The organism is Kolteria novifilia, assembly GCA_007748055.1.
Lineage (GTDB): Bacteria > Planctomycetota > Planctomycetia > Kolteriales > Kolteriaceae > Kolteria > Kolteria novifilia.
In genome coordinates this window covers 3,287,276-3,344,946 of sequence record CP036279.1, presented here as the reverse complement: position 1 = coordinate 3,344,946, position 57,671 = coordinate 3,287,276, and the positions used below count along the sequence as shown (strand labels likewise).

General features: G+C 61.1%; 40 protein-coding genes and 2 pseudogenes (2 of these 42 running past the window's edge). 21 read left to right on the top strand and 21 right to left on the bottom strand.

Features of this window, described 5'->3' with window-relative positions:
* From Pan216_RS12235 to Pan216_RS12210, 6 genes are all read right to left on the bottom strand, one after another.
* A protein-coding gene (locus Pan216_RS12235; RefSeq protein ID WP_145258265.1) for an FG-GAP-like repeat-containing protein crosses the window boundary here: on the bottom strand, window positions 1-11,590 show its 5' portion. The gene continues 5,576 nt to the left of window position 1, outside the view; 11,590 of the gene's 17,166 nt are visible here — the first part of the coding sequence; it begins with the start codon at window positions 11,588-11,590; the stop codon falls past the left edge of the window.
* Window positions 11,591-12,315: 725 nt separating this feature from the next.
* Entirely contained in the window at window positions 12,316-13,350 is a 1,035-nt protein-coding gene (locus tag Pan216_RS12230) for a S1C family serine protease (RefSeq protein WP_145258264.1), read from the bottom strand.
* 188 nt (window positions 13,351-13,538) lie between these two features.
* Window positions 13,539-14,768 carry a tyrosine-type recombinase/integrase gene (locus tag Pan216_RS12225; RefSeq protein WP_145258263.1) on the bottom strand — a complete coding sequence of 410 codons (1,230 nt, stop codon included), beginning with the start codon at window positions 14,766-14,768 and terminating at the stop codon, window positions 13,539-13,541.
* A 16-nt stretch (window positions 14,769-14,784) separates the two neighbouring features.
* Complete coding sequence (locus tag Pan216_RS12220) at window positions 14,785-15,069, bottom strand: helix-turn-helix domain-containing protein (protein WP_145258262.1); 285 nt, start codon at window positions 15,067-15,069, stop codon at window positions 14,785-14,787.
* A 228-nt stretch (window positions 15,070-15,297) separates the two neighbouring features.
* Window positions 15,298-16,197, bottom strand: coding sequence for a hypothetical protein (locus Pan216_RS12215; RefSeq protein WP_145258261.1), 900 nt, complete (start codon window positions 16,195-16,197; stop codon window positions 15,298-15,300).
* A gap of 101 nt (window positions 16,198-16,298) precedes the next feature.
* Window positions 16,299-17,543: an ISL3 family transposase gene (locus Pan216_RS12210; RefSeq protein ID WP_145254871.1), complete on the bottom strand. Its 1,245-nt coding sequence runs from the start codon at window positions 17,541-17,543 to the stop codon at window positions 16,299-16,301.
* A 1,219-nt stretch (window positions 17,544-18,762) separates the two neighbouring features.
* Here Pan216_RS12210 and Pan216_RS12205 point away from each other — a divergent pair.
* Genes Pan216_RS12205 through Pan216_RS12195 form a run of 3 tightly spaced genes read left to right on the top strand, consistent with a single transcriptional unit; the run spans window position 18,763 to window position 20,995 of the window.
* Complete coding sequence (locus tag Pan216_RS12205) at window positions 18,763-19,476, top strand: class I SAM-dependent methyltransferase (RefSeq protein WP_145258260.1); 714 nt, start codon at window positions 18,763-18,765, stop codon at window positions 19,474-19,476.
* A gap of 56 nt (window positions 19,477-19,532) precedes the next feature.
* Window positions 19,533-20,264, top strand: a complete 732-nt coding sequence (locus tag Pan216_RS12200) for a hypothetical protein (RefSeq protein WP_145258259.1) — start codon at window positions 19,533-19,535, stop codon at window positions 20,262-20,264.
* On the top strand, window positions 20,261-20,995 hold the full coding sequence (locus Pan216_RS12195; protein WP_145258258.1) for a hypothetical protein: 735 nt from the start codon (window positions 20,261-20,263) through the stop codon (window positions 20,993-20,995). Before Pan216_RS12200 ends, Pan216_RS12195 begins: the two co-directional genes overlap by 4 nt.
* Here the strand turns inward: Pan216_RS12195 and Pan216_RS12190 are convergent.
* Entirely contained in the window at window positions 20,978-21,574 is a 597-nt protein-coding gene (locus Pan216_RS12190; RefSeq protein ID WP_145258257.1) for a hypothetical protein, read from the bottom strand. The two genes, Pan216_RS12195 and Pan216_RS12190, sit on opposite strands and share 18 nt — an antisense overlap.
* Before the next feature lie 74 nt (window positions 21,575-21,648).
* Here Pan216_RS12190 and istA point away from each other — a divergent pair, with 74 nt between their 5' ends.
* From istA to Pan216_RS12175, 3 genes are all read left to right on the top strand, one after another.
* Window positions 21,649-23,151 (top strand): IS21 family transposase, encoded by a 1,503-nt coding sequence (gene istA / locus Pan216_RS12185; protein ID WP_419193569.1) that lies wholly within the window; start codon window positions 21,649-21,651, stop codon window positions 23,149-23,151.
* Entirely contained in the window at window positions 23,148-23,918 is a 771-nt protein-coding gene (gene istB / locus Pan216_RS12180; protein WP_145258256.1) for an IS21-like element helper ATPase IstB, read from the top strand. Before istA ends, istB begins: the two co-directional genes overlap by 4 nt.
* Before the next feature lie 286 nt (window positions 23,919-24,204).
* The gene (locus Pan216_RS12175) at window positions 24,205-25,155 is read left to right on the top strand and encodes a hypothetical protein (protein WP_145258255.1); all 951 of its coding nucleotides are present in this window, start codon (window positions 24,205-24,207) and stop codon (window positions 25,153-25,155) included.
* On the opposite strand, the gene Pan216_RS12170 is transcribed toward Pan216_RS12175, so the two are convergent.
* Window positions 25,092-26,228, bottom strand: coding sequence for an ISAs1 family transposase (locus tag Pan216_RS12170; protein ID WP_145258254.1), 1,137 nt, complete (start codon window positions 26,226-26,228; stop codon window positions 25,092-25,094). The genes Pan216_RS12175 and Pan216_RS12170 overlap by 64 nt on opposite strands.
* Before the next feature lie 494 nt (window positions 26,229-26,722).
* Here Pan216_RS12170 and Pan216_RS28310 point away from each other — a divergent pair.
* The 5 genes and pseudogenes from Pan216_RS28310 to Pan216_RS12145 form a co-directional block, all read left to right on the top strand.
* A pseudogene (locus tag Pan216_RS28310) lies at window positions 26,723-26,938 on the top strand (transposase family protein); the annotation flags it as partial.
* A gap of 88 nt (window positions 26,939-27,026) precedes the next feature.
* Window positions 27,027-27,380: an IS66 family insertion sequence element accessory protein TnpA gene (gene tnpA, locus Pan216_RS12160; RefSeq protein ID WP_145258235.1), complete on the top strand. Its 354-nt coding sequence runs from the start codon at window positions 27,027-27,029 to the stop codon at window positions 27,378-27,380.
* A gap of 2 nt (window positions 27,381-27,382) precedes the next feature.
* Window positions 27,383-27,775 (top strand): IS66 family insertion sequence element accessory protein TnpB, encoded by a 393-nt coding sequence (gene tnpB, locus Pan216_RS12155; RefSeq protein ID WP_145258236.1) that lies wholly within the window; start codon window positions 27,383-27,385, stop codon window positions 27,773-27,775.
* A 358-nt stretch (window positions 27,776-28,133) separates the two neighbouring features.
* On the top strand, window positions 28,134-29,840 hold the full coding sequence (tnpC, locus tag Pan216_RS12150; RefSeq protein ID WP_145258252.1) for an IS66 family transposase: 1,707 nt from the start codon (window positions 28,134-28,136) through the stop codon (window positions 29,838-29,840).
* 82 nt (window positions 29,841-29,922) lie between these two features.
* Window positions 29,923-30,420 (top strand): RNA-dependent RNA polymerase family protein, encoded by a 498-nt coding sequence (locus Pan216_RS12145; protein ID WP_145258251.1) that lies wholly within the window; start codon window positions 29,923-29,925, stop codon window positions 30,418-30,420.
* Between the two features lie 56 nt (window positions 30,421-30,476).
* Here Pan216_RS12145 and Pan216_RS12140 read toward each other — a convergent pair whose 3' ends face one another.
* From Pan216_RS12140 to Pan216_RS12115, 6 genes are all read right to left on the bottom strand, one after another.
* Window positions 30,477-31,211, bottom strand: a complete 735-nt coding sequence (locus Pan216_RS12140) for an FRG domain-containing protein (RefSeq protein ID WP_419193568.1) — start codon at window positions 31,209-31,211, stop codon at window positions 30,477-30,479.
* 262 nt (window positions 31,212-31,473) lie between these two features.
* Entirely contained in the window at window positions 31,474-33,093 is a 1,620-nt protein-coding gene (gene groL, locus Pan216_RS12135; protein ID WP_145258249.1) for a chaperonin GroEL, read from the bottom strand.
* Between the two features lie 51 nt (window positions 33,094-33,144).
* Window positions 33,145-33,432: a co-chaperone GroES gene (gene groES, locus Pan216_RS12130; protein WP_145258248.1), complete on the bottom strand. Its 288-nt coding sequence runs from the start codon at window positions 33,430-33,432 to the stop codon at window positions 33,145-33,147.
* Window positions 33,433-33,790: 358 nt separating this feature from the next.
* Window positions 33,791-35,053 carry an aminotransferase class I/II-fold pyridoxal phosphate-dependent enzyme gene (locus tag Pan216_RS12125; protein ID WP_145258247.1) on the bottom strand — a complete coding sequence of 421 codons (1,263 nt, stop codon included), beginning with the start codon at window positions 35,051-35,053 and terminating at the stop codon, window positions 33,791-33,793.
* Window positions 35,054-36,794: 1,741 nt separating this feature from the next.
* Window positions 36,795-38,228, bottom strand: a complete 1,434-nt coding sequence (gene tnpC, locus Pan216_RS12120) for an IS66 family transposase (protein WP_419192575.1) — start codon at window positions 38,226-38,228, stop codon at window positions 36,795-36,797.
* A 258-nt stretch (window positions 38,229-38,486) separates the two neighbouring features.
* On the bottom strand, window positions 38,487-40,859 hold the full coding sequence (locus Pan216_RS12115; RefSeq protein WP_145258246.1) for a fatty acid cis/trans isomerase: 2,373 nt from the start codon (window positions 40,857-40,859) through the stop codon (window positions 38,487-38,489).
* Window positions 40,860-41,412: 553 nt separating this feature from the next.
* Here Pan216_RS12115 and Pan216_RS12110 point away from each other — a divergent pair.
* The 4 genes from Pan216_RS12110 to Pan216_RS12095 are packed head-to-tail and all read left to right on the top strand — an operon-like array spanning window position 41,413 to window position 45,396.
* Window positions 41,413-42,000 (top strand): fused DSP-PTPase phosphatase/NAD kinase-like protein, encoded by a 588-nt coding sequence (locus tag Pan216_RS12110; protein WP_145258245.1) that lies wholly within the window; start codon window positions 41,413-41,415, stop codon window positions 41,998-42,000.
* An 18-nt stretch (window positions 42,001-42,018) separates the two neighbouring features.
* Window positions 42,019-42,612 (top strand): fused DSP-PTPase phosphatase/NAD kinase-like protein, encoded by a 594-nt coding sequence (locus Pan216_RS12105; protein WP_145258244.1) that lies wholly within the window; start codon window positions 42,019-42,021, stop codon window positions 42,610-42,612.
* Complete coding sequence (locus Pan216_RS12100; RefSeq protein WP_145258243.1) at window positions 42,596-44,050, top strand: hypothetical protein; 1,455 nt, start codon at window positions 42,596-42,598, stop codon at window positions 44,048-44,050. The genes Pan216_RS12105 and Pan216_RS12100 overlap by 17 nt, the downstream gene beginning before the upstream one ends.
* The gene (locus tag Pan216_RS12095; RefSeq protein WP_145258242.1) at window positions 44,047-45,396 is read left to right on the top strand and encodes a glycosyltransferase family 87 protein; all 1,350 of its coding nucleotides are present in this window, start codon (window positions 44,047-44,049) and stop codon (window positions 45,394-45,396) included. Before Pan216_RS12100 ends, Pan216_RS12095 begins: the two co-directional genes overlap by 4 nt.
* A 322-nt stretch (window positions 45,397-45,718) precedes the next feature.
* On the opposite strand, the gene Pan216_RS12090 is transcribed toward Pan216_RS12095, so the two are convergent.
* Window positions 45,719-47,212 (bottom strand): FGGY family carbohydrate kinase, encoded by a 1,494-nt coding sequence (locus Pan216_RS12090; protein WP_145258241.1) that lies wholly within the window; start codon window positions 47,210-47,212, stop codon window positions 45,719-45,721.
* A 484-nt stretch (window positions 47,213-47,696) separates the two neighbouring features.
* Window positions 47,697-48,092 (bottom strand): IS66 family insertion sequence element accessory protein TnpA, encoded by a 396-nt coding sequence (gene tnpA, locus Pan216_RS28305; RefSeq protein ID WP_419193567.1) that lies wholly within the window; start codon window positions 48,090-48,092, stop codon window positions 47,697-47,699.
* Between the two features lie 82 nt (window positions 48,093-48,174).
* Between tnpA (Pan216_RS28305) and Pan216_RS28300 the strand changes: the two genes are divergently transcribed.
* Window positions 48,175-48,336 (top strand): hypothetical protein, encoded by a 162-nt coding sequence (locus Pan216_RS28300; protein WP_419193566.1) that lies wholly within the window; start codon window positions 48,175-48,177, stop codon window positions 48,334-48,336.
* Between the two features lie 3 nt (window positions 48,337-48,339).
* On the opposite strand, the gene Pan216_RS12085 is transcribed toward Pan216_RS28300, so the two are convergent.
* A complete protein-coding gene (locus Pan216_RS12085) occupies window positions 48,340-48,615 on the bottom strand; it encodes a glycosyltransferase family protein (RefSeq protein ID WP_145258240.1) in 276 nt (91 codons plus the stop codon).
* 160 nt (window positions 48,616-48,775) lie between these two features.
* Here Pan216_RS12085 and tnpA (Pan216_RS12080) point away from each other — a divergent pair, with 160 nt between their 5' ends.
* From tnpA (Pan216_RS12080) to tnpC (Pan216_RS12070), 3 genes are all read left to right on the top strand, one after another.
* Entirely contained in the window at window positions 48,776-49,129 is a 354-nt protein-coding gene (gene tnpA / locus Pan216_RS12080; RefSeq protein WP_145258235.1) for an IS66 family insertion sequence element accessory protein TnpA, read from the top strand.
* Between the two features lie 2 nt (window positions 49,130-49,131).
* The gene (gene tnpB, locus Pan216_RS12075; RefSeq protein ID WP_145258239.1) at window positions 49,132-49,524 is read left to right on the top strand and encodes an IS66 family insertion sequence element accessory protein TnpB; all 393 of its coding nucleotides are present in this window, start codon (window positions 49,132-49,134) and stop codon (window positions 49,522-49,524) included.
* A 358-nt stretch (window positions 49,525-49,882) separates the two neighbouring features.
* On the top strand, window positions 49,883-51,568 hold the full coding sequence (tnpC, locus tag Pan216_RS12070; protein WP_145258238.1) for an IS66 family transposase: 1,686 nt from the start codon (window positions 49,883-49,885) through the stop codon (window positions 51,566-51,568).
* A 1,138-nt stretch (window positions 51,569-52,706) separates the two neighbouring features.
* Here tnpC (Pan216_RS12070) and tnpC (Pan216_RS12065) read toward each other — a convergent pair.
* From tnpC (Pan216_RS12065) to tnpA (Pan216_RS12055), 3 genes are all read right to left on the bottom strand, one after another.
* Window positions 52,707-54,413 (bottom strand): IS66 family transposase, encoded by a 1,707-nt coding sequence (gene tnpC / locus Pan216_RS12065; protein WP_145258237.1) that lies wholly within the window; start codon window positions 54,411-54,413, stop codon window positions 52,707-52,709.
* A gap of 358 nt (window positions 54,414-54,771) precedes the next feature.
* Complete coding sequence (gene tnpB / locus Pan216_RS12060; protein WP_145258236.1) at window positions 54,772-55,164, bottom strand: IS66 family insertion sequence element accessory protein TnpB; 393 nt, start codon at window positions 55,162-55,164, stop codon at window positions 54,772-54,774.
* 2 nt (window positions 55,165-55,166) lie between these two features.
* Window positions 55,167-55,520 (bottom strand): IS66 family insertion sequence element accessory protein TnpA, encoded by a 354-nt coding sequence (gene tnpA, locus Pan216_RS12055; protein WP_145258235.1) that lies wholly within the window; start codon window positions 55,518-55,520, stop codon window positions 55,167-55,169.
* A 174-nt stretch (window positions 55,521-55,694) separates the two neighbouring features.
* Between tnpA (Pan216_RS12055) and Pan216_RS28295 the strand changes: the two are divergent.
* A pseudogene (locus tag Pan216_RS28295) lies at window positions 55,695-55,751 on the top strand (hypothetical protein); the annotation flags it as partial.
* An 812-nt stretch (window positions 55,752-56,563) separates the two neighbouring features.
* Here Pan216_RS28295 and Pan216_RS12045 read toward each other — a convergent pair.
* Window positions 56,564-57,061: an ankyrin repeat domain-containing protein gene (locus Pan216_RS12045; protein ID WP_419193670.1), complete on the bottom strand. Its 498-nt coding sequence runs from the start codon at window positions 57,059-57,061 to the stop codon at window positions 56,564-56,566.
* Between the two features lie 540 nt (window positions 57,062-57,601).
* Between Pan216_RS12045 and Pan216_RS12035 the strand changes: the two genes are divergently transcribed.
* On the top strand, window positions 57,602-57,671 hold the start of the coding sequence (locus Pan216_RS12035) for an ISL3 family transposase (protein ID WP_145258232.1). The gene runs 1,175 nt beyond the window's last position; the window shows 70 of its 1,245 coding nt (coding positions 1-70); the start codon lies at window positions 57,602-57,604; its stop codon lies beyond the right edge, outside the window.

Here is a 57,671-nt window from a genome sequence, read left to right as displayed (position 1 = left end):
TTTGACCGGCTCCGGCGGCGAAGAAGGTCGGACCTGTCGGCGCGTCGTTGACGGAGAGAACGTTGACGTTGAACGTGACGAAGAACGAGAACCCAAGCTGGGCATTGGTGACTTCGAGTGTGATGCTCGAGGTGCCCGACGTGTTCGCCAAGTAGTCGAGCACCAAACGGCCCGATCCGTCGATGTAGGGTGCCTGCGCGAACAGCGATGGCTTGCTCACGCCTCCCTGCGGAATCGAGAATGTCGTGCCCGGGCCAAACTGCGCGGGCAGGTTGAGGAAGGTCGTCGGAGCGTCCTCGAAGACCGACACGTCGGGGATTGAACTGGCGACACTCAGCGAGGCGGCCACCGTCACGCCCGGCGGCGACTGCGTCAGTGGGACAACTCCAAGAATGTTGGTCACCGAGTCGCGAGCGCTCGCCAATCCCGACAGATGGGTGACTCGAAGCGATGGCGGCGCCTGGTCCCCAGCGTCCGCGGTCAACTCCACCATGAGGACGAACGTGGCCGACGCTCCGGGTCCGACCTCGGCGAAACCACTCCCCAACACGTCGATCGAAAACAAGCCCTCCGAGAGGCTGATCGTGTCGAAGTGCTGGACGGTCACGTCGACCGCTGGATCGATCACCCCATCACCATTGATGTCGCGGTAGAGGGTCAGTGACTCGATGACGGAATTCGGATCGGACGACGTCTGATCCACGGCGAACGTGAATGTTTCGACCAGAAGCGAGTGATCGCCAGGCGTCCCATTGTTCGAAACGACGACCTCGAGCAATTCCGTGCGTCGACCTTCGCTCAACCCGGCGGGCGAGATGTCGGTCGTCACCACGGAGAACTGTCCGGTCTCGATGTCGCCAATCGGATCGAAGACGATGTGAACATCGTCCCCAAGGAATGGCCCGCTTACCGACTGCCCCGCTCCGTCGACGATCATCGCGCCCGGAGCCAACGCCAGTTCGATCGTTCCGTCGCCCCGAAGGCCCGAGACGGTGACCAAGTACTCGAGAGGGTCGCTCGTCGCCTGCACGCCGAGCTGACCGGTGACATTGCCAGTCTTCAAGAGGGCGAAGTCGGACGCGTCGACCCCGAAGACGACTTTGCTCATCGTCACCAGGTAGGTAATCGACTCACTAAAGGGACTGGGCCCGCCAAGGAGGTCGATCGAGGTCACTTCCGGGACGGACTGGTCGATAACGATCGCCGCACCAGCGAACCGTCCCTCCGAAAGCCCCGCCTCGTCGATTTGGTTGCCTGCCAGATCGACGGCGCTGCCATCGTCGACGAAGTCGAGCCGCAACGATCCATCACCGGCGACGCCGGCGACGGTGACAATCCACTCGTCTCCAGCAACGCCATTGGGGGTGACTTGCTGAATGACGCCGGTCGCGGTACCCGAGGTGGTGACTTCGAAGTCCACCGAGTCGAGACTGAGGACCGCCTCGTTGAAGGTGACCAAGAAGTTCACGGTCGGAACATTCGTCGGAAACGCGTCGAGAGAGTCGATCGATTCGATTCGCGGGGCCTCTGTGTCGATCGTCACCTCGAAAGGTGCCGACAGCCCACTGACGTTCCCGGCTTGATCGGTGGTTTGGCCGCGGAACGTGTGAGTGCCGTCCGCCAGCGGGCTCACGACCGCGAACGCCCAACTTCCCTCGCCGTCGGCGTTGGTCGATCCGAGTAGCGCCCCGTCGAGAAAAACCTCGACGCGACCAAACGACTCGGCCGCCCCAGACAGCGTTGGCGTGTTATCATTGGTAACTTGGTCGCCAGGAACACCGGCATCATCCGCGATCATCGAAATCGTGGGAGCATCGGGGGCCACGCTATCGATGACTTCGAGTGTGGTCGAGCCGAACGCCTCTTCGCCGAAAATGTCCGTCACCCTCAGCGCGATGGTGTGCACGCCGAGTCCAAGCCCGAGGCCCGCGACTTGCCCACTCGTCAAACTCGGCGTCGGCCCGGTGGTGTCGTCGTATTCTCCGTCGTTGTCCAGATCCCACTCGAAGGTCAGGTAGTCGCCGTTGGGAATGTTCGGATCGGTCGCGGTGGCGAGGAGAGCGATCACGTCGTCGGTCTGGCCGATGGAGTATGGACCGCCGGCCGACAAGACCGTTGGTGAGACATTCCCTTGATCGACCGCGACGAGGTACGAGACCGAGTCGCTCATCGCGGGATCGGAACTGTCCGTGACCGTAAGGGTGACGGTGTAGGTCCCAAACGTGGAGAAGGCATGGGAAACGGTGACGCCCTGCTCTGTCGGGCTGCCGTCGCCAAAATCCCAGGTGTACTCGACGAGGCTCTTGATCGGGTTCTGATGGAACGAGGGACTGCCGTCGAACTGGACGGACTGATCGGGCGCCACGTTGCTTGGCGCCACGAAATCGGCGACCGGTTCGAGGAGCGCGGCCACCGTGTAGACCTGATTGATCTCCAGATCCTGATCGAGGGCATTCCCAACGACGTCGACGATGTCGGTCGTCGCAGCGATGTCCAGCCCCAAGAGGCCGGCCCCGAAAACGTTGGAGACCGTCACCCGATAGGTTGACGCGTCCGCGTCCCCCGCGTCGTCGACGCCGACGGGTGTGTCGGCCGTGACTCCCACGAGAGCGAGTCCAAAGTCGGTCGCGTCGACATTCGCCACGTCTTCGCTGAAGACGACATCGAAGACCACGATCGACGAGTCGGTGGGACTTGCCCCGGCAAGCGTGATCGCGACTTCGGGGACGGTATTGTCGAGGACGTATTCTTCATTGGTGTCGGGTTCGACCACCACCAGGGAGTTGCCCGCCAGGTCGTCGATCGATGCCGACGGAGCCAAGTCGAGGCCGACCGCTCCGCTGTAGCTGTCGAGATCCCCGCCGGCCACGGTCACGCTCCAGGCAAGTCCCGCTCCCCCATCGGCCGACAAGAGACTCACGACGCCCGCCGTCGAACCTCCACTGACTTGGAAATCGGCCATGTCAATGGTCGTCACTGCCTCGTCGAACGTCGCCAGGAAGACGAGCGAGTCCGCGTTGGTCACCGGCGACGCTGGGGACAAGCGGTGGATGGCGTCGAGCACCGGCCCCGTTCGGTCGATGGTGGCGGCGTAGGGGCTCGAGAGACCACTGATGTTGCCGAGCGAGTCGGTCGCCGTCGCCGTGATGACGTGGGCCCCTTCCGCGAGGGGGACGCCGTGGAGGTAGCTCCAGTTCCCCGACCCGTTCGCGGACGTCGATCCGACCGAGCCGCCGTCGACAAAGACTTCCACGATACTGAACGCTTCGGCCGACCCCGAAATCAGTAGTGTCTGGTCGGTGGTGATGCCATCGCCGCCATTGACGCCCGAGTCGGTCGAGATGCCCGCGATCACCGGAGCCGACGGCGCGATGGTATCGACCACGTAACGCTGACCGACAAAGTCGCCGTTGCCGATCCCGGGACCTCCGATGGGAACCGCGGCTTCGCTGAGCACGGTGTCATTGTCGACGAAGTCGAGCCCAAGCTCTCCCTCACCGGAGACGCCGGTCACGGTGACCGTCCACTGCGTTGGACTGTCCACAACGATGGAACCAATGACGCCGGTGACGCCGCCGGTGGTGTGCAAGCTGAAGTCGGTGGGATCCAACCCCGCCACGTGATGACTGAAAGTGACGTCGAACTCGACAACATTGCTCGCGGTCGTCGCCGGCCCCACCCGATCGATGGCAACGACTTCGGGCAGGCCCAAGACCGTAATCGCGGGAGATTGAAGACCGGCGACTTGCTCCAGGTCGATGGTCGGCATCGAAGAAGCGGCGAGTTGCAAGAAGTGGCTCGCCTCCACCCCCTCTAGCAAGGGCATGATTCGGAACGAGTCGATGGGCGAATCGCCGACGTCGGACGCGACGACCGCGTGCAGGAGGTAACGAGTCGAATCGCCGTGGCCCATGGTGTTGCCGACGCCGAACGTTAGCAGCCCATCGCGAGCCGAACTCGACGGCAGCGTGTACTGGGTCTCCTCAACACCTAGTTGACCGTCTCCGTCGAGATCCTCGATCAGCACGAAGCTGTCGAAGAGTGCCTCGAGGTCGCTCTTGGAGACGGGCGTTCCGTTCTGATCGACAACGGCGAACGAAAGGGTCTCGACAGAGATGTCGTCGTCCGACGAGTGACCGTTGTGGGTGACGATGAACGAGAGGAGCGACTCGGTGCCGGGCTGCGAACGATCGATCGCGGAGGGCGTGAGGCTGAAGTCCATCGCGATACCGACGGGAGAACTCTGGTTCTCGATCCAGGAGATCCCCGAAGCGCCAAGGGCCGCGGCGACATCCAAGTCGCCGTCCCGATCGAGATCGCCAAACGCGAAGGACGTCGCGCTACCGAGCCCAGTGTCGACCGTCCCGACCTGGAAGTTGCCGTCTTGGAGATGGTTGGTGACCAGGACGAATCCACTCGCCGACGCTCGGCCGACCATGACGTCGAGGTCGCCGTCCTTGTCGAGATCGGCGATCTCGATCTGGTCGATCGGACCGGAACCGGAGAACGTGTAGACCTGGCTGAAGGTGCCGTCACCGTTGTTCGCGTAGATCCTGAGATCGCCGGTGGCGCTGTTGCCGACCACGACATCGAGGCGATTGTCGTTGTTCATGTCGCCAAGTCGCACGAGGTCGCCGGCTGGTCCAGTTGCGAGGCCGTCGACGCGGTTGAGGCTTCCGTAGTCGTCGTAGTTGTCAAAGATCACAAACGGGCCAACACCGCCCAGTTGCGGCCCGACCGCGACGATGTCACTGTCCCCATCGCCATCGAGATCGCCGACATCCAAGGAGGCGATCCGCGCGTTTTGCGCCGACTGCAAATTGGTAAACTGCCCCTGACCATCATTCTCGAGCCAGAAGAGTTCGAAGGGTCCCTCGAGCGCCACGACCAAGTCGAGATCGCCGTCGTCGTCCATGTCGGCCAGATCGTAGGAGGCACCACTGGAGTTGTTTCCCGGACTCGAGACGACCTGTTGCCAGCCACCTCCCCCGCGAAGGTCGTTCTCGAAAACCCGCAACAGGTCGGTTGGATCGTAGCTGACCAGATCGATGTCGCCGTCGTTGTTGACATCGGCGAGTCTGAAGTCCGTTCCGACGTTCCCCGCGATCCATCGGACCGTGGCAAGCGTCCCGGCGCCGTCGAGGTTCTCGTACCAGCCGAATCGCTCGACCTCCGGACCGAACGACGCCACGACGTCCAGATCGCCATCGCCATCGAGGTCGGCGAACTCTATTTGTTGGGCATCGTCGAGTGTCGCTCCATCGACGAGGTGATTCTGAACCAACACCGTCGCGGAATGCAGCGATCGATTCTCGAAGCTATCGACGTACTCGCCGCTCGTATCGAGCGAGACAAAGTCGATGTCACCGTCGCGATCGTAGTCGCCAAAGGAAAGGACCGCGAGGTCGACCTCGGGCTCGTGGAGGGTATGGTTCGCGGCGATGCCTCCCTTGCCGTCGTTGACGAACCAAGAGATGACCACGGTTTCGGGGGAATCGACTACCTGGGCGGTGCCGCTCGTCAGGAGATCGAGATCGCCATCGGCGTCGATGTCGACCAGCCGGACGTCGTAGAGATTCTCCAGACCACTCGCCAAGAGGTCGCCAGGCGTCCCGAACGCTCCCTTGCCGTCGAGGTTCTCAAACAGGAAGACACCACCGGCCGAGTAGGAACCGACGACGATATCCTCGTCGCCATCGCGGTCAAAGTCTCCGGTTAGGAGCGTGTAGCCGTCACTTTCGTACTCCACGGCGCCGGTGTCGCCGATAGTCTGACGCGTCCAGGGCGAAGGACTGCCGCTGCCGTCGTTAGCGAACCAGGAGAGTTCGTCGTAGCTCCAATTGAGCAACACGACATCCTCGGTGCCGTCGCCATTGACATCCGCGATGGCAATGGAACTGTTCGAGCCCGTATCGGACCCGGCAATCTGCATCTCGTAGTAGTCGAAGACTCCGTCGTAGGAACCGCCCATGTTCGCGAACCAGACGAGCGAGCCTTCCTCGAACTCATCGTCGACTCGCAACGCCACGAGGTCCCGATCACCGTCGCCGTCAACGTCCGCGAGTTGCAGTTCCTCAATGGCTGCGCCATTGGTGATCTCGTAGTCGTTGCCCCACTGATTGCCCTTGGATTGGTTCTCGTACCAGACAATTCGTGAGTCGGTGCCGACGACGATGTCGACGTCACCGTCTCCGTCGACGTCGTCGGTCTGGATGCTCGTGACCTTTTCCTCGGGCAGGTACCGAATAACCAGGCCGGTCTCGTCGAACGAAAGATCGCCGTTGCCGCGATGCCAAGTGATGCCCGTCGTGAAACCGCCATCGAAACCCGCCAGGATCAAGTCGAGCGTTCCATCGCCGTCGATATCGGCCTGCGCCAGGTACTCGCCCTGCCCCACCGATGGCGTCTGGAAGTAGTCGATGTTGTCGAAACTGACCGGGGGCTCGACGATCGACACCGGGTCGCTAATGACGACTCCCGAGCCGTCGAGAAGCTGATTGCCCGCAATGTCGACGATGGAACCGTCGATGTCGTTGACGACGAGGGCGATGCCGCCGGGAACACTGTTCGAGTCAACGCTGACGACAACGCGATAGGCACGTGACGAGACAGCATACACATCGAAAATACCGCCCGACGCGTTGCCGAAGAACTGGAGATCGAAGTCGCTCGGAGTGACCCCACTCACCCCCTCGCTGAACGAGACGAGGAACTCGATCGTCGGCTGTGAGCTGCTTTCGGGGCCGACCGCGGAGACGACGTGCGGGTCGCCGGCCACATCGGCCACGACCGCTTGCGGTCCGACCACCTCGCCTGGGAGGCTGGACACAGTCAGCCCCGTGACAACGTCGTTCGTCCGAACTCCCGAGACTCCCATCTCGAACTTGGCATTGGGAACGAGATCGGATGCACCCTCCTCCAAGATCAGTTCGACGAAGAAGGTGGCATCGCCGCCGGGAACCAAGTCTTCGTACACTTCCAGATCGACCGTCAACTCCGCGAAATTGCCCGTTGAGACGACGAAGCCTTTCGAGACGTGTTCATCGCCACCATCGAGCTGGCCATCGAAATTGCGATCATGAAAGACGACGACATCCTCGATCACCTTGGACCAATCGATCGGAGGGCCTTCGCCCGTGGTGAGGTCGTCCAAGTCGAAGCGAAGCGTCGAGATTTCGACTTGGGCATCTCCCGATCGGCCCAAGTGCGACACCTCGACGGTGAAGCGGTGCGTCGGGACGCCTTCTTCAACGATGTCGGAACCCTCGGCCCGAACATCGAACGAGACCGACGCGAGCTGCGTCGCCGACCAGGCGATCTGACCGGCGCCTTGATCGAAGCTGAGCCACGTCACATCGAGATCGCCGTCGCCATCGACATCCGCGAGGGCGAGGTCTCGGCCACGAGGAAGCCCCGTCATCACCTCGGTCGGAACCGGATGGAAGTAACCCTGGTTGTTCTCGTACAGGACGATGGTGTCGTCCTGCCCAAGATCGCTGGCGAGTCCGACAATGTCCAGGTCGCCATCGAGGTCGATATCGGCGACGTCGATCTGGCTCGGCTTGAACGACCCGCCACCGATGAGCGAATAGGGACCGGCGTAGGAACCAGCTCCCTGATTCTCGATGAGAATGACTCCATCGAAGTCGGGCACGGTCGCGACGATGTCGGTATCCCCGTCCCCGTCGATGTCGACGCCGTGAACGTCACGAACCGGTCCGGCGACACTGCCCACCGAACTACCGGAGACCGTTCCGTCCCCCGCTCCGAGACGCCATCCGATTCCACCGGAGCTGTCGCTCCAAATCACATCGAGATTGCCGTCACCATCGAGGTCGACGACATCGAGCGAGGTGATGGAACCGGATCCCCCGCCATAATTCAACGCGGAGCTGAAACGCCCCGATCCATCACTCAGCGAGACGCGGATACCACCGGCATCGTCGCCGATCACCAGGTCGAGCCAGCCATCCTCGTCGAGATCGCCGAGAGCGACTTGGGTGTACCCGATCCCGCCATCGCTAGCGGCGAGGGTCTTGTCGAACGAGCCGGCGTTTTCCTCGATGATCCAGGCGCCATCAGGAGCCGCGACGACTATCTCCATTACCCCGTCGCCATCGAGGTCGCTCGTCGCGAGTCCGCTAAAGCCCTGCGCGAAGTTGGCGAGCGTGGAGCCACTAAAGCCCCCGTAGCCGTACCCGTACCCAGTTTGCTGGTAGAAAGCGAGTTCTCCCGGCACCGATCCAGGACCGATCACATCGAGCATTCCGTCGCTATCGAGGTCGACCCATGTGATTGGTCCCTTCTGAGCGATGCTCGAGATCTGCTGATTGGCCAGCGAGCCGGGGAAGGTCGCGCTTTTGTGCAGGCCGATGTTTTCGGCAACGGTGAGTTGGTACCCGTCGTGGATGGCGACATCGAGATCGCCGTCGCCATCAAGGTCGCCGGTCAGCGGACGAGCCAGGTTCGTGGAGTAGAGCTCATCGCCAACGCGTTGGCGAGCTCCAAAGACTCCATCGCCTTGATTGGCGAACCAAACGACTTCACGCTCCGGAGCCAGGCGTGTCGCCAGAACGTCCAGATCACCGTCTTGGTCGAGGTCGGAGATCGTGATCTTGCCCACGCCACGAATCTGGGTCGAGATGGGATTGGGAGTGTTGCTGAAGCCGTCGCCCGTGTTCTCGTACCAATTGACGACCTCGTCCCAGACAGCGACGATGTCATTGTCGCCGTCGCCATCGATGTCGCTGACGACGACATCGTGAGGAGCGTTCTCTGGCGACGTCAGCCCGAAGCCGGGACCCGCGAGCAACGTCCCCAGTTGATCCTCGAGGAAGAAAACGCCACTGCCATCACCGATGGCGATCTCGATCCCCTCGGAAGGGGACACGAATCCGTCACCGTCGTCGAGGGTGTAGATGACGTCGTTGAGCCCGTCGTCATCGACATCGCCGACGCTCACGCTCCGGGCACTCGCCGTCGTGCGGACGGGTGACATCGCCCAGGAATCGGTGGGCGACTGCCCTCCCAAGTAGGCCCTCACCTTGGTCGAATCGACGACCACGACGTCGAGCAGGCCCTCCTGATCGGCGTCGAAAATCTGGAAATCTCGAATATCGACGAGACCGCCGGCAATCGTTCTGGGAGCATCCCACATCGAGAGAGGATCGCCGTTGTGGCGGAACCAGATCAGTTCCCCATCGATCATCGACGCCACGACATCGAGCCAGCCATCGTGGTCGATGTCGGCCAACTCGATTTGAAGAGGCTCGGTGCCCGGCGAGATCGGCGACGAAATGTCGCCTTCCCATTGGTACCACGAAAGCGGACTATCGCTCGAGTACCAACTGAACTGCTGCGTGTTGTAGTCGAAGCCGACAACGTCGAGCTTACCGTCGCCGTCGATATCTCCCAACTGGGCGGCCCGCGGGTAGCCAATGCTGACGTTCTGGCGCGGACTGCCGAAGGGAATTAACGGACTCGCACTGTAGGCGGCGACAAACCCGCTAGTGTAGCCCAGCGACTCCCAACCGGCACCGAAGGCGCTGTCGAACGTGGCGGTTCCACCAAAGAAGCCCGCGACGAGGACTCGCCCGGAAGCATCGAGGGTCACTCCGAGAGGCTCGATGATATTGTCGCTGCCGACAGCGCGGGCGAAAGTCGGATTGCCGCTGGGATCGAACTGAGCGAGGAAGAGAGCTCCCGAACCTCCATCGGGCGTCAGCGTCTCGCTTCCGACGTCGATGCTGCCGTTGAAGTACCCGACGAGCGTCATGTTGCCGTCGGCGTCGACCGCCACGCCTTCGCCTCGGGAGGTTCCCGATGTGCTGACCGCCGTAACGTCGTGAATGTCGCCATTGGCATCGTGGATCGCGACAAACGCGCTGGTCGACCCCACCGAAACATTGTGGCCAACGTTGTCGGGATCAAAGTTGGTGAAACCACCAATGGAACCGGACGTGTAGATAAGCCCCGAGTCGGCCACGACGATATCGTAGACTTCGTCGTAACCCGACCCTTCGTAGGTGTGATACCACTGCTGGGAGCCGAACTGATCGAGCTTGACGAGGAAGACGTCGCCTTGGAGAGCGGTAACCTCCCCGCCCGGATCACTGGGTAGAAAGTCGACTTGGTCCTCAAAGACTCCCGTCGCGTAGACGGAGTTGTCGGCGCCGATCGCGACCGAACGGACCTCGTCGAAGTAGGAATTTCCGCCGTAGGTGCGGTGCCAGTTCACATCTCCCTGGTTGTCGAAGGAGACGACGAAAGCGTCTTTACTGCCGACGGGAGTCACGACATCCGCGCCGAAGGCGATCTGGTCGCTGAAGTAGCCGCCAACCACGACGTTGTCGTCCTCGTCTACCGCGATGTCCCATCCCGCGTCCTGGTCGGAGCTACCAAACCCGTGCAGGGAGGAAACCTCGCCGTTGTCGGCATCAAAGCTGGCGACGAAGACATCCGAGAAGTCCAGACTGTCGATCGCCGGAATGCCAACGGTATTGTCCCCGAGGACTTCGGCCGTCCCTCCGAACCACCCGGTGACGTGAACCTTACCCGAGTTGCTCAGCGCGAGCCCGCGAGCTTCCACGTTGACGTTGGAAACGGCACTTCCCAACCCCGTGACCCAGTCGAGGACGCCGTGGGCGTCATATCTGGCGACAAAAGCGCCAGATTGGGCGACGGAAAGGGTTGATTCAACCCCCTCTCTCAGGTCGAAGTCGACTTCACCCTCGAACCGGCCGGTGACGTAGATGTTCCCCGAGTCATCGGCGACGATATCGTGAATGCCGTCGCTTCCGAGGCCACCCTCAAGGACGAACGCTTCGTCAAAGACGCCGAACCCGTCGGACGCCGTGGGGAGCAAGACACCCCGGACCTGGTCCGCAACGAATGGGAGAGTCGCGTCGGTCGCTCCCGTCTGGAATTCGAGCTCCCAATCGCCGCCGAGATCTTCCGAGCCTGTCGGATCGATCGAAGCCGCGACATCCGCTCCCGTCAACTCCGCGACGCGTGAGGCGAAGAGACGACCATCGCTCCCCGAGGCGACATCGCACCCCCAGAAGAGGATGTCCCCCCCTTCCGTCAGCGACGCTCCAATTTGGGCCAATTCGTCGGAATAGCTCTCCAGGTCGTCCAGCCCCACGAGCCCCGACCCGAGTTGGACCGCGCCTTCCTCTCCGTGCGCGAAGACATGAATCGAGTCGACGTTCTCGGCACCACCGAGAACTTCGGCCATTTGGACCAATCCGCCCCGATCGCTCTCCAGGTACGCGACCCGAACGCTGGGGGGCAGTTGCGCCATCAAGGAGTCGACGTTCGCGATCGACGGATCGATAAAGACGTACTGATTGGAACGATCGCCCGAGGCGGCGGGCAACTCGGTGGACGGTCCGAGCAAGTCGGGCTCGTCGACGCCGAGGAAATAGGGAGAATCGACGTTGAGGGGGGCCATCGGCGACGCGGTGAGCAAGCAGCGGCGTTCGAGCTCCTCAATGCTGTAACACCGCGAGGGAGGTCGAGTACGCCGCCGAAGGCGATCCTGCGACGGAGGAAGCAGTGCCGACGGAATGATCGTAAGCGGGATTCGCACGACGTCACCAAGTTAGGTACGAATGTAGCGTCAATGGGTGCCCCAAAGGAGCACTCGTGCGTCGAAACTTTAAGGTCGGTGTGGAAGTTGTTGAACCGACACAATCTGCGCGCTGGTCGCGCTTGGCCCTGCGCGACACCTGCGAAGCATCAGCTTCCGTGGCCCGAAAAGCCTCAAACCGCCCCAGAGACGTTTGAGCGTGCCACGCGTCCCATTGAAACCCCCGCAAGGTCGATATGTTATCCGCATTTTGCCCCAGTTGCAATCAAGGGTTAAGCCGAGACTAAAAGATTTCGCTCAAACGGAACGACCTACAAGCCACAAAGTCAACCGGACGGTCGTGTTCGGCGAGCCGACGCTCTGGGGCGTCGACATCGGCTCTCCGCGTCACAAGTCCAAACTTAACAACACCTTAACAGCATCATCCACAGGTCCGTCCGCATGTAGCTTCGACCTTATTACGTTTTAACCACTTCATTGTTGGCAATCTTGTGAGCGAATTGGGCTATTCGGCACGACCACTTGAACCGGCAGACTCCTCACCATTGGTGAGGGACTGAAAGGGAGTTCACCCGCTGGGCTAACGATCTCCCCTGCGGGACTTGTGACATCAAACCACCCGAAGGGAAACGAATTGCTCCCCTCGTACCACAACGAAACACTTCTGGGGACGACACACTCCACCAACCATCGGCATTCGAAGGCTCTCCTCCGCACCAAGCCGCTCAGGTTCCATCCAAACGAGGCCGAACGCTCACCTCGATCAGTCGTCCCGAGCGAACGAGGGAGATCTGAATCGAGTGGCCCTGGCCCGCCAACGAGAGCAAGCGATGCAAGTCGTCGATGTCGTTGACCAGTCGTCCCGCGACGGAAACGATCAGATCGCCCGGCTCGATCCCCGCTTCGCGCGCCGGCCCGCCCGATTGCACATCGACCACCTCCACCGCGCGGTCGTTGAGCAGATCGAGTTCGTGAGCCAGCACCGGGCGCAGCGGCGCGACGGTCGCGGTGATCCCCAACCGGGGACGACGGACCTCGCCGTGGGAGAGAATCTCCGTGATCACCCAGCGGGCGGTGTTGGCCGGTACCGCGAACCCGAGCCCTTGAGCCCCCGCGATGATGGCGGTGTTGATGCCGACGACGCGCCCGCCCGAGTCGACCAGTGGGCCACCCGAGTTCCCGGGATTCAAGGGGGCGGTATGCTGCACGACGTGTTCGATGGCGCGTCCCTCGGGACTGCGCAAGCCTCGCCCAAGGGCGCTGACGACTCCCGTCGACACCGCTGACTGAAAGCCGAACGGGTTGCCCATCGCGATCACGAGTTGGCCGACGCGGAGCCCGACGGAGTCGCCCAGGGACGCATAGGGTAGGTCACGAGCGGCGAGTCGGATCAACGCGAGATCGGTCGAGTCGTTGTTACCAACAACTTCAGCTCCCAGCCGGTCCCCATCCGAGGTGGAGGCCCAGACGTCGCCTCGGCGACCGACCACGTGGCTATTGGTCAAGGCATAGCCGTCGGGAGCGATGATAACCCCCGAACCGATCCCCGAGTCGCCCGACCGCTCGGCGTGTGTGATGCTGACAACCGCCGGCCCGACTTGCTCGGCGACACGGATCACCGCCTTCGAGTAGGCGTCGAGTAGCTCCTTGTCGTCGCTCGATGCCGATGAATCGTCCGGATCCGCGCGACGATGCGCGTCGGAGTTTCCCGTATTCTCGGCTTGCCGTCCTCGTCTGCCCTGTAACCACCTTTCTTCCATGCAGTTGCGTCGGCCGCCTGTTGATTGTCTCAGTGATTGAGACAATCACTGGGACAAATCCCACCGAGACCTGGTCCAACTCGCCACCCAGAGTGCCTGACTGGGCGTCGTTCGATGCCGAGTTGCGACCGTTCGGCCCCATCGTCCTTCTCCTTGTCAACACCGCTTTCGCTGGGGACGCCAGGAGACTACACGACGGCATCACGACAATCTTCCCCGCCGTCGCTACCGAGGAAGTTGATTTGCTTCATCTTGCGCTGGCTGTCCTCGGTCTGAAGGTGCCGATACAGCCTTGTCATCTCGGTGTCCCGATGGCCGAGCCATTCGAGAAGCTCCGCATCTCCCGCCCCGTTGCGATAGGCCTCGGAACAGAAGTAGTGCCTCAGACCATGCACCGTTCCATGGGCAAAACCCTTCTCGCCGGGAGGAGTTGGGAATTCGCTATTGAGCGACTCGATCACTTTGCTCTTGAGAACGTCAAGGACCCGGCGGTTGCAAAGTCGGCCTCCTTTCTGGCCGCGGAAAACGTACCCGTCGGGATGACGCCGCTGGCCTTTCGCGACGGACCGGAATACGGGGTGCATCGGCAGAGCTCGGTCGCGTTTACCTTTGATCCGTCGCTCCTGTCCCGTTTGCTTGCGCTGCGGTTGTGATCGCTCGTCCGTTAGGCGGATCGTATTGGCCTCGAAGTCGAGGTCGCTCCAGCGCAGCTGGGCCAACTCGCCGATCCGCAACCCCGTCGTCGCCAACGCCGCGATGACCCTTGCCATCCAGACGAGGTCGGGATGGTCATTGCAGAACTCGACCATTCGGGTCACCTGCTGCTTGGTGTAGCAGTAGGTGGTGCTCCCTTGCGACTTTCGCAAGTGTAGTTTGAATGCTGACTCGGGAGGCAGGTGACCCTCCTCGACAAGCCAGTTCACGATGGAGCAAATCAAGTTCAGCTCAAGATAGATCGTGCGCTCGGCATACTTGCCTTTCGCCAAGTGGCTGCCGTACTCCTTGGTCACGCTCTTGGTCACGTCGACCCAGTCGGTGATGCCCCTCTTGTCACAATAGTCGATGTGCTTGTCACGCACCGCACGATAGCGTTGAACGCTTGCTTTGCTGACACCATCGATGAGTTCGGGCCGTTCACAACGCTCGATGTAGAGTTCCCAACCGCGCCGGATGTTCACCCCTTTCGGTTTCTTGCTTTGCTCCGGCTCGATGATGCCGAACTTGATCGCCATGTGCTTGTCCAGGGCGCGAAGGCGACGCAGGGCCTCCTCCCGGTCTCGTGTCCCGAGTGACGGCTTGCCGCAATGGTGCTTGCTGTTGATTCGCCCATCGGCGAAGTAGACGCCGCTTGGCTTCCTTCTTAAGTACCAGGTGAAGTACTCGCCGACGATGGGCTGTTCCTTCGGCTTTCTAGGCATGGAGAGACTCCTGTTGTCAGTGTGCTTCCTCCCCGTCCGACGACATCCAATCCGGACGCCGGCCAGGAAGCGGTTCGTCGGATTTGTCGTTGAGGACCGGAGCGATTGGATTGGTTGAGGGATTCGCTCGTTCGAGAGCGTCCTCGGGGAAAACGACCTTGCCGTGCTTGCCACCGGGCTGAACGAATGGGATCTTCTCGTCCCGCTTCAGCCGCCAGATCGTCGCTACGGAGAAGCCGGACAGTCTGGCAAGTTCCTTGGCAGTGAGATAGGACGTCCTGTCCTTGGATTTGGCCATCATTCTGCCGATTCAATTTCCTCACGACGGAAGAGTCGCGGTGAACACCGCAGCCATGCGTGCGGCGAGCGCATGTCTCTGTTTACCCGTTAGGGCATGGGTAATGAAGAGACAGCGTCTGGACACGCTTTCGCAGTTTTGGAAGGAGTTCGTTCGACGAGCTGGAGATTCAAGTCATGGAGATGTGGACTTGATTCGTCTTGACGATTGGGAATTCAGTGCATTTGCAAGTCACGCCGAACGCGTTCCGTTCTGCTCGGCACTGCTGGGCAAATCCCAGTCCTTGCCAAGAGCTTTGGCGATCGTTTGGCGATCCGAGTGAACCGTGCTCTCGTCAACACCGAGGTACTCTGCGAAGGCACGTTCGGCCAGGTTCACACGCCTCTTGAAGGCACCGGGATGGCGCTCCCTGAGCACTCGCCAGAAGTGAATGAGACGGAAGCGACGTTCAAAGCTCCCGATCTGATTCTTCGCCTTGTTGCTGGCATCAATGATCCTTTGCCATCCCTCAAGATGTTCGCCTGGACTAACGGCTTGAAGAGAGGCTACCAGGAGATCGCGAAGTTCATCGCGGGCGGGCACCGGAAAGGTATCGGGCCAATTGAACAAACCACCGGCACGCATGAGCTGGGTGACGATCGAAAGCGGAAACTGACCGCACATCATCGGGAGCATGGGAACTGGGACATCAGGACCCGCAATCCCTTGGAGCCGCCATTTGACACAGAATTCGAGCACCGACGAGTCGTACTCCGCCCAGCCTTCTTCCATGGACGGGTCCGAGGCTCCCGCTGATTGCCCCGAAGGGATCGGTACACCGACCATCGCCGTTCCCCAGCGGTGCATTGGTTCACGGAGATTCGATCGAAGATCGGCAAGTTCACCGCAGAACTCCGAGTTCGTCATCAGCCAGCCGGCGTACCCGCAGCCGACTTCGTGGAACCACGACAAGCTCTTGTTTGCCGTCGCGCAAATCTCGCGTGCTTCCTCCTCACCGAGTTCTTTGAACTCAACGAGATCCTTCGCTTCCATTAGTCCCGTGTTGAAGAGCCCGCAGTCGATTGGCACGCCGTTCCAAAACCCGAGTCGCGAACCGTGATCTCCGGAGTGTCGGGACAGGACCAACTCCATGTCGAACAGCTCTTTGGTTGACTCGGGTGATTCACGGAGTACAGGCTTGCAGATCTTGTCCAGTAGTTCCTCGGGAATGGTGTAGAAGAACTGCCTCGTCTTCAGAATTTGTGGGTCGATGGTGGCTCGGGGAGGTTGCCGAGATTGTGATAGAGAGCGTATTTGAGGGTGCTGGGGTCGCGAAAGCCGTAGGATCGGCGGGTCGTCAATTTGACCTTCAGATTCATTCCCTCGACGGCGCCCGCGGAAATCTCTCCTTTTGCCTCGAACCAATTGAAGATCTGCTCGGCGTGACGCTCGAGGGTTCGTGCCAGGTTGCGCATCGGTTCGATCCGTGTGCTCAAGGCCCGATCGAGCCACTCCTGGAAGAAGGATCCGATCCGCCAGGGAGCCTTGTAGTCCCAAAGCCGCTGGAAGTCTTCCTTCATCAGGTAGCACTTGACCGTCCTGAGGTTGTGCGTCAACAACTCGTTGAGACGAAGGACCTCCTTGCGTTTGAGGTTGCCGCGACGCTTGAGCAGCAGCCAACGCGTCCGCTTGAGCACCTCGAAGCCCTTGCGTTTGAGTTCGCGTGCCTCCTGGGCCCGCACCTTGTCGATCGCCTTGTTGAACAACTGCATGATGTGGAAGCGGTCGAGAATGTGCAGGGCCCCATTGGCCTCGCGAGCGATGACCGACAGGTAGGCTTTCCACATGTCGCTGCAGATGTACTTCAGCCGCTCGGTTCGCCGCCTGCCGAAGAAGCGAAAGAAACGACCGAGCGTCTCCTTGGTCCGGTCTTGCCCGACCCAAAGCAGACGACGCGATCCGCGGTCGATCTGATAGACCAGGGTGAAGTACTGATGCCCCTTGCGGTAGGCGACCTCGTCGATGCCGATCGCCTCGATCCCTTCCAGCTCGCGATGGCGGATTCCCCAGCAAACCGCCATTTTCACCGCACGAAAGACGGTGTGCCAACTCGTGCCGAAGATCTCGGCGGTCTCACGCCAGCTCAAGCGTTTGGCCCAACGGGCCAGGAACCATTGGAAGCTCGACGTCGTTCGCTCCTTGCCCGACGCCCAGGGAATGCGTTCCACCTTCACCCCGCAAGCAGGGCATGCGACCCGCCGCGCCGCGTAGACGAACCAGACCGCCAGGCCCCACAACGGCACGTGCTGAAAACGGCGTTCCGGCAAGTGGTCGTACGTGCCGCCACGATTCCCGCAACCCGAACAGATCGGCCGGCTGCGACGCCGTGGGCGAACCCGAACCAGCAGTCCCTCTTTCGACGAATCGGCCCAAGCCGCCGATTCGTAGACGAAACTCCCGTGACGCTCCAAGGCGTTGAGGATAACCTGAAGTCGCATCCCGTCTCTCGCGGCTGGCGTTTGAAGAAGTCCTTGCAAACTCCATCATGCGCCCCTCGAGAGCGGGATGCTCTTTTTTGGCCTCCTGCCGACTTCTCTCCTTTCCGCTTGACCAGTGGAACATCCTCCCCGCCAACGGCCAAGGAGGAGTCTTTGCCGGGCGACCGAAGCCGAGCCACGATGGCGAGGATGCAGGGCGAGCGAAGCGAGAAGACCAGGCAAAGCAGCAGCCGGACGCGGCCCTTGGCATACGGCGGTAACCTCCACTACCAAGCGGAACGGAGAATACACTCACCACCCACAGATTTGGCAATAGAGCCGAAGAACTTTCCCTTCACGAGCGGATGGTTTCGGTACTTCGCAGGAACCGCCTGATTCTGGAGAAACGGAGCTGGCGTGAACAACCCCTTCGTTTGCACTTCCAGGGGAGGCCCGTGTTGAGCGGACGTTTCCTGCTGAAGGCTGGGATCCGAACTGTTCGTCCATTGGCGTACAAGGTCTTCATACCTCATTGATCACTCCCGGTGGACACAACGATGTCGAGGGTCGGGCGATCGAGGCTACTCCGCGACGGGGAGGGCAAACGACCGAACGATCTCAGTCTGTTTCGCGAATAGAACTCTCGGCTACTCGATGTGCCCAAGAGCTAATCGGCCCCCAAGTATCTTGCCACGTTTTGGGCGAGAATTTAGCTGAGGCGGTGATGCCGAACGCTTCGAGTATGCTAGACTCCGTGTCTCCGAAGCGATCGGGCGCAATACCATCGCCCCGCTTTCTCCCTAAATCATTCTACACAAGAACGTTACGCCACCACCTCTCCCATCAACGGATCATGACCATTTGCGTCCGCGAGCGCGCACGAAACCTTGGTGGCGTTGTCGTCGAGGATCGTGGGCAAATGCTTGCCGACCTGACGGAGCTCATGATGATCACGCTCCTTGTCGGACGACCTGACTCGCGACGACGCTTGGCACTCTCCTCTCGGTAGTTTCTCGTCGCGACGGTGTCCCAACGGCTCGTTCGAGCTCGTCGCCGTACGTGACGAGATAGCTCTTGCAACATCACCACGAAACCTCGGAAGAACTCCACGCTCAGTCTGAAGAATCAGTTACCATGGCATGGGCCATGGGGCGCATCATGTTGTGTGGAGATGGTCTGTTGACGTCGTCGAAGGCGGGACCCGAGGGATCGCCGAACGGAGATTGCCAAGGAGTCACCGATGTACCCGGAGCCGATGGGAATCGCCCAGACAAACGTGCCAAAGCGCCGTCCGATTCGCCAGGTCCTCGCAGAGATGGGGGTCGAGACCAATCCATACGCCGGTTTCGACGCCAGCCAATTCAACCTCGATCTCCATGGTTGGCATTCGACGCACCCTCTCTTCGAACAGGTCATCGCCAACCGGCGCCCCGAAGTGATCATCGAGATCGGGACGTGGTACGGAGCTTCAGCCATCCACATGGGCAAGCTCCTAAGAAAGCACAGCATCGCGGGAACGATTGTCTGCGTCGACACCTGGCTTGGCAATCTTCCCCTCATGCGAATGGAGCACTATCGTCGCCTCCTCAAACGAACCCATGGAATGCCGTCGATCTATCCGCAGTTTCTGGCGAACGTCATCCATTCCAAGCTGCAAGAGACCCTACTGCCCATTCCGATGACTTCCGTTGTCACCGGTCGAGCCCTGCGTCGAGAGCGGGCGACGGCCGACTTTGTCTATGTCGATGGATCGCACAATGAGCAGGACGTCGCCACCGATCTGGCGATCTACTGGGAACTGTTGGCTCCGGGGGGCGTCATGATGGGTGACGACTACACCACTCAGTACCGAGGGGTCGTCAACGCCGTCAACCGCTTCGCCAACGAGAAAGGCCTGAAGCTTCTGACCAACAGGGAGAAGTGGTTGCTTGAGCACCCCGCCTCTTCGTCTTGAACTCGATGAACAATCCTCTGGCAAAGCATTAACCCCAACGAGAACTGTATCAACCAATGTCCCTGACTCCGCGGCCCTATCAACGTTTCGTCGCCGTCGGACCGAGTCGGGCGGGGTGGAACATGCTGCGCACGAGCTTGGGGGAGCATCCGGCGATCGTCTGTCATGATGAGCCGTTCCGGGATAAGTACCCCAAACCCTACGCGTACAACACTGAGGCCGCAGTCGTCGTCGACGAGCATCTCTTCACGCCGTTCCAGGAGGAGATTCAAGCGGTCGGCTTCAAGGTCCAGGTCAACCAGCCGAGCTTCAATCTCTGGTGGAGGTCGGTGTGGGATCTCGTCCGTGCGGACAGGGAGATCAAGATCCTGCACGTCCGGCGGCGCAACCTCCTCGCTCGGTTGCTCTCGGAGATCAACGCGGAACGAACCATGACCTGGGTCGTGCCAAAGGGGATGGCGCCACCCAAACCGACGCCGCTCGTGCTGACGAGGGAACAGTGCCTGCACAACTTCCATCTCGTCACTCGGCAACAAGACCTCCTCGCGGAATTCTTCGGCGATCACGCGGTGATGGATGTCATTTACGAAGATGTCTGTGCCGACTTCCAAGGGAAGATGAACGCGATCCAGGAGTTCCTCGGCGTCGCTCCGACAACTCTCCGGCCCTGGTCGCGGAAGATCGCTCAGCGGCCATTGCCTGAATCGATCGCGAACTACGCCGGTCTGAATCGCTCCCTCCAGGGGTCTCCCTGGTCAAGCTTCTTCGAGGAGCAGTCGACCACATGACGACAACTCCCTATCAGCGTTTCGTCGTTGTCGGTCACAGCCGAACGGGCTGGCACTTGCTGCGAACGGCTCTGAAGAGTCACCCCAATGTCGTCTGCCATCACGAACCATTTCACGACCGCAATCCGCAGACCTTTCCACACGACACCGACGCTCGGATCGTGCTCGACGAGCATCTCTTCACGCCGTTCCCGGCGGAGATGCAGGCGGTCGGCTTCAAGATCCAATATGAGCAGCCGGTATATAACCCCTGGTGGCAGTCCGTTTGGAGGCTGCTCCGCGCGGATACGGGGATCAAGCTCATCCACCTCAAGCGGACCAACCTCCTCGCACGACTGCTTTCCGAGGTCAACGCCCTTCGCACCAATCGCTGGCTGGCCGAGAAGGGAACACGAATCCCACTGCTGCCGCCGGTGACCCTCGACAAGCGTCAATGCCTGGAGAGCTTCCAGTTCGTCGAGCGTCAGATCGGGCTTGTCGACGAGTACTTCGAGAAGCACGAGTCGATGGATGTCGTCTACGAGGAGATGAACGCCGATGTGCCGGGGACGCTGGCCAAGGTCCAAGAGTACCTTGGGGTGCGGATAGTACCGATCACGCCGGTGACGCAGAAGATTGAAAGGCGGCTCCTCTCCGAAGCGATCGCGAACTACGCGGAGCTGAAGCGAGCGTTTCAAGGCACCAAGTGGGCGTCCTTCTTCGAGGAGTCACCCTCAGCGATCGGTGACTAGGGAAACGAGGTGGTCGGCTAGGCCGGCACCGGAAGCTTCGTAGTCCCAGTCGCGGTACTTCTCGGCGATGCGCTGGGCGCCCGCGGTGTACTCGTCGGAGCCGAGGATCATCTCCATCTTGCGGAAGATGTCGTTCGGTTCGGTCCCCGAGACGACGAGGCCGGCTCCCCGCTCGACGATGGGGGTGGCGCACATCTCTTGTTCGAGGCTCAGAGGGAAGTTGAGGACCGGTTTGCCGCCAAGGACAAACGCGGCCATCGTCGCGTGATTCGCGTTGAGGATCGCGAAGTGGCAATCGCGTCGGGCTTGGGCGATGTCGACGCGCTCTTGCTGGAAGTGGAGCGTTCGCGAGGCGTACTTCTGCTGGATCGAGGAGGCAATGCCGTCGGGATGGATGACGGTCGGAAGCTCGAGCTTGTTGAGGAGTTCCAGGAGCGTGGGGAGCGACGCGAAGGGTTTCAGGTAGCCGAAGACCCTGCGGCGATCGCCGGGTGTCCAGGCGGGAGGCGTTCTGTTGACGGCGGTTGAAAATGGCGGCGCTGGGGGTGTGTCGCGGCGGTTGAAAATGGCGGCGCTCATTCACGTCTTGTTGCGATTTGGGAAGATGGGGGCTTTGGTCCCGATCGTTCCGAAGTTCGCAAGGAGGCGGAGGAGTGCGAACCGACATGGAGTGGTGGACGGAAGTGCGCCGGCGGGTCTTGACCGGCGAGTTGAGCAAGCGAGGAGCGTGCCGCGAGTACGACCTCGGTTGGCACACGTTGACGAAGATCCTGGCTCACGCCGAGCCGCCTGGCTATCGGTTGTCCCGGCCTCGCAAGAGGCCCAAGCTCGAACCATTCTTGCCGATCATCCATCGGATCCTGGAGGAGGACGGCAAGCAGCCGCCCAAGCAACGTCACACCGCCAAGCGGATCGTCGAGCGGCTACGCGACGAGCACGGCTACGACGGTGGGGAGACGATCGTCAAGGACGCCGTGCGTGCCTGGAGGCAATCGCGGCGGGAAGTCTTCGTGCCGCTTTCGCATCCGCCGGGCGAGGCCCAAGTCGACTTCGGCGAAGCGACGGTCCGTTTGGCGGGCGAACCGACGAAGGTCGCGCTGTTCGTCATGACGCTGCCTTACTCGGGGGCGATTTTCATCCAGGTCTTCCCGCGCGAATGCACCGAGACCTTCCACGAAGGTCATGCCCGGGCGTTCTCCTTCCTCGGCGGCGTGCCCAAACGGATCAGCTACGACAACTCGGCGATCGCGGTGACGAAGGTCTTTCCCGGCCGTGAGCGGATGCTGACCAAGGAGTTTCTTCGGCTTCGTAGTCACTATCTCTTCCAAGAGCATTTCTGCCTGGTCAGACGCGCGAACGAGAAGGGGCACGTCGAGCGACTGCTCGGCTTCGCCCGGCGGAACTTCCTGGTCCCGGTCCCCGATGTCATCTCATTGGCAGTACTCAACGAACGGCTACTGGTCTCTTGCGAGAAAGACCTGGAGCGCCGCACGCGCGGCAAGTCCTCCTGCAAGCGCGACCTGCTCCTCGATGATCGTGCCGCTTTCCTGCCCCTGCCGAAGCAACGCTTCGAGGCGAGGCGACTGGTCCAGGCAAGTGCCAGCAGTGAGTCACTCGTTCGTTTCGATCGCAACGACTACTCGGTGCCGGTGGCCTACGCCCATCGCCGCGTGACGATCGTCGCCACCGTCCTGGAGGTACGACTGATCTTCGAGGACCGCTTGGTGGCCCGGCATGCGCGCTGCTGGGAGCGGGAAAAGACCTGCTATGACCCGGTCCACTACCTCGCCTTGCTCGAACGCAAGCCGGGCGGGTTCGATGTCGCCCGCCCCTTGGAGGAGTGGTCGTTGCCCGACTGCTTCGCCTTGTTGCGACGCCGTTTGGAGGCCGAGGACGACCGCCATGGAACCAGGCCCTACATCCGCGTGCTTCGCTTGCTGGAGAAGTTCCCGCTCGAGGAACTGACGGCCGCGGTCGAGCAGGCGCTCGCGATTGACGTCACCGATGCCGAGAGCATCCGCACGATCCTCGAGCATCGCGCCGACGAGCCGGTCACCGTCTTCTCGTTGGATGGCCGACCGCACCTTGCGCGAGTGCATGTCCCGACGACCGACGTCGCTTCCTACGGCGTCTTGCTGGGAGGGCAGGCCTCGTGAACAAGACGACGACCAAGAGCACCGTGCTGCTCAAGCATCATCTCAAGGCGCTCAAGCTGCCGACCGTTCACGACGAGTGCGAGCGGATCGCCCGGCGCTGCGCCGCCGACAACGCCGACCACTTGGCGTTCCTCTTGCAGCTCTGCGAACTGGAGCTGATCGAACGCGAACGTCGGGCCGCCGCGAGGCGCCTCAAGGCCGCTCGCTTCCCCACCACCAAGACGCTCGAGGAGTTCGACTTCGACGCTCGCGCGAGCCTCAACAAGCCGTTGGTCCTGGAACTTCTCAAGGGGGACTATCTCGAGCGCCGAGAGAACATCTTGTTGGTCGGACCTTCGGGGACGGGCAAAACGCATCTGGCCACCGCGATGGGCATGGCCGCCTGCGCCCAGGGGCGCAAGGTGTGGTTCGTCCGCGTGACCGAACTGCTCACCCTCTTGCTCGAAGCCCGCGACGAACGTCAACTCTTGCGGTACCGGCAACAACTTGCCAAGCTGGACCTACTGATCCTGGACGAGTTGGGCTACGTGCCGGCAAGCAAGGCCGGGGCCGAACTCCTCTTCGATGTCATCGCCACCGCCTACGAGAGGTACAGTCTTCTTGTGACCACCAATCTGCCCTTCGAGCACTGGACCGAGGTCCTCGGCAGCGAACGGCTCACCGGAGCCGCTCTCGATCGGCTGACCCATCGCTGCCACATCCTCGAAACCACCGGCGAAAGCTATCGGCTAAAGGACGCCAAACGCCGCCGACAGCGAACCGGCTGAACCAAGGAATCACCCGCGACACGATCTCGGCATACGGAGACCTTTCCCCAACCAGGCGCCACCATTTTCGACCGCCCAGCGCCACCATTTTCAACCGCCGTCAACAAACGCACTTGCGGGGGCGAAGTACTACTTCGTCTGGCGGCTTCAACGAAGCGACGCTCACGTACCCGACGTATGGATCCGGCAATGCGTTTGGGGAGGGAATTGGCCTAAGAACTGGCGAGCGCGGTTGTATAGACAGTTTCGCAAGGCTCCACCGACTGCTCGTCCAATGCGGTGCACATTGGGCCGCGACCTCTGTCCGCTGTCAGGAACAAGTGTTCTGCACCAGCATTTCGATGATATAGGTATCAACAAATGGGGGGTGCTTGAGGGTTTCCGCGCTCCGCTGGACGAGGTATCTCTGACGCTGGGGAGCGATGACGATTTCGATGAAGAAGACCTAGAGGGTCTGTGCGACATGGATGACGAACTGCCAAGCCGGCGATTCTTGTGGCGTGATAGGAAGAACGCAGAGATTTACCAGCAGTCCAGAAAAGACCAGCTTATCGTGGTAGCCTACTGCCCAGCATTGCTGTTTGGTGGGTCGAAGCATATCGCCTGGACCAAAGCACAACAACGGCTCCTACAGGGGATCGTCTACGAGTTGACCAGGCCTTCAAGTCGGGAGTCACGCGAGCATGTGATCACCGATGCTCTGGTCAACGAAGCCGGGGCCCGCGATGACCTCGTTCGCTGTCCACTACTGGATCGACAACAGAGGTACGTCGTATTTGGCGGAAACGGATCGCGACCAGGGCGAGGTTATCAGATCGTTGGCCGAACCTCTAAGGGTTGGCTACATCGAGCAGGTGTGCGGCACTCCATCCCAAAGGGATCGCCGACTCGCTTCGACGCCATCAAGAATTTCCTCGATGACCTTGATGTCCTTTCCACTGACCTGGATCTCACGGTTGTCGGCTATCACTCGACAAGGAACGAGTGGAAGGACTTGCCCGAGCTGAGATCATGCTTGCGACGTGGCTTCGGGAGAGATTGGCTGGACGAATGCGTGATAAGGATCTACGCGCCTGAGGACTGGCGGCTCCGCTGGAGGTATTTTTTCTCGAAGCGTTTGGGGTTTCGTTGGATACCGGAGTCAGCCAGCGACAAGGGAACGGCAATCGCATCTTATTTTGCTACGAAGCTGAGCAGAATCCTTTCCAGGACCTCGGTAGAGAGCGATGCGGAGTAGCGTTTTCCGCGAATGCTGTCCTTCACCGAAGTGTCCGACGAGATGATGGACACTGCCAAGCGTCGGAGCATGGCGGCGGTTTGGGGGCCACGCTGCTTGCGAATTCGGCTCGCATCTTCTGTAAAAGTTACATCCAAAACCCAGTGCAGTTGGTTTTCGATGGACCAATGACGCCGCACCGCTCTGGCAAAGGCTTTCACCTTCGGGGGTAGGCTGGTCAGGAAGTAGCTTATCTCGGCTCTTTCGACGCCATCATGAGTGTTGATCAGTCGGAGTACCATGCCGATGCTCAGCAATCCCACCCAGTCCTCGAATCCCGGTAGCGTTTTGGGAGCGGGCATGATGGTGTATTCGCGGCGTTCGTCGCGGCCATGGGATGTCTCGACGGTCACGTGTCGGCGTACGCCGGGTGTCTGGAAGTCCCCTTCCGCGGCTTGGAGGAATTCGCCCTGAACGGCCTCGTGCAGCTTCTCGTGATTCCCCTTGAGGGCCAGGACATAGTCTCCTCCACGCTCGGCGATCTTGGCGGCAATCTCTTTCTGGCAGCCCATGGCATCAATCGTGACCGTCGCGCCGTCGAGATCCAGCAACTCCAGCAGCAGAGGAATCGCGGTGATCTCGTTCGACTTCGAATCGACAGCCACCTGCCCAAGCGTCAATCGCGCCTCGCTTGCCCAGGCGGACATAAGATGCAGCGGGTTGCGTCCTGCCGCCTTGTCGAACGAACCACGTAGCGTTTTGCCGTCAATGGCGACATGGCGGCCCAGGTCGCGACTGACGTCGGCAAGCCATTGTTGCACGCAGTTGGTCAACTCCGCCGGGTCCAGTCGCGCAAAGACACGGCCGAACGTGTCATGCGAGGCGATGCCATTTTCAAGCCGTAAGAAGGTTCGCAACCAATCCAGCCGTTCCTTGCCAAATCGCTCCACATCGGCCCAGCTATCGCTACCGGCGATCGTGCCACACAGAGCGACCACCACCATGTCGAACAACTCATGGGCACGGGTCCGCTCCACCCGTGGGTCGGTAAGATTTTCAAAAGGTGTAAACACTGCAACAAGATCCTGACACATCGACAATCCCTCCGCGAGTTCTGGCTCCACGAAGCAATCGAGTCAATGCCCCTTGTTTACTTCAACCCCCTTGAAATACTCCTCCACTAGATGCGATTGCCCTTATTGACGACACCTCTATCACCAGGATTTGCAGACTTCCTGTCAAGTCGCGACACATGTTGACCCTGGGACACAGCCCTAAGATTGTCGACGCCCACCCCAGGTCGTGGCTGTTCGGCTATGAGGCTACTGGCGATGACGAAGAGAACTCCATCGTAGAAGAAGGAATGGAGGCTGCTCAGGAAGTGTTAACCAACGAACGGAGTGAAGTGTCGTGGATCTCGACTTCGGACAAGTCCCTATTTCGTCGGGAAGCAAGGGACGGGGATGCTGTCATTTGCATCCATACCGAGTACGGCAGGGCCAGCGCGCAGTTTCGGGGGATTGGGCAATCGAGGAAGGGTTGCGCCAGTGGTGAGCGATGAGTAGAACGTCTTGCATGGTCCCGAGGGATGGTGAGCATGCAAGGAGAGGTTCTGATGAGCAAGGACGTTCGGGTAACGCTTGAGGATGTCATCACCCACTTTGAAGACTTGGAAGATCCACGCTCGACGATCAATCAGCGTCATCCGCTTATCAGCGTGGTGGTGATTGCGGTGATGGGCGTTCTCGCGGGGGCGAGCGGCCCGACCGGCATCGCGAAATGGGCGCGCATGAAGAAAGACTTGCTGCTCGAGAGTGAGCGTTGCAACGGTGGCGTCTTGTGGATTGCGGTAGGCTTGGGTTGGTTGGCCCTGGTTTGTCGCGAGGCGGAAGATGCGAGTTCGTTGTGCGGAGAAGGAAGCGTATTGGCGGAAGGTCGTTCGTCGGCAAGAGGAGAGCGGGCGGGGCGTTCGGAGGTTCTGCCGGGAAGAAGGGATTTCGGAGGCGTCGTTCTACGGCTGGCGGCGTGAGCTACAGCGACGCGATCGACAAGAGAAACGGTCGACTGCGGTCGATGGCGGTGGAACGTGTCCGTCGCCGTTCGTGACGTTGCGGGTGGCCCCGCCGTCGATGAGCGTGATCGAGATCGTTCACCCCCGAGGCTACATCGTGCGGGCGCCGGCCCAAGTCGACTGCGACGCCTTGCGTCAAGTGCTTGCCGCCCTCGAGAGCGTCGAGGAGGAGTGAGCATGTGGTCGGTCCCTCATCAGGTGCGGATCTTTCTGGCCCGGGAACCGGTCGATATGCGTAAGAGCTTTCACGGGCTCATCGCCTTGACGGAGTCGGTGCTCGAGCAAGATCCGCTTTCGGGCCATTTGTTCGTCTTCATCAATCGCCGCCGGGATCGCCTCAAGGTGCTCTATTGGGGCGGCGTCGGCTATTGCATTTGGTATCAGCAGTTGGAGGAAGGAAGCTATCAGCTTCCCGACGCCCAGGCGGCCGACGACGAGGCCGGCCTCGAGATCACTGCCGGACAATTGTCACTCATTCTCGAGGGCATCGACCTCTCCTCGGTCCGGCATCGCAAACGCTTTCAAGTCTCCGATCAGCACCGTGACGCGACGTCGTCCCGTCGTTCGTGACTTCCCCTCGCTCTTTCCCGAATGATGCGTGCCGCTCCGCGGAGCCAGGACGCGCCGCTGCTCCTTCGAGACGCCAGTTCCCCGTCGCGGCGGCGAGAGCCTGGAAGCCATGGGACGGCACGCGACCAAAACCGAGTCTTGTCTTCGGTTGTCCTCGGACCCAGGGTTCTTCGCTTGCCAATCTCGTTGGACGATCGACCCTGGCGTTCTCTTCGCGAGCGACAACGATGTCATGGTGATGGCAGCGACGAGGCGGACTCGCAGGCTTTCTCGTCATTCCGTCGAAATTGCTGAAACTGCTCTGGCGCCTTCGGCGTCGAGGTGCTAGGGTGTCCCCGCGACAACTGAGATCGGTTTGATGGACGCCTTCGACGTGAACCTCCCCCACGATATCGACGCCTGCCACGAGTTGATCCTCGAACTCGATCGGGAGCGCCGACGGCAAGCCGCCGTCATCGCCCAGCAACAAGAGACCATCGCCCAGCAGCAAGAGACCATCGCCCAACAACAAGCAATCATCGCTCAGCAGCAGGAGACGATCGATCGCTTGCAGAGCGACGTCGACTTGCTCAAGCGGACCTTGTACGGCCGGCGGCGGGAACGCTTCGTCGACGATTCCCAGCAGGGGCTTTTGTTCGACTCGACAATCGTCGGGGCGGACGACGATTCAGGCTCCGGCGACGACGAGAGCGATGACGACGAACCGTCACCGGAACGCCGCACCAGCAAGGGACGCGGCCGGCGTCTCTTCCCCGAGTTGCTGCCGCGCAAGACGGTCCGCCACGAACTCGACGAGCACGAGGCTCCCGAGGAGCTGAGGAGCGATCCGGCCGCCCGGCGGTTCTTCAAGAAGACCAGCGAGCAACTGGAGTTCACGCCCGCTTCGATCCATGTGATCGAACATTACCAAGAGGTGATCGTTCGCGACGAAGCATCGGGCGAGACGACGATCGTCTCGGCAACGAAGCCGCCGCAGTTGATCGACGCTTACGCCGGCCCCGGCTTCTGGGCTCATCTGACCGCCAGTCGCTTCGCCGACCATCTGCCCTACTACCGACAAGAGGACATCCTCGCTCGCCACGGCTGCCGCATCGGCCGCGGCACCCAACAGCGTTGGCTCTTCGCCCTGGCCTTGGCGGTCGCGCCGTTGGTCGAACTGATGCGTCGGCTGGCGTTGCAGTCCGAGGTGCTGGGCTGCGATGAAACGCCGGTCAAGATGTTGGCGGGCGAGCCGCCTGGCTGCACCAAGACCTATCTCTGGAGCACCGTCGGCGACAATGCCCATCCCTACGACTGCTTCCACTTCACGCCCGACCGCAGCCGCGATGGTCCCGACGAGTTCCTCGCCGGCTTCCAGGGTTACTTGCAGTCGGACGCCTACACCTGCTACGAGCGAATCGCCGCGGCGGACGACCGGATCGTCCCCGTCGGTTGCTGGGCTCATGCACGCCGTAAGTTCGAGGAAATCCACTTCAGCGCGCCGAGCGTGCGGACGCACACCGCCCTCGGCTACTTCCAGCGGCTCTACGACATCGAAGATCGCGCCCGTGACAGTAGTGTGTCACAACGCGGCGCCAAGCCGATCGTGACCGAGTTCCATCAGTGGCTGCTCGAGCAGCACGAGCGGGAGCTTCCGAAATCGAAGCTGCGCGCCGCCATCGCTTACATGACCAACCGGTGGCAGTCCTTCGCGTGCTATCTCGACCATGGGGCGATTCCCATCGACAACAACCGCACCGAAGCGGCGCTGAAGTACGCCGTCCTCGGCCGCAAGGCGTGGCTCTTCTTCGGCAACAGCCAAGGAGGCGAGACCGCCGCCACCTTCTTCACGCTGACCAAGAGTTGCAACCGCCATCACGTCGATCCCTTCGCCTACCTCCGCGATGTCTACACTCGCCTGCCGACCACTCCGGCTTCGGATCTCCCTTCGTTGCTACCCGACCGTTGGATCGACGAGCACCCCCAGCATCGTCTCCAAGAGCGCGCCGACGAAGCTCGCCAACGAGCCGACCGCAAACGCGCCCGCCGAGCCCAACGCCGCGCCCCTGCCGCCACTCCCCGTTGATCGGTGACCGGTCCCCCATCGTCATCGGCTCCTGCTTCCCCCACACGCCACCGTTGCAACGCTCACGTGTGATGAGCATGGAATGGTTTACACGCGATTTGTTGACGACATCACGATCACCAGTGCGTTCGATCTCGAAGAGACGTCCTATCCACAGCTCATCTTTCGGATCATGGGGCAGCTCGGATTTCGATTGGGCAAGCATAAGACATCGTTTGGCCGACTCGACGACGGATTCGAGATAACTTCGCTCTGTATAGAAAATGGTGAACTAGATGTTCGTCGTGAGTACCTCGAAGAGTTCGAGTTGTACTTGCGCGATGCTGAACTCCTCGCGGTTGGCAAGGATCCCCTCCACGGATATCGAACTCAGTGTCAGCTCAGTGGGCAACTTCACTTTATTGCCTGGGTACGACCGAAACGAAAACGCGGTCTGATCAGGAGATTTAAGGCGATCAAGTGGGATGAAGCGCATAAGAATGCTGTCGCCAAAGGATTGTTTGCGATTCGGCCAACGATCACTATGACTCCTAGTCCTCCTCCTGAGTGGGAGAAATCCTTTCAGAACTCGTCGCCATAGTCTCGGTATGGGGAGGGAATGCTGAAGTCTCTCAATCTTTCCTTGCCTTATCAGGGTTAGAAATTTAGGTGATGGCGTCGACGAATATCACTTGCTATGGAGTCTAGATCTCCAAAAATAGTCGCTTCGTCAATCTGCAACAGCATCAACATCAATCGGATGTTGTGTTTGTGTTCCTTTGGCACAACGAACTTCACAACATGAGATGATGCGAGTACAAGATCTTCATCGAAAGATGGATCTGACTCGTGCTCAAGCGGCGTATGTAGAGTGAATCTCCCGTGCTGACGCACTAGTCGGTCAATCTTGGCCGGGGTGCTGATCGGCAACACGCACTGATGCTCAGGTAGCTTCGCTTCAAAGAGTGAGTCAATGATCCCTTCAACGACGGGATGATCGTAGTTTAGAAAGGTGCCCAGTTCTTCTCCGACGGAAGGAGTGTAAGCATAGATTGCACCGTCTGTGTCCGGACTTCCAGCCACTGCGAAGTACAAGGCTACCAATGGTGAGAGCGTCCAGTCGAGTAGCCGCGTTGGGAGCCCGTGATGCCGCATCTGAAAATAGATCTCAGTACTTGAGGCTCCTGACGGGATATGTGCTGCGGCCTTCTCGCGAAAGTCTGCGTAGAGGTGTGATTCGTAGGCAAACGGGCGCCAGGAGCGGCCCTTCGAAATCTGGTGCCATTTCTTTCTTCCTTCGCGAAAGTTTCTTCGCGCAACAGTGGATTGAAGCGCCCAACTCTCCTTAGATTGTCCGCGATACCAGTGCTGGGAGGGAATGAATTCGTCCATCCGCTCAACGAGTCTTATCCAGTCCGAAACGCAAGTGATGGGATCTGGGTGAGTCCTGTAGGAAGACACTTCTATCTTGTTCCTCTCAGTTTTGGGACCGACGACGAAAAAGAAAACGCCCGACCATTTGGCCGGGCGTTTTCGCGAACACCTTGTTGGGGATCGGAATCTCTCCAGAAGAAGACGAAGAGAATCCGATGGGCGCCACATTCCTGACGGATGTGGCTGGCATGGGCGCCCCGTCCTTACGGACGTGGCTTGATCAATACATGTCGTCCATGCCGGGGGCGCCGTGCTTGTCATCCTTCTTGGGAAGGTCGGAGACGAGGGCGTCACTGGTTAGGAGCAGGGTCGAGACGCTGGTCGCGTTCAGCAGCGCGGTGCGGGTGACCTTGGTCGGGTCGATGATGCCCTGCTTGACCATGTCGACCATCTTGCCGGCACGGGCGTCGAAGCCTTCGTTGCCTTCGGCTTCCTTGACCTTGTTGACGATGACGCCGCCGTCCTCGCCCGCGTTGGTGGCGATCCAGTAGAGCGGGGCGGACGCCGCGCGAAGGACGATGTTGTAGCCGGCTTGCTCGTCGTGGCTTAGCCCCTTGGGCTTGACCGAGGCGCTGGCGCGAACCAGAGCGACTCCTCCACCGGGGAGGATGCCTTCCTCGACGGCGGCGCGGGTGGCGTGAAGGGCGTCCTCGACGCGGGCCTTCTTCTCCTTCATTTCGCTTTCGGTCGCGGCGCCGACATTGATCTTGGCGACGCCACCGGCGAGCTTGGCGAGGCGCTCCTCGAGTTTCTCGCGATCGTAGTCGCTGCTGGTGTTTTCCAGCTCGGCGCGGATCTGCTCGATGCGGCCCTTGATGTCGCCGGAGCTTCCGCCACCCTCGATCATGGTGGTGTTGTCCTTGTCGACCTTGACCCGCTTGGCCTGGCCGAGTTGGGCGATGTCGAGGTTCTCGAGTTGGACGCCGAGGTCTTCGAAGACGGCTTGGCCGCCGGTGAGGACGGCGATGTCCTCGAGCATGGCCTTACGGCGATCGCCGTAGCCGGGGGCCTTGACCGCACAGCAGCGGAAGGTGCCGCGGAGCTTGTTGATGACGAGGGTCGCGAGGGCTTCGCCTTCGATGTCCTCGGCGATAATCAGCAGCGGGCGGCCGGAGTTGGCGACCTTCTCGAGGACCGGGACGAGGTCCTTGACGTTGGAGATCTTCTTCTCGTGGATCAGGACGTAGGGATCCTCGAGTTCGCACTCCATCTTGGCGGGGTCGGTGACGAAGTAGGGGGAGAGGTAGCCGCGATCGAACTGCATGCCTTCGACGAGTTCGATGTCGGTCTCGAGGCCTTTGCCCTCTTCGATGGTGATGACGCCGTCCTTGCCGACCTTTTCCATCGCTTCGGCGATCTTCTTGCCGATTTCGTCATCGCCGTTGGAGGCGACGGTGGCGACTTGAGCCATCTCCTTCTTGGATTTGACTTCGATGGACATCTCGCGGAGCTTGGCGGTGATGTCTTCGACCGCCTTCTCAATACCCCGCTTCATGAGCATGGGGTTGAGGCCGGCGACGACGCTCTTGAGGCCCTCGTTATAGATCGCTTCGGCCAAGACCGTGGCGGTGGTGGTGCCATCGCCGGCGACGTCGCTGGTCTTGCTGGCGACTTCGCGGACCATCTTGGCGCCCATGTCCTCATACTTGTCCTCGAGTTCGATCTCCTTGGCGACGGTGACGCCGTCCTTGGTGACGGTGGGGGAGCCGAAGCTCTTCTCGAGGATGACGTTGCGACCCTTGGGGCCGAGCGTAACGCGGACGGCGCGGGCGAGCTTGGAGACGCCCTTGCGCATCACTTCGCGAGCTTCCTGATCAAACGCGATCTGTTTCGCACCCATGTGTTCTTCCCTCAATAGTGACTAGTTTGCGGTGTGGTTTGGTCGGTCGAGTTACTCGACGATCGCCAGGATGTCTTCCTCGCGCATGAGCAGGACGGATTGGCCGTTGCTCTTGTACTCGTCGCCGGCCCAGGTGGTGAAGAAGACGGTATCGCCGACTTTCACCTGCAGCTCCTTGCGCGAGCCGTCCGCGAGGACCTTCCCGTCGCCGACCGCGAGGACCTTGCCCTGCTGCGGCTTCTCCTTGGCGTTCTCCGGCAACAGGATGCCACCGGCTGTCTTCTCTTCCGCGGCTTCACGCTCGACAAGCACGCGATCCCCAAGTGGTTTGATGTTCATTTGCGTCCGTTCTCCACCGAGACCCCAATGTAAGTTTTTGCCCCTTCCTTAGCACCGGGCGTGCCGAACGCGATCCTGTATCGCAAGTCATTATTGGGAAACGGTTTGCGAGGAGTGGCTTTTCGAGGAGGCCTGCCACTTTGACGTTCCCGACAGGGCGGACCTTCGGGACACTGCCAAACTGGCAAGCCAAACGCCCCGTCCGAGAGGTGCACGGCAGTCATGAGACCGAAAACGGGCCTCGTCGCTCAAGTGGCCCCGTTTCGGACCCAAAAGCATCCAAATCGGACCGTTATGGGGCGAAAACGAACCCAAAAGGTACGATTCTCGACAAAAATGGACCGATTTTGGACCGAAATCACGCCTTGGAGCCGACGGACTCGCCGCGCAGGCAGCGGTTGATCTGACGCATCGCCTGCTGGAGACGTTGCTCCTTCTCGACGAACGCCATCCGGAGGTAGGTCTCGCCGGCTGGTCCAAAGGCTGCACCAGGACTGACCGCCACTTCGGCCTCGTCGAGCAGCTTCGTCGCGAGGTCCATTGTCCCCATTTTCTCGCGCCATGGAAGGGGTACTCGGGCCCAAACGAACATTCCCGCTTTGGGAATCTCGACCTCCCAGCCGCCCCGCTCCAGGCCGCGAAGCAGCGTGTCCCGACGCGATTGGTAAATCCGCGACTGCTCCAGCCGGGCCTCCTCGCCATGCCTAAGTGCAATGATGGCAGCGATTTGCACCGCCTGGAAGATGCCGTAATCGTAGTAGCCCTTGATGGTGGCGAGGGCTCGGACCATCTCGGCGTTGCCGGCGCAGAAGCCGATCCGCCAGCCCGCCATGTTGTAGCCCTTGCTCATCGTGATGAACTCGACGCCGACCTCCTTGGCCCCGGGGACGCTCAGAAAACTGGGGGCTTCGTAGCCGTCGAAGCAGACGTCCGCATACGCGAAGTCGCTCAGGATCAGGAATCCGAACCGCTTCGCCAGGGCGACCAACTCGACGTAAAACTCGCGGTCGACAACAGTTGTAGACGGATTGTGCGGAAAATTGACGATCACCACCTTCGGTTTGGGGTGGAGCGTCTCGCAGATGTGCGCGACCTGGTCGAGGAACTTGGCAGGCTGCGTCACCTCGAGCTGCAGCACGTTCGCCGAGGCCAACGCCGGGCTGTAGACGTGGATCGGGAAGGATGGAGCGGGGACGATGCACGTGTCGCCGGGGCCCATCAGGGCCAGGCACATATGGCTAAACCCCTCCTTGGAGCCGATCGTCGCGAGGACCTCCTTATGGGGATCGAGGGAGACGCCGAAGCGTTTCTCGTAGCGGATCGCGACCTCCCGGCGGAGGTTAAAGATCCCCGCGGAGGCGGAATAGCGGGAATTTCGTGGGTCCGCGACCGCCTCGCAGAGCTTTTGGACGATCTTCGGGTCGGGGGGGTCGGTCGGGTTTCCCATCCCGAGGTCGATAATGTCGATCCCCTCACGGCGTTTGCGGTACTTTTGTTCGTTGATGCGTCCGAGGAGGTAGGGGGGCAGCCGCAGGACGCGATCGGCGACGGGGACGTCGAACTGATGCCCCGGTTCGAGCCGGTCGATTTCGTCGAGTTTGTCGCCTTCGTGCTTTTCCATGGGTCGCCATCCGCCTATTGAGTCGTTTTCGTAGGGCATCGCGTGCCAGCAGCTGCTTGTCAGCCCGTGCTGGAGTCGCCGGGTGCCACCGGCTGCTTGTCAGCCAGTGCGGGCTCCGTCAGGATCGAATACCCGGTGGCAGTCAGTTTCCATCCTATTCCGGCATGAACAACCAGACCACATACCCCCGCCCGCGGGTTCGCGCGAGGCCGGCTGACGGCAGTCAGGCGAGCGAGATTCCCCGCAATTCTTCGTCGAGGGTTCATCCGCCAGCCGTTGGCTTTCCCCGTAGGTCAGGCCATTGCCTGACGATCCTTACTTCTCCCTCGAGGGAGAGGTCGGTTTGGTTTCCAAGCCGGGTGAGGGGGTTCCAACGGCTCTCCGGGGGACGGGCGATGCTCCACTCTTCTTTCACCTCTCCCTCAAGGGAGAGGTCGGCTTGCTTTCCAAGCCGGGAGAGGGGGTTCCAACGGCTCTCCGGGGGACGGGCGATGACCGATGCTCCACTCTTCTTTCACCTCTCCCTCGAGGGAGAGGTCGGCGAACGCAGTGAGCCGGGTGAGGGGGTTCCAACGGCTCTCCGGGGGGACGGGCGATGTCCGATGCTCCACTCTTCTTTCACCTCTCCCTCGAGGGAGAGGTCGGCGAACGCAGTGAGCCGGGTGAGGGGGTTCCAACGGCTCTCCGGGGGGGCGGGCGATGTCCGATGCTCCACTCTTCTTTCACCTCTCCCTCGAGGGAGAGGTCGGCTTGGTTTCCAAGCCGGGTGAGGGGGTTCCAGCGGCTCTCCGGGGGGACGGGCGATGGTGCGTTCACGGGGTTTGATCGGCGGGCGTGTTGGTTCGGTCGAGTGAAAGGGCATCACGATGTCAGGACGAATACGGATGGAATCAATGCTGTTTGAATTCTCCTACTTCGGCAAGAGCTTGACGTCGGATGTTCCGTACGTCTCAGTTACTGATAGTGAAGAAGCACAACGAGCTGAGGTGTGTGACGTTTGTGGCCATCAATGGAAGGTACTACGTGGTTCCGTCTCGTTGAACGTCGAAGGTGGTCGCTATTGGCCCGATATCATGAGAGTAGATGGCAAGAGCCCTATGGTAGTGGTGTCATCTCGTGTGATGGATGGATTTGTGTCCGTTGGGATTCGAGGTTTCGCGAGCTACGAGGCGAGGGTTGTGGGCATCGACAGCGATACCCTTTCGCTTGAGAAATGTCCGACATACTACTATCTTGAGTTGTGCCGCGGAATTGATGTTGACCCCGACGCAAGTGGCATCGAGTTAGAGTACGCTTGCAGAGCATGCCCTCGACTCAGCAAGATCTATGACGCGAATGCGCCACTAGTTCCAGACTTAAGTACATGGGAAGGATTGGACGTATTCACGTTTCGGAACATTCGTTCACAGATCCGATGCTGCACGTTGAAGGTCGTTGAACTCGCGAGACAACATCGTTGGTCGAACTTCTTTTTCCAATTCATGGGAGCCAACCCGCTTCTCCCGGTTGCTCAGCGCAAGATCGACTACCTAGGGGAGATGTGGCCCCCGACTGGATGGCCACCCTGGACTCAGAAGATGTAACGTAGCTGTTTAATGGCTTTACCAGTGTTGCCAGGCAGCCCGTTGATTCATCCCTGTTTCCGATCGAGTGGATCGCGAATTCCCCGAATTGGGAGAGTCTCGGCGTGCGCGTTCACGGGGTTTGATCGGCGGGCGTGTTGGTTTGGTTGGGTAGGATGTTAGTGCTCGCGTGATGGTACCAGCGAAGGCGGTTCGAGTTGATGCAGTTTGGCCTCCAGGCATTCCGTGAGATATTCTAGGACGTCGCGGCCTTGTTGTCGGCAAGTGGCGACGACCGAGAGGACGCGCTCGACAAATCGACTTCCCGCTTCGCTGTCGGTTCCCCCGCTCATTTTGCGGTAACGCACCGCGACATTGATCGCTCGCTCGCCGGTGTTGTTGGTCGGTTCGATCCCTTCGAGGCGTGCGAACGTCCAAAGATGCGCTTCTTCTTTGAGCAATCGTTTACAGATCCGCGCGGTCTTCGCGCAGCCGCATTGCATTCCCGCTTCGAGAGCGTCGGTTAGTTCGCCACGGAGGATGCTGACATAGGTGCGAAAGCTGCTGCGGGCCAGATCGCCGTCACGAACCCGATGCCACCAGATAAAGAGGGCATCGGACATCGATAGCAAACGCTCGCCAATGGGCTGACCGGCTCCGCCGCGATCGACCATGGCTTGAAAGTCGCGCCGCAGATGCGACCAGCAAAGTTGGCGATGCTTGATCCAGTTGTAGGCGCCGTGACGATCCGAAGTGGCTACTTGATCATACGCTTCGCCGAGCAGCGACTTGGCCACTTGGCCGGTTCGACGGTCAGCGATGTGAAAGAAGGTGGCCAAGGGAGCGACCACCACCCACAACCAACTCTTGCTCTTATGCTCACGCCAGGAGGTTTCGTCGATGTTGACCGGCTGGGTTCGCACGTACTCGCCAAGATGGGCGATCGGCTGCTCCAACGCCTCGGCCACGCGGCGTTCCAACTTGCAGATCATGCCCAGCGAGATGGTCAGGCCGAAGAGTTGGCCGGCCAATTGTTGGACGGTCCGCTTCCCCAACCGGCAGCCGCCCGAGAGCAAGGCCAAGATCGCGGTCAACCGGGGACCGAAGCTGCCCGTGGGTACCCCCTTGGGCAAGCCGCCGCGCGTCCGAGCCCCACACCGGTCGCAGACGCACTCATGAAGTCGATACTCGGTGACCACCGGCTCGATGGGAGGGATTTCCGCGACCTGATGCCGGACGGGCGTCGCGTCGTCCCCATGCAGTGGCGCCCCACAATCACCGCACGACCGCGGTTTGCAATCGACCACCGCGGCCACCTTTTCCGGAGGCGTCAACGGCCGAGAGTGCTTTGGATGACCTTGCTGACCGCCTCGCTTACGACCCGTTGGCGCGGAGGGTGGCTTGCGCTTCGCCTTCCCCTTGGACTGGCCACGAGGACCATCGCTCGAAGGAGGACGAGAAGAGTTCGTCGAATCCTGACCCGCCTTCGCCCGAAGATCCTCTACCTCTTCTTCAAGCTTACTCAGGCGAATCAGGATCTCCTCGATGGCGACCACTCGCTCTTCGAGTGGCGCCGTCGCAATCCTCCATGCTTGCTCCCGATGACCTTCCATGAACGAAGACTGAACAATCCACCGTTTTCGTCAAGGTCAACCCGTGAACGCGCACGTCTCGGCCATCGCCATTGAGGTTGACGTGGAAATCCCAGGTAACTGTTAACCAGCTTCGCTGATCGGGAGGGGGAGTGGTTGGTTTGGCACGTGGGATGTGAGGGCGTCGAGGGCGTCGAGGGCGTAACGGAAGACGTTCAGGCCGTTGTTCTGCCAGGTGCGGACGATTGATTTGGCCACCCAATCGTATCGACACGGGGATCAATAGACGGTGTCGAAGAGGTCGTAGTAGATTAGGTCGTAGTGGCCGGCGTCGACGCCGCGGTGCTGGAAGTTCCACCCGTTGTAGAAGTCGTACGAACTCCAGAAGATGTCGCTGTTGCGGAGGATCCCGTACTTGTACTTCCACTTGACCCAGTCCTCCATCGAATCGATCGCCTTGAGTTCTTGGAGGAACGCGGGGGCGTGCTCGAGGTCGACCTCCATGAAGAGGTTGGGGAAGTCGCCGACCAATCCGTGATAGACACTCATCGTGTTGTACTTCGGTTGGTAGGCCCCGTTCTGGTCGAAAATGATGTCGTTGAAGTCGTAGCTGCGGTTGGCGACAAGCGTGTAGAGGGCATCGTCCTTGCCGTCGGTGACCTTGAGGAAGGTAATGCTCGGCAAGTCGTACGTGAAACGGCTGTCGGTCTTGAGCGTCAGGGTCGAGATGGCGCGGACGAACTCTTTCTGGGAAGTGATCGGGGCGCTAAGGTCGACTTTTGGCTTCCGCACCGGATTGAGGAAGTCGCGCGGGCCACTGACTCCCTCGGTCATCCGCAACTGAATCTTGGTCAAGATCGCCGACATCGGGTCGAGGTTGTCGATCTCGACGCTGGAGGGAGCGTTCTCGCCGGGGAACGGCATCAACCATAGGAGCGCTCGGCCGAGCCCCTTGGTCCAGCGGTCGCGGAACTTTTTGCGGTCGCCGGCGGGCAACAGCCGGAGAAAGTCGTCCTCGAATTCCTGCCGTAAGTACCCCATGAACTGCCAGGTGCTGACCTTCTCGGCGACACTTCCCCAGTAGGTGTAGTCGGCGACCAGCGAGTAGTAGAGCCGCTCGAACCCGCTGTAGTCGATCAGCCAGAGCGTGGGCGGAATCCCGCCACGACGGCCCTGGAGGACCGAGGCGTTGCTTTCGTTGCGGAGGATGGTGAGCCAGGCGTTGGGGTTCTTCTGGTCGCCGTTCCAAATGTCGTCGACGCTGTAGCCCTTCGGCTTGTACTTGCCGAGCATCTTGGCGTACGCGTCCTCGTAGGCCTGGTTCCCCCAGACCGTGTAGTTCATGAAGTCCCGGTAGGAACTCATGCCCAGTTTGGGGTCCAGGACGGACGGATCGGACTCCGGCTTCACGAAGAAGACCCAAAAGTTGTCCTTGATCGCGTAGGTCGCGGTCTGGCCGAGGCAAACCGGTCCCTGGATCATGCCGCTGACGATCAACTTCGAGTTCTCGAGCATGAAGCGAGACCGGCTGGCGGCCGGGATGGCGGCGAAGACCTCGAAGGGATTGTGGCTCTCGTAGCCCGGTTCCAGGGTCTTCCCTTCAACGTAGGTCACGTCGAAGAAGAGTTCCTTGAGCCTGGCCATCACCGCGTCGTCGAGCGACCAGACGAAGTGCGCCTTTTGTTCGTAGGCGGTGCGGCGTTTATAGAAGCGGTAGTAGAACCGCTCGATGTCCGGGTTGATGTAGGGGTCGTCGTAGGGACGCTCGGTCACGATCTCTTCGATCGGTTCGCCGGGGGGCGAAACGGAACGGACCATCTTGAAGTACTGCCCAGGGGCGTCGTTGAAGTAGTAGGTAGCGAGGAAGGTGTGCTCGTAGAGATAGCGGCTGACGAGTCGGGACTTGGGGCTGTCCTGGTTGAGGAACTTCTCCCACTTGTCGATCACCTCGGGATGGGAGACCTTTCCGAGCGCGGCGAGTCCCTCCTCGGTCGGGCCCTTGGCGCCGGCGAGAATCCACTGGGTGATGGTGTCGAACTTGTCGGCGGAGATCGCGGGCATTCCAAATGGCATGCCGGCGTTCGGATGCGACTCGAGGAACTCGGCGAGTTGCGAGGAGTCGGGGCAAGCGTGTTGGTCTTGCTTGCGATAGAGGGGCTCGAGGGGCTTCCGAGCGAACCCCGGCTGATTGTAGTTCTGGCCCGCGCTGAGGAGTCGAAAGAGAACCGATCCCTCGAGTTTCTCCTTGTCGTTCCCCTCGCGCTGGATGACGGGATGAAAGCCCTCCTTCCGCCATTGCTCGATCGAGGTCTGGTCGATCAGACGAATCGGCCGTTCCCGAAAGATGTGGGCTCCGTCGGGGTTCCCCTTGCGGGCTCCTCGGTTGAGTCCCGCGAACGAGGTGAGGCGCATCAAGCACGGGGAGGTGGTGCAACCATGGCAGGCGATACAACGGCTATTGAAGATCGGTTGGATCTTGGTCAGGTAGACGTCGCTCTCGGGAATCCCCGGGGAGTTTTCGACGACGATGGTGGGATCCACCACCTCCGGCACGAAGGGGGCTGGGGTCCAGAAGAGGAATGAGCCGTAAATCCCAACCCCGATCAGGAAGCTCGCAATCACCAGGGTCATCAGAATCCGATGGTGCCTCATTTGGCCTCTCCGTCGACTCGCGCACAGGTTCCAGGCGCAACCGTAAGGAATCGGGAGGTCGATGTCCAAGGGAGAGTCGTGCGATTCCAGAGGGGCTGAAGGTTGGGCACTAGGGGAACTGGCACAGCCCGAGCGACCGACGTTCTTGCCCCTTTGCGATTGGAAGAGTTGACGCCGCGGAGCAATCGGTCCGCCATGCTGATCGGCTCCGTTTTGTTGTGAATCCGTGATGGTTTGGCGAAGAAGGGACGAAGAGAAGTTCCCACGGACACGTCAATGCATCACTCCTCGACCGTCATCACCATCGCCCCCTCTCTGCCGTAGCCGCCTCGTCGACAGCGTCGCCCCTATTTTCCCTATAGCCCCATTCCGTTCTACTTCATCGGCGCCGGGGTGAAGTTCTTCTTGCCTGGCCATTGCTCTCCAGTGGTTCGCGAATCGGTCGGCTTCGCGCGGAGCGTCCTTCTCGCGGTTGCATCGTTCTTTTGCCAGGGCTATACCGCAGGCGCTTCAACGAACGGCCTCGCCCGGGCCCTGGGGAACGGACCATCACATGAACTTGCAGCTCTTCCGAAAACCAAGCGTCTGGATCGCGCTGGCCCTCTTCGTCGGCGTCGCCGTCGGAGCGCCGGTCACCTATCACAAACTGTTGCGTTGGAAGAAGTTCCGCGTCGTCGAGCAAGACATTCTCTACCGCAGCGGCAGCCTGCGACCCTGGCAACTGCGCAAGGCAATCGATCGCTACGACATCAAGACCGTCTACTCCCTCACGCACACGCGCCACCTCGAGGAACAAGAGGTGTGCGACGAGAAAGGCGTGAAACGTTACTTCTGCTATCTGCCCGGTGACGGGGTTGGCTCGGATGACCCGTACCTGCGATTCCTCGAGGTGATCGAGGATCCGCGCAACCACCCGGTCCTTGTCCACTGCTCCGCGGGTGTCCAGCGCACCGGCGGCGCCGTCGCCCTCTACCGCATCCTATTCAACGGCTGGGAAGCCGACGCGGCGATCGAGGAGATGATCGACCTGGGCAACAAGGGCCGACAGACTCAAATCGAGCAGATCAAGCGAATCGCCGAACGACTGCGTACCTCCCGTCTCGTCCATCAGGACGACTCGCCCGAACGCGAAACCTACTGATCCAAGGATGCCATCGACATGGCAAGGAAGCTTCGAAATCTTCTGCTGATTCTCCTGGCGGTCGCGCCCTCCTTCTACGCGCTCGATTGGGTGCTCAACGCCTATCGCTTGGAGCTCGTTCCGAAGAACTTCACGACCGTCAAGACGGGTGTCCTCTATCGCTCGGGACAGCTCCGCGCCGATGACTTCCGAGACGTCATCGATCGCTACGGCATCAAGACCGTCTTCGCGCTCAACCCGAAACAAGCGCCTTACGAGGCGAAGATCGCCAAGCAGCTCGGCGTCCGTTTCATCGAGTACGAGATGCCCGGCAGCGGCCAGGGAACGCCCGAGCTCTTCCACGAATACCTCGACATCATGAGCGATCCACAAGCGCAACCCGCATTGGTGCACTGCGCCGCGGGGGCCTACCGGACCGGCGCCGCGGTGGGGCTCTACCGGATGCTCTACGACGGTTGGACACTCGAGGACGCCGTCGCCGAGATGAAGTACAGCGGCTTCGCCGGCCAGCAAGACCTGATCGATCACGTTCAACAGACCTTCGACACGATTCCCCCTTCGCTTCGTCGGAAGATTGCCCAAGGAGAGGAGACCGATGAGTTCCGCCGTTGATTGCACGACCGAACCCTCGTCGACACCGACCACGAGCCAACGCCTCTTCGGCGGCTTTCTGTGGATCGCGACGGCGGCGGCCAGTTTCTTCGTTCTCTGGTGGGGCTTCGATGCCGGCGACGTGACATCGACCGAGGCCAGCTACCTACTCGCGCATCCAAGCGTCGTCGGCGACGGCGGCTCGCTGCCCTGGTACGGCGCCATGTGCGAACGACTCGGCGGGAGCGTCGGCGTCGCGGCTCCCGAGGTGGGCCGTTTCCTTTCGGCGCTCTCCCTGACGATCCTAGCCTTGTTGATCGTCGGCGTCATCGCCCGACGATTGGGACTCGAGGCGGCGCTGGTCGCACTGGTCGCGGCCGCTTGTTCCTTGCCGGCGTTTCTGCTCAGCACCCAAGCGACGCCCGACGCGTTGATCGCCCTGGTCATCGTTGGGGCGCTTCGACTCTTGCCCGTCGTGGGCGGTCCGGGCCGCATTCTACAGACCTCGTTCGGCATCGCCTTGGTCTGTCTGGGGGCCGCGATGCTCTGGTGGGGCCGGGGGCAACAGCTCGTGACCAACCCCTCGGACGCGATCCTGCAACCGCTGATGTCGCTGCTCTTGTGTCTTCCTTGGCTGCTCGCCCTCGTTCCTCTCGGCACCGCCTCGTTCTGGAAGAGCAATACGCCGGGCGAACAGCGAGAGATCATCCATGGCTGCGCTCTCGTCGGCACCGGGCTCGTCCTGAGCGCGTGCTTGCGACAGGCCCACCTGGCGGGAAGCCTGCTGACCGCCGTTGGCGTCGCGAGCCTCGTGTCGGTCTGCTGGCAACGCTGGCGGGAGGGAACGCTCGGCGAGAACGCCTCTCGGCTACAGCGTGGCGTGATCACGTTTCTCTCGATCGGGGTTCCGGTCATCGCCGTGATCGCGGCCGCGATCCGCATCGGACTGATCTACAACTTCATGGAACGGACGCAGGCGGTGCTCGTGGCCGGGCTGGCGGCCCTCACTTTTCGCGCGTTCCTTGGCACCAAGCAGTTCCGCCAGGTCCAGTTCGCCCCGATTGTCGCGATCTTCGCAATGACGAAGATCGTCTACGTCAACGCCTACCTGCCGGAGCGGGACCAATGGTTCTCGCCGAAGCCCTACGCCCACGCGGTCGGCCGTCTGCTTCCGGGCGACGCGACGCTCGCGACCGATCTGCCGGTCGATGATAGCTATCGCTATTACCTCGAGCGGCCGGTCGTTGCCTTCACCGGGGACAGCGCCGAATCGACCTCGGTGCCGCCGACGCACGCCCTGCTCGTCGACACCCAGTACCAGAACCTGAGCGAGCAACAGCGCGAGCGTTGGCAGTTCGTTCGCTACCTCTACGATCGCGGTACTCGCCGGCTCGTCCTGCTTCGCGAAACGACCGACGTCGCCGCGACATCACTTGAACGGGGAACCGAGACCCGATGAAGAACCCGACAACCGACGGGGTGGCGTCCCCACCGTGGTACGCGAAGCGATCGTTTCACGTGGTGGCGCTGGCCATCATCGCCATCGTCGTCGTGATCGAGGGTCTTGTCTGCGTCTTCGCCCGCGAGAACGACTACGCCTGGCACTTCCGGATGGGCAACGGGTTCCTCGCGGGAGATCCCTACCGGAACCTGGGCTCGTGGTACACCGTCGGTCGGGCGATGCTCGACGGGATGATCGCGGTGCTGCCCTATCATGCGGGACGGGCGCTCTGCTACCTATCGGCGGTCGCGATGACCGCGCTCGGCTTCTCCCTTTGGCATCGCATGGCGCAGTGCTATCGGCCGACGGCGAAAGCGACCGCGCTCGCGGCCGCGATCCTGACGTGTGTGCTGCTCTTTCCCTACATCATTCGCGATCTCGACGATGCCGGCCCGCAGTTGACGCTCCTTTTTTTCCTCACGATGGGGGCTTGGTGCGTCCTCCATTCGCGATCGCTCTTCGCGGGCGGCTGGTTGGCCCTGGCGGCGACCTTCAAGACGACGCCGGTCCTCTTCCTGCCGTGGCTGATCTATACCCGGCGTTTCAAGGCGGCGGCTTGGATGGCGGCCTTCCTCGTCGCCCTAAACATCTTCCTGCCGTCGCTCCACCTCGGGTGGCCCGGCATGCTTCGATCAAACAGCGAGTTCTTCCAGACGGCGCGAAACTCGCTCAAGAACGACGATCCCTCCCAGAACGCCGTCGAACCATCGCGTCCCCAGAACCAAAGCCTCACCATGGCGATCGCCCGCTACGCGATGACCTTTCCCGAGGGGCACGACCTGAAGGTCGACCACCCGCTCTACATGCAGTTCGGCTCCCTCAGTCCCGCTTCCGCCGGCATGCTGACCAAGGGGCTCACGTTGGCTCTCTTGGGAGTCTTGGCGTGGCGTTTCCGTCGGCGTTGGGGGCAAAAGGAAGGAACCGAGGATATAGTCACCGAGTGGAGTGGGCTGATGGTGCTCTGTGCCCTGCTCTCGCCGCTCTGCTGGCTTCAGCATCTGGTACTAATCATTCCCTCGATCTTTCTGTCAATTCGAGGCTGGCTCGCCGATCGCGACGAGGGCCGGGTTCATCCTCGTTGGCGGATCGCCGCGTTGGTCTTCATCGGCGTGGTCGTCCTGCTCTTGCAGCGTGACGTCGTCCAACGCGACCTGTCGATCCTGATCCTCTCGTACAAACTCGATACGCTCGTCGGCCTCTTGGCGATCCTGCTCGCGGCCACCCTGCCCGAACCGCAACCGACCGACGCGGATGTTATTCCCATGACACCCGATGCCAGGCACCTCGTCACGCGCACCGCGTGAGAGCCGATCCCGCTTGCCCACTCCTAGGACCTCTCCTCGGAAAGAGGTCGGCGAACTCAGTGAGCCGGGTGAGGGGAACAACGTCGGGTGCCACCGGCTGCTCGCCAGCCAGTGAGTACGGTTCGTACACTCATTGGCCGTCCATTGGCGTTTGACAATGCACGATTGGTGGTTCATCTCTGGTCATCCGGCAATTGGGCTGGCTATGGACCACCACGAATGCCGGCAATTCGGCACTGGCTGACAAGCGGCCAGTGGCACCCTCATGTCATCTCGAGATAGACGCACCGCTCGCCATTGCGCGTGGAGAATGCTCGATCGCTCACAGCCCGCGCCAACCGCGGGTTCGGTCGACGGCGCTCTTCCACTGCGCCAAGCGTTGACGACGGGCTTCGGGCGTGATCGCGGGATGAAAGACCCGGTCCTCCACGTACTGTCGCTTCACGTGCGCCAGGTCGGTCCAGAAGCCGACCGCGAGCCCCGCCATGTAAGCGACTCCGAGCGAGGGGGTCTCGAGAACGGAGACGCGCCGCACCGGCATCTCGAGCATGTCGGCTTGGAACTGGAGCAAGAAGTCGTTCGACGCCGCCCGACCGCCGACACTGAGGCTCGCGAAGGTGGTGCTTAGGTCCCCTCCCATCGCCTCGATCATGTCGTTGGTCTGGAGCGCCAGCGACTCGAGCGCCGCCCGCGCGATGTGCTCGATCGTCGTCTCGCTGGTGAGCCCCAAGATCGCCCCCCGCGCGGAACCATCCCAGTGCGGAGCCCCCAGTCCGACGAACGCCGGCACCAGGCAAACGCCTCCCGAGTCGGGAACACGCTGAGCGAGCGTTTCGATCTCCGCCGATCGTTTGATGAAGTGCAATCCGTCGCGAAGCCAGCTCACCACTCCGCCAGCGACGAACGAGATCCCCTCCAAGCAGTACCGAACCTCCCCGTCGATCTCCCCGGCGATAGTCGTTAAGAGACGCTCCTTCGAGAGAATGGCCGTCTTGCCGGTGTTGACCATCACGGACGATCCCTGACCGAATGACGCCTTGAGGGTCGCCGGCTCGAGGAAGGTCTCACTGAAGAGGCCGGCTTGCTGATCCCCCGCGATGCAGCCAATCGGAATCGGCGCCCCAAAGAGTTCCTTGGACGTGCTCGCGTGGATCTGGCTGGAAGGGCGAACCTCCGGCAATATCGCTCGGGGAATGCCGATCATCTCCAAGAGGTCGTCGTCCCAAGCGTGACGGTGAATGTCATAGAGGAGCGTCCGGCAGGCGTTGGTTGGATCGGTGACGTGGAGCTTGCCCCCCGTCAGTCGCCACAGCAGGAAGGTGTCGATCGTCCCGAAGAGGATCGTGCCGTTCTCCACCCGGGCGCGGATGTCGGACGACGTGTCGAGCACGTGGCGAACCTTCGTTCCCGCGAAGGTCGGGTCGATCGTCAGTCCGGTCCGCCGATGGATCTCCTTTTCGAGACTCTCGGAACGGAGCCGGTTGCAGACCGGTTCGCTGATTCGGCTCTGCCACGCGATCGCCTGGGTGACCGGTTTGCCCGTCGTGCGATCCCACAGCAGTGTCGTCTCCCGCTGATTGGCGATCCCGATTGCGGCGACGTCGGCCGCGGAGATCGACGCTTTGGTCATGACCTCCTTGGCGGCACGGACGAGCGACGACCAGATCGTTTCGGGGTCTTGCGTGATCCATTCGGGGCGAAGGTGCGTCGACGGGACATCGACCGCGGACGAGGCGACCGGTCGCCCGTGACGATCGAAGAGGATCGCCCGGCTTACCATGGTGGCTTGATGAAGGGCGAGGATGTATTTGCTCATGGGGCCGCGTTCCCTGCGATCGGGCTCGGCGCTTCCCTGACGCCGTTTCGCAGCGTTCTACGGGTTGAGGAAGGTTGGGGCGCGATTTTCGCGTCTCTCGAGGAGTGAAGTTTTCGTGAAGAAACCGTGAACGCCTCAGACGGCGCCACGGCTCACATCTCCGCACTCTCTCGGGTGCCATGCCCACGCTTGCGTGGGCATGCTCGGAAGACCCACGCTTGCGTGGGCATGCTCGGAAGACCCATCTCCGGGTGGCCAAGATTGCTCCGCTACCAACCCTTTCAACGTCACTACGGAAGGGGGGGCCACCCCCGGAGAATTGGGGAAGTAGATCGGCAATGCATCAGCTGCGGAGCAGCGCAGGTCAGTAGCCAGGGGTGACAACCCCTGGTGAACGAAGGATTTGGATCGAGCCCCGAAGGTGGCGACGGTAACCTTCGAACGACCTGCGCCCCTTCGGGGCTTCGTGGATCGACCTGCTTCCTTACCAGGGGTTGCCACCCCTGGCTACTGACCGCTGCCGCTTCGCGGCATAAGAGGGGATGCAGTCAATCGGAGACAGCGCGTCAAGACAGGTATCACAACCTGCGTCGCTTTGGGACGTTGCGCCCTGAATCATTCTGTTCAATTCAACGCGCGCCGATGTTGAATGGGTTGGTAGCGGAGCAATCTGGGCCACCCAAACGGGGCTTGCGGTCCAAATGAATGCGTTCTTGAGGGACGGCGGTTCTCCTCGAGACTTCCCACCGACTGCGTCGTAGAACGACGCCTCCGAAATCCCCTCTTCCCGGCAGAATCTCCGAACGCTCTGCCCGCTCTCCTCTTGCCGATGAAGGACCTTCCGCCAATACGCTTCCTTCTCCGGGCTGCGATCTCGCATCTTCCGCCTCGCGATAAACCAGGGCCAACCAGCCCAAGCCTACCGCAACCCACAAGACGCCACCGTTGCAACGCTCACGGCCATGCTTGTCAGGATGCAGGAGTACCTTGGTGTTCCAGTGGTTTCGATCGCACCGGGGACGCAGCGGATTGAGAAGCGGCGCCTCGCGGAAGCGATCGTGAACTACGAGGATCTTAAGCGAGCGTTCCAGGGCAGCGAGTGGACGACGTTCTTCGAGGATTAGCGATCATGTCCTCGCGATGAGCGACTCCATGTGGTCGGCCAGGCGAGTACCGGAAGCTTCTAAGTCCCAGTCGCGGTACCTCTCGGCGATGCGTTCGGCCTCTGCGGTGTATTCATCAGAACCGAGGATCATTTCCATCTTGCGGAAGATGTCGTTCGGTTCTGTCCCCGAGACGACCAGGCCGGCTCCCCGCTCGACGATGGGGGCGGCGCACATCTCTTGTTCGAGACTCAGTGGGAAGTTGAGGACCGGTTTGCCGCCGAGGACAAACGCGGCCATCGTCGCGTGATTCGCGTTGAGGATCGCGAAGTGGCAGTCGCGCCGGGCTTGGGCGATGTCGACGCGCTCTTGCTGAAAGTGGGTGAGCGTTGCAACGGTGGCGTCTTGTGGATTGCGGTAGGCTTGGGTTGGTTGGCCCTGGTTTGTCGCGAGGCGGAAGATGCGAGTTCGTTGTGCGGAGAAGGAAGCGTATTGGCGGAAGGTCGTTCGTCGGCAAGAGGAGAGCGGGCGGGGCGTTCGGAGGTTCTGCCGGGAAGAAGGGATTTCGGAGGCGTCGTTCTACGGCTGGCGGCGTGAGCTACAGCGACGCGATCGACAAGAGAAACGGTCGACTGCGGTCGATGGCGGTGGAACGTGTCCGTCGCCGTTCGTGACGTTGCGGGTGGCCCCGCCGTCGATGAGCGTGATCGAGATCGTTCACCCCCGAGGCTACATCGTGCGGGCGCCGGCCCAAGTCGACTGCGACGCCTTGCGTCAAGTGCTTGCCGCCCTCGAGAGCGTCGAGGAGGAGTGAGCATGTGGTCGGTCCCTCATCAGGTGCGGATCTTTCTGGCCCGGGAACCGGTCGATATGCGTAAGAGCTTTCACGGGCTCATCGCCTTGACGGAGTCGGTGCTCGAGCAAGATCCGCTTTCGGGCCATTTGTTCGTCTTCATCAATCGCCGCCGGGATCGCCTCAAGGTGCTCTATTGGGGCGGCGTCGGCTATTGCATTTGGTATCAGCAGTTGGAGGAAGGAAGCTATCAGCTTCCCGACGTCCAGGCGGCCGACGACGAGGCTGGCCTCGAGATCACTGCCGGACAATTGTCACTCATCCTCGAGGGTATCGACCTTTCCTCGGTTCGTCATCGCAAGCGCTTTCAAGTCTCCGATCGACACCGTGACACGCCGTCGTCCCGTCGTTCGTGACTTCCCCTCGCTCTTTCCCGAATGATGTGCGCCGCTCCGCGGAGCCAGGACGCGCCGCTGCTCCTTCGAGACGCCAGTTCCCCGTCGCGGCGGCGAGAGCCTGGAAGCCATGGGACGGCACGCGACCAAAACCGAGTCTTGTCTTCGGTTGTCCTCGGACCCAGGGTTCTTCGCTTGCCAATCTCGTTGGACGATCGACCCTGGCGTTCTCTTCGCGAGCGACAACGATGTCATGGTGATGGCAGCGACGAGGCGGACTCGCAGGCTCTCTCGTCATTCCGTCGAAATCGCTGAAACTGCTCTGGCGCCTCCGATGTCGACGTGCTAGGGTGTCCCCGCGACAACTGAGATCGGTTTGATGGACGCCTTCGACGTGAACCTCCCCCACGATATCGACGCCTGCCACGAGTTGATCCTCGAACTCGATCGGGAGCGCCGACGGCAAGCCGCCGTCATCGCCCAGCAGCAAGAGACCATCGCCCAGCAGCAGGAGACGATCGATCGCTTGCAGAGCGACGTCGACTTGCTCAAGCGGACCTTGTACGGCCGGCGGCGGGAACGCTTCGTCGACGATGCCCAGCAGGGGCTTTTGTTCGACTCGACAATCGTCGGGGCGGACGACGATTCAGGCTCCGGCGACGACGAAGAGAGCGATGACGACGAACCGTCACCGGAACGCCGCACCAGCAAGGGACGCGGCCGGCGTCTCTTCCCCGAGTTGCTGCCGCGCAAGACGGTCCGCCACGAACTCGACGAGCACGAGGTTCCCGAGGAGCTGAGGAGCGATCCGGCCGCCCGGCGGTTCTTCAAGAAGACCAGCGAGCAACTGGAGTTCACGCCCGCTTCGATCCATGTGATCGAACATTACCAAGAGGTGATCGTTCGCGACGAAGCATCGGGCGAGACGACGATCGTCTCGGCAACGAAGCCGCCGCAGTTGATCGACGCTTACGCCGGCCCCGGCTTCTGGGCTCATCTGACCGCCAGTCGCTTCGCCGACCATCTGCCCTACTACCGACATGAGGACATCCTCGCTCGCCACGGCTGCCGCATCGGCCGCGGCACCCAACAGCGTTGGCTCTTCGCCCTGGCCTTGGCGGTCGCGCCGTTGGTCGAACTGATGCGTCGGCTGGCGTTGCAGTCCGAGGTGCTGGGCTGCGATGAAACGCCGGTCAAGATGTTGGCGGGCGAGCCGCCTGGCTGCACCAAGACCTATCTCTGGAGCACCGTCGGCGACAATGCCCATCCCTACGACTGCTTCCACTTCACGCCCGACCGCAGCCGCGATGGTCCCGACGAGTTCCTCGCCGGCTTCCAGGGTTACTTGCAGTCGGACGCCTACACCTGCTACGAGCGAATCGCCGCGGCGGACGACCGGATCGTCCCCGTCGGCTGCTGGGCTCATGCGCGCCGTAAGTTCGAGGAAATCCACTTCAGCGCGCCGAGCGTGCGGACGCACACCGCCCTCGGCTACTTCCAGCGGCTCTACGACATCGAAGATCGCGCCCGTGACAGTAGTGTGTCACAACGCGGCGCCCTGCGGCAACGCGACGCCAAGCCGATCGTGACCGAGTTCCACCAGTGGCTGCTCGAGCAGTACGAGCGGGAGCTTCCGAAATCGAAGTGGCGCGCCGCCATCGCTTACATGACCAACCGGTGGCAGTCCTTCACACGCTATCTCGACCATGGGGCGATTCCCATCGACAACAACCGCACCGAAGCGGCGCTGAAGTACGCCGTCCTCGGCCGCAAGGCGTGGCTCTTCTTCGGCAACAGCCAAGGAGGCGAGACCGCCGCCACCTTCTTCACCCTGACCAAGAGTTGCAACCGCCATCACGTCGATCCCTTCGCGTATCTCCGCGACGTCTACACCCGCCTGCCGACCACCCCGGCTTCGGATCTCCCTTCGTTGCTACCCGACCGTTGGATCGACGAGCACCCCCAGCATCGACTCCAAGAGCGCGCCGACGAAGCCCGCCAACGAGCCGACCGCAAACGCGCCCGCCGAGCCCAACGCCGCGCCCCTGCCGCCACTCCCCGTTGATCGGTGACCGGTCCCCCATCGTCATCGGCTCCTGCTTCCCCCACACGCCACCGTTGCAACGCTCACGAAAGTGGAGCGTTCGCGAGGCGTACTTCTGCTGGATCGAGGAGGAGATGCCATCGGGATGGATGACGGTCGGCAGCTCGAGCTTGTTGAGGAGTTCCAGGAGCGTGGGGAGCGACGCGAAGGGTTTCAGGTAGCCGAAGACCCTGGGGCGATCGCCGGGTGGGCAGGCGGGAGGAGCACCCGGGACCAGCGGCGAAAGCCCCCAGTAGGTGGCGCCCGCGCGATCCTGGTAGTGGTCCATTTCCTGGAAGGTGATGAGAATCCGGTCGTCGAGATCGGCGTAGAGTTGGGCGAGGTACTCGAGGGGTGGGCTGCCGAAGCGGCCGAGGACCTCGTTGGCGTTGGCGAGGAGTCGGGCCTCGTCGGCGAGGAGTTCCTCGGGCGTGTGCGGCAAGCGAGGCTCGAGGACGGGAAAGGGGGCGACAGCGATCGGACAACTAAAGCCCGCGCCGATGGTGGCTCGCTTGGCGGGGAGGCCGCGAAGAGCGAGGAGTGCGATAGGGCTGTGATCGCAGATGACGAGGTCGGGCTCCACGAGTTCGAAGAGGTTGCGCCAGGCGGCGACAAGGGAGAAGAGCTCGCCGGGGTCGTCGAAGCCGACGTTGTTCAGGATATGGGCGAAGGTGACGGTCTTCTCGATGGGGTGCGTGGGAGGACTGCACTTGAAGGGAGCCTGCAGGTAACGGATGCCGAGGCCGCCGAAGACCTTCTCCATCGCCTGCAGGTTCCGCGAGGCGAAGAAGACCTCATCTCCCCGTTCGCGCAGCGCCTCCACCGTCCGCCGATGCGGCAACAAGTGCCCCAGGCCCCGTCCGAGTTCCCAAGTGAAGAGGATACGTGGCATACGGGTTCCTCGTCATCGACCTTGCGGTGTATCGAACCAACTGCGCCCAATTCTTTGGTCGACGTCCTGAGGCCAACAAGCCAAGTACTCTCCGACCCCGCCCCCCAACGCAAGGTTATCGTATCCCCTCACCCTGTTGCTAGGGTATGGCTCTCCCCAAAAGTGAGCGTTGCAACGGTGGCGTGTGGGAGAAGCAGGAGCCGATGACGATGGGGGACCGGTCACCGATCAACGGGGAGTGGCAGCAGGGACGCGGCGTTGGGCTCGGCGGGCGCGTTTGCGGTCGGCTCGTTGACGGGCTTCGTCGGCGCGCTCTTGGAGACGATGCTGGGGGTGCTCGTCGATCCAACGGTCGGGTAGCAACGAAGGGAGATCCGAAGCCGGAGTGCTCGGCAGGCGAGTGTAGACATCGCGGAGGTAGGCGAAGGGATCGACGTGATGGCGGTTGCAACTCTTGGTCAGCGTGAAGAAGGTGGCGGCGGTCTCGCCTCCTTGGCTGTTGCCGAAGAAGAGCCACGCCTTGCGGCCGAGGACGGCGTACTTCAGCGCCGCTTCGGTGCGGTTGTTGTCGATGGGAATCGCCCCATGGTCGAGATAGCACGCGAAGGACTGCCACCGGTTGGTCATGTAAGCGATGGCGGCGCGCAGCTTCGATTTCGGAAGCTCCCGCTCGTGCTGCTCGAGCAGCCACTGATGGAACTCGGTCACGATCGGCTTGGCGCCGCGTTGTGACACACTACTGTCACGGGCGCGATCTTCGATGTCGTAGAGCCGCTGGAAGTAGCCGAGGGCGGTGTGCGTCCGCACGCTCGGCGCGCTGAAGTGGATTTCCTCGAACTTACGGCGTGCATGAGCCCAGCAACCGACGGGGACGATCCGGTCGTCCGCCGCGGCGATTCGCTCGTAGCAGGTGTAGGCGTCCGACTGCAAGTAACCCTGGAAGCCGGCGAGGAACTCGTCGGGACCATCGCGGCTGCGGTCGGGCGTGAAGTGGAAGCAGTCGTAGGGATGGGCATTGTCGCCGACGGTGCTCCAGAGATAGGTCTTGGTGCAGCCAGGCGGCTCGCCCGCCAACATCTTGACCGGCGTTTCATCGCAGCCCAGCACCTCGGACTGCAACGCCAGCCGACGCATCAGTTCGACCAACGGCGCGACCGCCAAGGCCAGGGCGAAGAGCCAACGCTGTTGGGTGCCGCGGCCGATGCGGCAGCCGTGGCGAGCGAGGATGTCCTCTTGTCGGTAGTAGGGCAGATGGTCGGCGAAGCGACTGGCGGTCAGATGAGCCCAGAAGCCGGGGCCGGCGTAAGCGTCGATCAACTGCGGCGGCTTCGTTGCCGAGACGATCGTCGTCTCGCCCGATGCTTCGTCGCGAACGATCACCTCTTGGTAATGTTCGATCACATGGATCGAAGCGGGCGTGAACTCCAGTTGCTCGCTGGTCTTCTTGAAGAACCGCCGGGCGGCCGGATCGCTCCTCAGCTCCTCGGGAGCCTCGTGCTCGTCGAGTTCGTGGCGGACCGTCTTGCGCGGCAGCAACTCGGGGAAGAGACGCCGGCCGCGTCCCTTGCTGGTGCGGCGTTCCGGTGACGGTTCGTCGTCATCGCTCTCGTCGTCGCCGGAGCCTGAATCGTCGTCCGCCCCGACGATTGTCGAGTCGAACAAAAGCCCCTGCTGGGAATCGTCGACGAAGCGTTCCCGCCGCCGGCCGTACAAGGTCCGCTTGAGCAAGTCGACGTCGCTCTGCAAGCGATCGATCGTCTCCTGCTGCTGAGCGATGATTGCTTGTTGTTGGGCGATGGTCTCTTGCTGCTGGGCGATGGTCTCTTGTTGCTGGGCGATGACGGCGGCTTGCCGTCGGCGCTCCCGATCGAGTTCGAGGATCAACTCGTGGCAGGCGTCGATATCGTGGGGGAGGTTCACGTCGAAGGCGTCCATCAAACCGATCTCAGTTGTCGCGGGGACACCCTAGCACCTCGACGCCGAAGGCGCCAGAGCAGTTTCAGCAATTTCGACGGAATGACGAGAAAGCCTGCGAGTCCGCCTCGTCGCTGCCATCACCATGACATCGTTGTCGCTCGCGAAGAGAACGCCAGGGTCGATCGTCCAACGAGATTGGCAAGCGAAGAACCCTGGGTCCGAGGACAACCGAAGACAAGACTCGGTTTTGGTCGCGTGCCGTCCCATGGCTTCCAGGCTCTCGCCGCCGCGACGGGGAACTGGCGTCTCGAAGGAGCAGCGGCGCGTCCTGGCTCCGCGGAGCGGCACGCATCATTCGGGAAAGAGCGAGGGGAAGTCACGAACGACGGGACGACGTCGCGTCACGGTGCTGATCGGAGACTTGAAAGCGTTTGCGATGCCGGACCGAGGAGAGGTCGATGCCCTCGAGAATGAGTGACAATTGTCCGGCAGTGATCTCGAGGCCGGCCTCGTCGTCGGCCGCCTGGGCGTCGGGAAGCTGATAGCTTCCTTCCTCCAACTGCTGATACCAAATGCAATAGCCGACGCCGCCCCAATAGAGCACCTTGAGGCGATCCCGGCGGCGATTGATGAAGACGAACAAATGGCCCGAAAGCGGATCTTGCTCGAGCACCGACTCCGTCAAGGCGATGAGCCCGTGAAAGCTCTTACGCATATCGACCGGTTCCCGGGCCAGAAAGATCCGCACCTGATGAGGGACCGACCACATGCTCACTCCTCCTCGACGCTCTCGAGGGCGGCAAGCACTTGACGCAAGGCGTCGCAGTCGACTTGGGCCGGCGCCCGCACGATGTAGCCTCGGGGGTGAACGATCTCGATCACGCTCATCGACGGCGGGGCCACCCGCAACGTCACGAACGGCGACGGACACGTTCCACCGCCATCGACCGCAGTCGACCGTTTCTCTTGTCGATCGCGTCGCTGTAGCTCACGCCGCCAGCCGTAGAACGACGCCTCCGAAATCCCTTCTTCCCGGCAGAACCTCCGAACGCCCCGCCCGCTCTCCTCTTGCCGACGAACGACCTTCCGCCAATACGCTTCCTTCTCCGCACAACGAACTCGCATCTTCCGCCTCGCGACAAACCAGGGCCAACCAACCCAAGCCTACCGCAATCCACAAGACGCCACCGTTGCAACGCTCACACCGAAGCGGCGCTGAAGTACGCCGTCCTCGGCCGCAAGGCTTGGCTCTTCTTCGGCAACAGCCAAGGAGGCGAGACCGCCGCCACCTTCTTCACGCTGACCAAGAGTTGCAACCGCCATCACGTCGATCCCTTCGCGTATCTCCGCGACGTCTACACTCGCCTGCCGACCACCCCGGCTTCGGATCTCCCTTCGTTGCTACCCGACCGTTGGATCGACGAGCACCCCCAGCATCGTCTCCAAGAGCGCGCCGACGAAGCTCGCCAACGAGCCGACCGCAAACGCGCCCGCCGAGCCCAACGCCGCGCCCATGCCGCCACTCCTCGTTGATCGGTGCCCGGTTCCCCGTCGTCATCGGCTCCTGCTTCCCGCACCACACGCCACCGTTGCAACGCTCACGTCCAATCGGCAGCAGGCCTCCGAAGGCAAAAACAGCGGTGTTTCTCGAAGAATGGGCCCCGTCGACGTCAAAACAGCCAAGAGATGACCCACAAATTCCGAGGAGGAGACAACTCTCGATCGTTTGGCACAACTGCCTTCAATTCACCCGCGTCCGATCAACCTGGACAAAGTTCAGATGAGAGCCGATGGACTGTTGTAGCAAGTGACGATTCGGTCACATTGGGCCATGTCACCAACTCACCCACCTAAGCCCCTGAAGTTCGTCAGGACTTCCTCCAGAACATAGAAACTCTACGATTCTGCTGCATTCGTCGTATGAAAGCTGATTGGTCATCGAGCCACCTCGATCAGGCAAAGGAAGGTCTATCGAGATCGATGCTGCATCTTCCCAAACAAACTGAACCAAAACACCATTTGAGCAATAGATGCCCAAGAACGAGCCTCGCTCACGTGAGAGTGAAGTCCATGTTGAAACAATGACGTCACCGTCACTTTCTATCGCTTCCGAGGACTGTATTCCATTGCCACTATCGGCATCGAAATAGAAGTATTTCACTTGTTGCTCAAACCTTCTTTGACGGATGTTGGGCGAACAACTCACGAAGCGCACCGCTATCCGGATGACTAATGGAATTGGCCAAGTGTCGAGCAGTTCCTCCTCCTTTATCAGTGTCGGGACTAGCTCCGGCGGCCAAGAGCATCTGGGCAATCCTCACACAGCTAGGACACTCAAGCACGCACAAATGGAGTGGACTAATACCTTCGTCATTCACTGCGTTGACGTCCGCGCCAGCATCGATCAAGATCTTTACGACAATACTATTTTGAGTACGTATGGCAAAGTGCAAGGGTGTCCACATGCGGCTGTCCCGTCCATTAACGTCGACACCAAGGCTCACAAGATGGCGGATTACGTCGGGGTTGGGAGGGATTGCAAGTGACACTAGTGCCATGTGGAGAAAATTCCATTCTTCGCCCTCAGCCTTCGTGTCAACTCCCAGTCCTAAACGAATCAGCGAGTCAATTTGACTACAATTCCCGTCGTAGATTGCGTCATACATTTCGTCCATACTAGGCTTAGGCATGGTTTCACCTGTCGATCCCAAAGTAGTTTCTCATGTCCCGGAGTATGGGGCCAAGATTGTCGTTCCCTGATAGCTCGTCTTTATGGCTCAAGTTGGTTTTGGCGTCCTCGACCTTAAAGAATTGAGGACGATCGTTCACGTAGTCATTCAACTGACTTTGGGAAAGTCCTAGTTCTTCAGCAGCAGAAAGAATTGGGGCTCTATTGCCAAATCTGTGGGTGGTGAGTGTATTCTCCGTTCCGCTTGGTAGTGGAGGTTACCGCCGTATGCCAAGGGCCGCGTCCGGCTGCTGCTTTGCCTTGTCTTCTCGCTTCGCTCGCCCTGCAGCCTCGCCATCGTGGCTCGGCTTCGGTCGCCCGGCAAAGACTCCTCCTTGGCCGTTGGCGGGGAGGATGTTCCACTGGTCAAGCGGAAAGGAGAGAAGTCGGCAGGAGGGAGTAAAAGAGCATCCCGCTCTCGAGTGGCGCATGATGGAGTTTGCAAGGACTTCTTCAAACGCCAGCCGCGAGAGACGGGATGCGACTTCAGGTTATCCTCAACGCCTTGGAGCGTCACGGGAGTTTCGTCTACGAATCGGCGGCTTGGG

Excerpts from the sequence above, each read along its gene's own strand:
- tnpA (WP_145258235.1), top strand. The coding sequence starts at position 48,776 with ATGCGAGTTCGTTGTGCGGAGAAGGAAGCGTATTGGCGGAAGGTCGTT.
- tnpB (WP_145258236.1), top strand. The coding sequence starts at position 27,383 with ATGTGGTCGGTCCCTCATCAGGTGCGGATCTTTCTGGCCCGGGAACCG.
- Pan216_RS12195 (WP_145258258.1), top strand. The coding sequence starts at position 20,261 with ATGACGACAACTCCCTATCAGCGTTTCGTCGTTGTCGGTCACAGCCGA.
- Pan216_RS12190 (WP_145258257.1), bottom strand. The coding sequence starts at position 21,574 with ATGAGCGCCGCCATTTTCAACCGCCGCGACACACCCCCAGCGCCGCCA.
- Pan216_RS12140 (WP_419193568.1), bottom strand. The coding sequence starts at position 31,211 with ATGGACGAATTCATTCCCTCCCAGCACTGGTATCGCGGACAATCTAAG.
- tnpA (WP_419193567.1), bottom strand. The coding sequence starts at position 48,092 with ATGCGAGATCGCAGCCCGGAGAAGGAAGCGTATTGGCGGAAGGTCCTT.
- groL (WP_145258249.1), bottom strand. The coding sequence starts at position 33,093 with ATGGGTGCGAAACAGATCGCGTTTGATCAGGAAGCTCGCGAAGTGATG.
- Pan216_RS12100 (WP_145258243.1), top strand. The coding sequence starts at position 42,596 with ATGAGTTCCGCCGTTGATTGCACGACCGAACCCTCGTCGACACCGACC.
- Pan216_RS12110 (WP_145258245.1), top strand. The coding sequence starts at position 41,413 with ATGAACTTGCAGCTCTTCCGAAAACCAAGCGTCTGGATCGCGCTGGCC.
- Pan216_RS12220 (WP_145258262.1), bottom strand. The coding sequence starts at position 15,069 with ATGATGGCCAAATCCAAGGACAGGACGTCCTATCTCACTGCCAAGGAA.
- Pan216_RS12215 (WP_145258261.1), bottom strand. The coding sequence starts at position 16,197 with ATGGAGTTGGTCCTGTCCCGACACTCCGGAGATCACGGTTCGCGACTC.
- Pan216_RS12145 (WP_145258251.1), top strand. The coding sequence starts at position 29,923 with ATGGTTTACACGCGATTTGTTGACGACATCACGATCACCAGTGCGTTC.
- tnpA (WP_145258235.1), top strand. The coding sequence starts at position 27,027 with ATGCGAGTTCGTTGTGCGGAGAAGGAAGCGTATTGGCGGAAGGTCGTT.
- Pan216_RS12170 (WP_145258254.1), bottom strand. The coding sequence starts at position 26,228 with ATGTGTCAGGATCTTGTTGCAGTGTTTACACCTTTTGAAAATCTTACC.
- tnpC (WP_145258238.1), top strand. The coding sequence starts at position 49,883 with ATGGACGCCTTCGACGTGAACCTCCCCCACGATATCGACGCCTGCCAC.
- tnpB (WP_145258236.1), bottom strand. The coding sequence starts at position 55,164 with ATGTGGTCGGTCCCTCATCAGGTGCGGATCTTTCTGGCCCGGGAACCG.
- tnpC (WP_145258237.1), bottom strand. The coding sequence starts at position 54,413 with ATGGACGCCTTCGACGTGAACCTCCCCCACGATATCGACGCCTGCCAC.
- Pan216_RS12095 (WP_145258242.1), top strand. The coding sequence starts at position 44,047 with ATGAAGAACCCGACAACCGACGGGGTGGCGTCCCCACCGTGGTACGCG.
- Pan216_RS12205 (WP_145258260.1), top strand. The coding sequence starts at position 18,763 with ATGTACCCGGAGCCGATGGGAATCGCCCAGACAAACGTGCCAAAGCGC.
- Pan216_RS12045 (WP_419193670.1), bottom strand. The coding sequence starts at position 57,061 with ATGTATGACGCAATCTACGACGGGAATTGTAGTCAAATTGACTCGCTG.
- Pan216_RS12225 (WP_145258263.1), bottom strand. The coding sequence starts at position 14,768 with ATGCCTAGAAAGCCGAAGGAACAGCCCATCGTCGGCGAGTACTTCACC.
- Pan216_RS28300 (WP_419193566.1), top strand. The coding sequence starts at position 48,175 with ATGCTTGTCAGGATGCAGGAGTACCTTGGTGTTCCAGTGGTTTCGATC.
- Pan216_RS12230 (WP_145258264.1), bottom strand. The coding sequence starts at position 13,350 with ATGGAAGAAAGGTGGTTACAGGGCAGACGAGGACGGCAAGCCGAGAAT.
- Pan216_RS12115 (WP_145258246.1), bottom strand. The coding sequence starts at position 40,859 with ATGAGGCACCATCGGATTCTGATGACCCTGGTGATTGCGAGCTTCCTG.
- Pan216_RS12200 (WP_145258259.1), top strand. The coding sequence starts at position 19,533 with ATGTCCCTGACTCCGCGGCCCTATCAACGTTTCGTCGCCGTCGGACCG.
- tnpC (WP_419192575.1), bottom strand. The coding sequence starts at position 38,228 with ATGGAAGGTCATCGGGAGCAAGCATGGAGGATTGCGACGGCGCCACTC.
- Pan216_RS12105 (WP_145258244.1), top strand. The coding sequence starts at position 42,019 with ATGGCAAGGAAGCTTCGAAATCTTCTGCTGATTCTCCTGGCGGTCGCG.
- Pan216_RS12125 (WP_145258247.1), bottom strand. The coding sequence starts at position 35,053 with ATGGAAAAGCACGAAGGCGACAAACTCGACGAAATCGACCGGCTCGAA.
- groES (WP_145258248.1), bottom strand. The coding sequence starts at position 33,432 with ATGAACATCAAACCACTTGGGGATCGCGTGCTTGTCGAGCGTGAAGCC.
- tnpB (WP_145258239.1), top strand. The coding sequence starts at position 49,132 with ATGTGGTCGGTCCCTCATCAGGTGCGGATCTTTCTGGCCCGGGAACCG.
- Pan216_RS12210 (WP_145254871.1), bottom strand. The coding sequence starts at position 17,543 with ATGCGACTTCAGGTTATCCTCAACGCCTTGGAGCGTCACGGGAGTTTC.
- Pan216_RS12085 (WP_145258240.1), bottom strand. The coding sequence starts at position 48,615 with ATGGCCGCGTTTGTCCTCGGCGGCAAACCGGTCCTCAACTTCCCACTG.
- Pan216_RS12090 (WP_145258241.1), bottom strand. The coding sequence starts at position 47,212 with ATGAGCAAATACATCCTCGCCCTTCATCAAGCCACCATGGTAAGCCGG.
- tnpC (WP_145258252.1), top strand. The coding sequence starts at position 28,134 with ATGGACGCCTTCGACGTGAACCTCCCCCACGATATCGACGCCTGCCAC.
- tnpA (WP_145258235.1), bottom strand. The coding sequence starts at position 55,520 with ATGCGAGTTCGTTGTGCGGAGAAGGAAGCGTATTGGCGGAAGGTCGTT.